The sequence below is a fragment of the Streptomyces sp. Sge12 genome, assembly GCF_002080455.1.
GTDB lineage: Bacteria > Actinomycetota > Actinomycetes > Streptomycetales > Streptomycetaceae > Streptomyces.
The window spans coordinates 6,005,668-6,062,518 of record NZ_CP020555.1 but is presented as its reverse complement, the minus strand read 5'-3'; the positions used below and the strand labels follow the sequence as shown (position 1 = coordinate 6,062,518).

Below are 56,851 nucleotides of genomic sequence, written 5' to 3'. Positions count from 1 at the left end.
CGTCGTGGCCACCAGCGCGACCCCCGCCCGCAGCGCCTCCTGCGCCAGCAGCGCCCGCGCCTCCCACCGGCTCGGCAGCACCGCCAGGTCCGCCGCCGCCAGCAGCTGCGCCGCGTCCCGGCGGCGGCCCAGCAGCCGTACCGGGAGGGCCTCCGCCTTGATCCGCCGGGAGAGTTCGGCCCGTAGCGGCCCCTCCCCCGCGATCACCAGCAGCGGCGCCGGGTCCAGGCCGCGCCACTCCCGTGCCGCGTCGAGCAGTACGGAGTACCCGCGGTGCGGCACCAGGCTGCCGACCGCGATCAGCAACGGCCTTTCCACCGCTCCCAGTTCCGCCCGTACCTTGCCGGGGTCGGCCGCCGCTCCCGCATCCGCCGGGCCCGTGGGGACCGCCACGGGGGCCAGCCGCGCGTCCCTGGCGCCCCGCAGCCGTGCGAGGTCCACCTGGTCCGAGGAGGCTCCGAGGACCACCGCGGCGGCCCGCGCGACGTGCCGTTCCAGCATGCGGCTCAGCCGCCCGAGCGCACCGGCCGCCGTGGGGCCCTCGCCGTGCCAGCTCACCACCAGCGGTACCCGGCGCCCGCGCATGGCCAGTGCGGCGCGCATCCCGGCGCGCACGCCGTGCGCGTGCACGAGGTCCGCCCCGGCGCACGCGGCCCGCAGCACGCTGACCGCGTCGGGCGCGAACTGCGCCCCGGCGCCGGTGAAGTCGTACTCCCCCTCCGCCTGGACGGGTGCGCACACCGTGACCCGTACCCCGCGCGCGGCGAGTCCGGTCGCGAGCGACCGTACGTGCGCGCTGTTGCCCGCGCCCGCACCGCCGCCGAGTACTTGCACGGTGCGCAGCGGCGGCCGGCCGTAGGGCTGGGCCGGAAGGGAGGTGGAGACCGGGGAGCTGCTCACGGGCCGAAGCTCCAGGGTGAGGGAGTCAGAGACGTCGCCAAGGATGCCAGTCCGCACGCGCGTTCCGGGACCATACGGGTGCGTATCCCGGACGAGATACCGCAGGACGCCCTTCAGCCTCACCCACACGGGCTATCTCCGGGCCGTCCCGGCCGTTCGGCCCGGGCATGCCGGAGGGCCCGGTACGCCGCGCGTGCCGGGCCCTCGGCGGGGTGCTTCACGCGTCCGCGCGCGCCGCCGCGAGCAGTTCCTCGGCGTGTGCCCGCGCCGAGACCGAGTCCTCGTGTCCGGCCAGCATGCGCGACAACTCGCGGATCCGGTCCTCGCCCTCCAGGACGGTGACCCCGCTGCGGGTGACCGATCCGTCGTTGGTCTTCTCGACGAGCAGTTGGCGGTCCGCGAAGGCCGCCACCTGCGGCAGGTGCGTGACGACCACGACCTGCGCCGACTTGGCCAGCTTGGCGAGCCGTCGGCCGACCTCGACCGCCGCCTTGCCGCCGACTCCCGCGTCGACCTCGTCGAAGAGGTAGGTGGGCACCGGGTCGGAGCCCGCGAAGACGACCTCCACGGCGAGCATCACCCGGGACAGCTCACCGCCGGAGGCGCCCTTGGCGATCGGCCGCGGCTGGGCGCCCGGGTGCGGGGCGAGCAGCAGCTCGACCTCGTCCGCGCCCGAGGGGCCGTAGGCGACCGGGCGGCCGTCCACGTCCACTCCGTCGGGGTCGTCGGCCTGCCGGACGTCGATGGTCACGCGGGCGTGCGGCATGGCCAGCGAGGCCAGCTCCTCGGTCACCGCGGAGGCGAAGCGCGTGGCCGCCTCCACCCGGGCGTCCGTCAACGCCTGGGCCAGCAGCGAGAGTTCGCCGCGCAGTCCGTCGCGTTCGGCGGTCAGCTCGGTGATCCGCTCGTCGTCGCCGTCCAGTTCGAGCAGTCGCGCCGCGCCCTGTTCGGCCCACTCCAGTACGGCGTCCACGGTGCCCTCGGCGCCGTACTTGCGGGTCAGCTGGGTCAGTGCGGCCCGTCGTTCCTCCACCGCGGCCAGCCGCAGCGGATCGGCGTCCAGGTCGTCGGCGTAGCCCGCCAGCTCCCCGGCCACGTCGGACAGCAGGATGCCCAGCTCCCCGATCCGCTCGGCGAGCGCGCCGAGCGCCGGGTCGTGCGACCGTACGGATTCCAGCGCCCGGTGGGCGCCCGCGACGAGCATGTTCGCGTCGATGGCCTCCGGGTCCTCGGGGTTGCCCGCGAGCGCGGCGTGCGCCAGCTGCGCGGCGCTCGCCAGCGATTCGGCGTGCCCGAGCCGCTCGGCCTCCGCGGCGAGTTCGGTGTCCTCGCCGGCCACCGGTTCCACGGCCGCGATCTCGTCCAGCCCGAAGCGCAGCAGGTCCGCCTCCTGGGCCCGCTCACGGGCCCGGGTGGTGATCTCCTCCAGCTCCACGGCGACCGCGCGGAGCCTGCGGTAGGCCGATCCGTACTTCTCCAGCGGCACGGCGACGGCGTCCCCGGCGTACCGGTCCAGCGCCTGCCGCTGCCGGGCCGGGCGCAGCAGTCCTTGCTGGTCGGTCTGTCCGTGTACGGCGACCAGGTCGTCGGCGAGCTCGCCGAGCAGGCCGACGGGCACGGAGCGGCCTCCGACGTGGGCGCGCGAACGGCCCTCGGCGGACACGGTCCGGCTGATCAGCAGCGCGCCGTCGTCGAGCTCGGCGCCGGCCTCCTCGGCGCGTACGGCGGCGGGGGCGTCCGGGCGCATGACGATGCGGCCCTCGACCACCGCCGCCTTGGCCCCGATCCGCACCAGGGCCGGGTCGGCGCGACCGCCGAGCAGCAGCCCGAGGCTGGTGACGACCATCGTCTTGCCCGCGCCGGTCTCGCCGGTCACCGCGGTGAAACCGGGCGACAGCTCGACCACCGCGTCGTCGATGACCCCGAGCGACCGTATCCGCATCTCCTCAAGCACGGGACGACGATACCGAGGTTTCATGGGTGCCATGTGACGTCACCCGTTCCGAGTTGTTCGAACGGATGTGCTATTGGAGGCGTGTGAACTGCGCCTCAGTGCGGCGCCCCACGCCAACCCGACACGGGCAGCGCGAACTTGGCGACGAGCCGGTCCGTGAAGGACGCGTGGTGCAGCCGGGCGAGCCGCACCGGTACCGCGCCCCTGCGCACCTCGACCCGGGCCCCGGCGGGCAGCTCCAGCATCCGCCGGCCGTCGCACCACAGCACGCCGTGCGGAGTCCCGCTCTGCACCTCGACCGCCAGCACCGAGGTCGGCGAGGTCACCAGCGGCTTCGCGAACAGCGCGTGCGCGCTGATCGGCACCATCAGCAGCGCCTCCACCTCCGGCCAGACCACCGGCCCGCCCGCGGAGAAGGCGTAGGCCGTGGAACCCGTCGGGGTGGCGCAGACGATCCCGTCACAGCCGAAGCCGGTCACCGGGCGGCCGTCGATCTCCAGGACCACCTCCAGCATCCGCTCCGGGGACACCTTCTGGACCGCGGCCTCGTTCAGCGCCCAGTCCCGGTGGACCACATCGCCGTTCGTCCGCACCACCACGTCGAGGGTCATCCGCTCCTCGACCTCGTACGAGCGCGTGACCACCCGGTCCACGACCTTGTCCAGGTCGTCGCGCTCGGCCTCGGCGAGGAACCCCACCCGGCCCAGGTTGACGCCCAGCATCGGCACCCCCGAGGCACGCGCGAACTCCGCGCCGCGCAGCAGGGTCCCGTCGCCGCCGAGGACGATCAGCAGCTCACACCCGTCGAGCGCCCCCGGGGTGAACTCGGTGACCAGCTCCACCTCGGGCGGCAGCGGCAGGTCCACCGCCTCGTACTCCATGACGCGGACGCCGAGCCCGCACCGCAGCAGACCCTGCACCACCAGCTCGGCACTGCGGATGGCCGCCGGCCGCCCGGTGTGCGCGAGCAGGAAGACCGTCCGCCCCGTCCCCGCAACCCCTGAAACCCCTGCACCCGCTGAATCCGATGAATCTGTCACTGCGGCCCCTCCGCCACTGCACGGTCAACATCCGTCGGGTCGAGTGCCGGTGCCCCCGCCCGCAGCCACAGAAAGTACTCGACGTTCCCCGACGGCCCCGGCAGCGGACTCGCCGTCACCCCGAGAACACCCAGCCCCAGCTTCGCCGCCTGCGCCGCGACCTCGCGCACGGCCTCCGCCCGCAGCTCCGGGCTGCGCACCACGCCGCCGCTCCCCAGCCGGTCCTTGCCGACCTCGAACTGCGGCTTGACCATCAGCACCAGGTCGGCGTCCGGCGCGCAGCAGCGCACCAGCGCCGGCAGCACCAGGCCGATGGAGATGAAGGACAGGTCACCGACGACCAGGTCGACCGGGACCCCGTCGAGCTGCTCCACCGTCAGCTCGCGCACGTTCGTGCGGTCCTTGACCGTGACCCGGTCGTCGCTCTGCAGCGACCAGGCCAGCTGTCCGTAGCCGACGTCCACGGCCATCACGTGGGCCACGCCCGAGCGCAGCAGCACGTCGGTGAACCCGCCGGTGGAGGCACCCGCGTCGAGCGCGCGTCGGCCCTCGACGGCCAGCCCCTGCGGCTGGAAGGCCGCCAGGGCGCCGGCCAGCTTGTGGCCGCCCCGGGAGACGTAGTCGGGGTCGCTGTCGTCCTTGAGGACCACCAGGGCCGCGCTGGTCTCGACCTGGGTGGCGGCCTTGGTCGCGGTGGTGCCGCCCACGGTCACCCGGCCCGCGGCGATCAGCTGCGCGGCGTGCTCGCGCGAGCGGGCCATGCTGCGGCGTACCAGTTCGGCGTCCAGGCGGCGGCGTGCCACTCCTGCCACGTTCGATTCAGCTCCTGTTTTCGTACGGACCAGGGACGGGCGGTGCGTCCAGCGCGGTCAGCGCCTCGCGCAGTCCCCTGTGGACATCCTCGTACACCTCGACGTGTCCGTCCGCCGCGAGGTGGTCCGCGTCCGCCAGCCGCGCCAGGTGCGCATCGACACCGGCGTGGCCGGTGGGCGTGCGTACGACGCCCAGCGCCACGGGCCCGGCGGGCTCTGCAGGCGCTGCGGGCTCTGCGGGCTCTGCGGGCTCTGCGGGCTCTGCGGGCTCTTCGGCCCGGGTCTCGCCGGCTTCGTCGGTCATGCCCCGACGCTACCTCGAAGCGCCCGGCGACCACGCACGGCTCTGCGGTACGGTCGTGATCACGATGGCTACGATCCAGGAGTGCCGCGAAGCACTCGACAGACTCTCCGACAACCTCGCCCGGGCCGACGAGGGCGTGCGCGGCGCGGCCGCGCTCGACCGCTCCCTGAGCTGCCACATCACGGACCTGGACCAGACGTTCACGGGCCGGCTGCAAGCGGGCCGGATCCGGGTGGACGCCCTCACCCCGGGCCCGCCCGCCGACAAGGCGGAGATCCGGCTCGCGATGACCGGCGACGACCTCGTGGCGCTGGTCGCGGGCGAGCTGAAGTTCGCCAAGGCCTGGGCCTCCGGCCGAGTCCGCCTGGAAGCCGGCTTCCGCGACCTCCTCCGCCTCAAAACCATGCTCTAGCCGCCGCACCATTTCAGCCGCGCCGGCGCTCTTTCAGCCCTGCCGGCGTTTGAGGCGCTCTTTCAGCCCCGCCGGCGTTTGAGGCGCTCTTTCAGCCCCGCCGGCGTTTGAGGCGCGGGGGTCCGGGGGCAGCGCCCCCGGCAACGGCGCCGCACCCGGCATCCGGCACGGCCCGCCCACCAGCCCGGAGGGCTACTCGGCGACCCGGGCCACCACACGGGCCTTGCGCGCCGCCGGCACCACCAGCGGCGTCCCCGTCTCCGGGTCGTCGATCACCTGGCAGCGCAGCCCGAACACCTTCTCCACCAGCTCCGCCGTGACCACCTCCTGCGGCGGCCCCTCCGCGACGACCTCCCCGCCCCGCATCGCGATCAGGTGCGTCGCGTAACGGGCCGCGTGGTTGAGGTCGTGCAGCACCGCGACGAGAGTGCGCCCCTGGTTCTCGTGCAGCTCCGCACACAGGTCCAGCACGTCGATCTGGTGCTGGATGTCCAGGTACGTCGTCGGCTCGTCGAGCAGCAGCAGCGGGGTCTGCTGCGCCAGCGCCATGGCGATCCACACCCGCTGCCGCTGACCGCCCGACAGCTCGTCGACGGCCCGGTCGGCGAGTTCGGCAACGCCCGTCGAGGCCATCGACTCGTTCACGACCCGCTCGTCCTCGGCCGACCACTGCCGCAGCAGCCCCTGGTGCGGGTACCGGCCGCGGGAGACCAGGTCGGCCACCGTGATGCCGTCCGGCGCGATCGAGGACTGCGGGAGCAGGCCCAGCGTCTTGGCGACCTTCTTCGCCGGCATCGACCCGATGGCCTGCCCGTCCAGCAGCACCCGCCCGGCGGCCGGCTTCAGCATCCGCGACAGGGCCCGCAGCAGGGTGGACTTGCCGCAGGCGTTGGGGCCGACGATCACCGTGAAGGAGTTGTCGGGGATCTCCACCGACAGGTTCTCGGCGATGACCCGCTGGTCGTAGCCGAGGGTCACGTTCTCCGCGGTCAGCCGCTGCACTTGCCTACTCCTCATGTCGCCGTACTTCGCAGTCATATACGTCCCGCCTTGCGCTCGGTGGCGAGCAGCCAGAGGAGGTAGACACCGCCGACGAGGCCGGTCACCACGCCCACCGGCAGCTGGTCGGAGCCGAAGGCCCGCTGCGAGGCCAGGTCGGACGCCATCAGCAGGACCGACCCCATCAGCGCGCCGGTCAGCAGGTTCCCGCCGGGCGAGCGGGTCAGCCGCCGGGCCAGCTGCGGCGCGGCCAGCGCGACGAAGCTGATGGGCCCGGCCGCGGCGCTCGCCGCGGTGGTGAGCACGATCGCCGCGAGCATCAGCAGCATCCGCGTCCGCTCCACCCGCACGCCGACGGCGTACGCGGCGTCGTCGCCCATCTCCATCATCCGCAGGGCCCTGCCCTGGCCCAGGACCAGCGGGAAGAGCACCGCGCACACCGCGAGCAGCGGCCACACCTGCGCCCAGTCCCGGCCGGCCAGCGAGCCGGTCAGCCAGACCATGGCGCGGGTCGCCTCGATCATCTGGGCCTTCGTGATCAGGTACTGGATCACGGCGATGAGGATGGCGGAGGCGCCGATACCGACGAGCACCAGCCGGTAGCCCTGGATGCCCTGCTTGTACGCCAGCAGGTAGACGACGACCCCGGCCAGCAGGCCGCCGGCCAGCGCGCCCACCGCCACCTCGGTGGCGCCGCCCTTGAACAGGACGATGACGACGAGCGCGCCGACCGCCGAGCCGTAGCCGAAGCCGAGCATGTCCGGCGAGCCCAGCGGGTTGCGGGAGACGGACTGGAAGACGCCGCCGGACATCCCGAGCGCCGCGCCGACGAGCAGCGCCACCAGGACCCGCGGCAGCCGCAGGTCGTTGACGATGAAGTCGTTGGCGGGGGTGCCGTTGCCCAGCAGGGTCTGTACGACGTCCCACGGCGCGATCCGGAAGTCGCCCGTGCCGATGAGTACGACGGCGAGGGCGAGCGCCACGACGGTCAGCAGGACGCCGACGGCCAGGGCGCGCCGCTCGACGCGCAGCGAGATCCCGCCGGGCAGGTGCAGCGGACGGGCTCCGGACCGGCCCTTGCGGGGGCGCTCGGTCGCGGTCACGGTGGTGGTCGCGGTCGCGGTCACAGCTGGGCCATCCTCTTGCGCCGAACCAGGTAGATGAAGACCGGGCCGCCGATGAGCGCGGTCACGACGCCGACCTGGAGTTCGGCGGGCCGGGTGACGACACGGCCGACGATGTCGGCGCCGAGCAGCAGTACCGGCGACAGGACGGCCGAGTACGCGAGCACCCAGCGCATGTCCGGACCGGTGAACGCCCGGACCAGGTGCGGGACCATCAGCCCGATGAACACGATCGGCCCGCACGCGGCGGTCGCCGCACCGCACAGCAGGGTGATGGCGATCATGGCGCCGACGCGGGTGCGCGTCAGGTGCGCGCCGAGCGCCCGTGCCGTGTCGTCGCCCATGGCCATCGCGTTGAGCGGCCGGCCCAGCGCGAGCGCCAGCACCGCGCCGACGAGCAGGAAGGGGGCCACCTGCCGGACGGTGTCCATGTTGGCCGAGGCCAGCGAACCCACCGTCCAGAAGCGCAGCTTGTCCAGGGCCTTGGTGTCCATCAGCTGCACGGCGTTGATGTAGCCGACGAGGGCGGCGCTGGCCGCCGTACCGGCGAGCGCGAGGCGCCCCGGCGTCGCGCTGCGGCTGCCGCCGAGCACGTACACGATCACCGAGACCAGGGCGGCGCCGAGGAAGGCCCACCACACGAACTCGCTCAGCGAACTCGCGCCGAAGAAGCTGATCGCGGAGACCACGGCGGCCGCGGCGCCCGCGTTGACGCCGAGGATGCCGGGCTCGGCGAGCGGGTTGCGGGTCAGCGCCTGCATCACCGCACCGGACAGGCCGAGTCCGAGCCCGACCATCAGCCCGAGGAGGGTGCGCGGGATCCGCAGGTCCCGCACCACCACGTCGGCGGGTGTCCCCGCGTAGGCGAACAGGCCGTGCCAGACCTCGTCCAGGGACATCTGCTTCGCGCCCACGGCGATGCTCACGACGGCGATCAGCGCCAACACCGCGAGGGAGACGAGCAGACCGGCGGCGCGCACGGCATGACGCGGGCGGGCTACGGCGGCGACGGCGCCCGCTTCGGGCGCCGCGCTCCGTTCGGGTTCAGGGGGACTCTCGACCAACACGCAGGTTAGGCTAGCCTATCCTGCACATCGAACGGGTCCCCCGTACGGCCTAAAGACCCAGCCTGGCCAGCGCCTTCGCCGCGTCCAGGGTGCAGACCCCGTCCCCGGCCGCCGTCCAGGCCGCCGCGCACAGCGCCCGCAGACCGTCGAGCGGGTCCGCGCCGTCCGCCGCGTCCGCGCCGTCCGTCCCCTCCGCCGCGCGCAGTTCCAGCACGCCCCCGTTCGTCGCGACCGCCGTCCAGCCGCCGCAGCGGAAACCCTCCGGCCCCGGCTCCACCTCCGGCTGCCCCGTCAGCAGCCCCCGCAGATCCCGGTCCACGTAGGTCGGCCGGTGCCTGGGCTCGGCCCGCAGCAGCTGTTCGGCGTCCGTCACCCCGGTCAGTACCAGCAGCGAGTCCACCTCCCCGTTGAAGGCGCCCTCGATGTCGGTGTCCAGCCGGTCCCCGACCACCAGCGGCCGCTCCGCCCCGGTCCGCAGCACCGTCTCCCGGTGCATCGGGGGCAGCGGCTTGCCCGCCACCTGCGGCTCCGCGCCCGTGGCGATCCGTACGACCTCCACCGCGGCCCCATTGCCCGGCGCGATCCCCCGCGCCCCCGGAATCGTCAGGTCGGTGTTCGACGCGAACCACGGCACCCCGCGGTTGATCGCGTACGAGGCCTCCGCGAACCGCCCCCACGGCAGGTCGGGACCCCCGTACCCCTGGACGACGGCAGCCAGACCCTCCTCCTCGGCCGAGTCCACCGGCACCAGACCCCGCTCGCGCAGCGCGACCCGCAGCCCTTCCCCGCCGATCACCAGCACCTTCGACCCCGGCTCCACCTGCTCCGCGATCAGCCGGGCCACCGCCTGCGCCGAGGTGATCACCTCGGCCGCCTCGGTCGGGATGCCCAGTTCGCCCAGGTGCTCCGCGACCGCGTCCGGTGTCCGCAGTGCGTTGTTCGTGACGTACGCGAGGTGCATCCCGTCGGCCCTCGCCGCGGCGAGGGACTCCACTGCGAACGCGATGGCCTCGCCGCCGGCGTACACCACCCCGTCCAGGTCCAGCAGGGCGGTGTCGTAGGCCTGGTGCAGACTCTGCTCACTCGCCGCGGGACTGGTCCTGCTCTGCCGGGTCATCCTGTCCGCTCCTCATGAGATCGATCTTGTCCGATTCCGTACTGCCCCGATCATCCCGCATGGCGAGACGCGTCTTACGATGCACCAATGACCACATCTGGTACCGCGGAGCATGGGCTGCGCCTGATCCCGTTCCATGGCCTGCGCTACGTCCCCGAGCGTGTCGGCAGCCTGGCCGCCGTCACCTCGCCGCCGTACGACGTGGTCGTGCGCCCCGACGGAGTCGACCACCTCGAATCCGCCGACCCGCACAACATCGTCCGCCTGATCCTCCCGCAGGCCGGTACCCCCGCGGCGCGCAACGAGCAGGCCGCCCGGACCCTGCACGACTGGCTCGCCGAGGGCATCCTGAGCGCCGACCCGGAGCCCGCGCTCTACGTGTACGAGCAGCGCAGGGCGGGCCTGTTGCAGCGCGGCGTCATCGGCGCCCTCGCCCTGTCCACCGCCGACGCCGGCATCGTCCTGCCGCACGAGGACGTCATGCCGGACGTGGTCACCGACCGGGCCGGCCTGATGCGGGCCACCTCGGCCAACCTCGAACCCCTCCTGCTGACCTACCGGGGCGACGACCCGGCCGTGGGAGCGGCCGCGGTCGTCGAGCGGACCGCCCGGCGCGCCCCCCTGCTGTCGACCACCACCGAGGACGGCTTCCAGCACCGCCTCTGGGCCATCACGGACCCGGCCGAACTTGCCACCGTCACGGCGGATCTCAGTCACCGCCAGGCCCTCATCGCCGACGGCCACCACCGCTGGGCCACGTACCTGCGCCTCCAGGAGGAGCACGGCTCCCCCACCGCCTGGGACTTCGGCCTGGTCCTCCTCGTGGACACCGCCCGCTACCCGCTCCAGGTCCGCGCCATCCACCGGATGCTGCGCCGCCTCCCGGTCGCGGACGCCCTCGCCGCCCTCGACGGCCACTTCCGGGTGCGCCCGGTCGACGGGCCGCTCCCGCTGGCCCTGGACGCCCTCACGGACGCCGCGGAACGCGGCAACGCCTTCATCCTCGCCGGCGACGGTGCCTTCCACCTGGTCACCGACCCGGACCTGGCCCTCCTCGACCGCACGGTCCGCCACGACCGCCCCGAGGCATGGCGCCGGCTGGACGCCACCGTCCTGCACGCGACCCTGCTGGACTCCCTCTGGAACGTCCCGGACGCCCCGGACCAGATCACGTACATCCACGACGCCGCGTCCACCGTCGCGATGGCGGAGCGGCACGGCGGGACCGCGGTCCTGCTGCATCCGGTACGCGAGGAGGTCGTACGGGACCTGGCCCGCCAGGGCGTCACGATGCCCCGCAAGTCCACGTCCTTCGGGCCGAAGCCGGCCACCGGCCTGGTGCTGCGCGGCCTGGGCTGACCCCGTCGGGCCTCCGGCGCGCGGTGTCCGGCGCCCGGTCGCGAACCGGACATGAAGAAGGGCGGTACCCCGGTCGGGGTACCGCCCTTCTTCATGTCACCTCACGGTGCCGTGCCTCAGGCCTTGTCGTCCTCGGCATCGGCGTCGGAGTCGGCCTCGGACTGCTCCAGCGGCTCGTACTCCTCGTCGTCCTCGTCGTAGTACTCGGCCACGTCGGAGGCGCGCTCGGCCGCGGCGATCTCCGCCGGGTCGTCACCCTCGTCGTCGTCCTCGTCGTCGTCGAGGTCGACGTCCACGTCCGCGTCCACGTCGGCCAGGTCGACCGCGGCGTCGACGAACTCGACACCGTCGAGCTCGGCGAGGCGGTCGGAGGCGTCGGTGGCGCCGTCCTTGTCCGCTTCGAGGGTCTTGCCGAACCACTCGCGCGCCTCGTCCTCACGACCGGCCGCCAGCAGGGCGTCGGCGTAGGCGTAGCGCAGGCGCGCCGTCCACGGCTGGACGGAGCTGGAGGCGAGCTCCGGGCTCTGCAGGGTCACGATGGCGGCTTCGAGCTGCCCCTGGTCCCGGCGGGCACCGGCCGCGACCAGACGCATCTCGACCTGGCCGGCCTTGTCCAGCTTCTGCACTTCGGGCTCACCGGCCATGGCCAGCGCCCGCTCCGGACGGCCGAGGCCGCGCTCGCAGTCGGCCATGACGGGCCACAGCTCGACGGAGCCGGTCATGCGCTTGGCGGCGCGGAACTCGGCGAGGGCCTCGCTGTACTTCTGCGTGGCGTACGCGGCGAAGCCGGCGGCCTCACGGACGGCGGCGACGCGTGAGGCCAGCCGCAGGGCGATGCGCGAGTACGCGTACGCCTGCTCGGGCTCCTCGTCGATCAGCCGGGCGACCATGACGAGGTTCTTGGAGACCTCTTCGGCCAGGCCCTTGGGCAGGCTCAGCAGCTCCTGACGCACATCGGCGTCGATCTCGAGGCCGGTGACGTCCTCGTCGATCGGAAGCCGCTTGACCGGGTCGCGGTCACGGTCGGCGCGGAAGTCGCGGTCGCCACCACGGTCGTCGCGGCCACGGTAGCCGCCGCCGCGGTCGTCCCGACGGGGGTACGACGGGCGGTCGCCGCCACGGTCATCGCGACCGCGGTAGCCACCACGGTCACCACCGCGATCGTCACGGCCACCACGGAACCCACCACGGTCGCCGCCACGGTCGCCACCACGGTCATCGCGACGGGGGTAGGACGGGCGGTCGCCGCCACGGTCGTCGCGACCGCCGCGGAACCCACCGCGGTCGTCATCACGACGCGGGTACGAGGGTCGGTCCCCACCACGGTCGTCACGGCGCGGGTAGGACGGGCGGTCGCCACCGGAGGGGCGGCCACCGCGGTCGTCGTCGCGACGGGGGTAGGACGGGCGGTCGCCGCCACGGTCGTCACGACCGCCACGGAACCCACCACGGTCGTCATCACGACGCGGGTACGAGGGACGGTCCCCACCACGGTCATCGCGACGCGGGTAGGACGGACGGTCCCCACCGCGGTCGTCACGGCGCGGGTAGGACGGGCGGTCGCCACCGGAGGGGCGGCCACCGCGGTCGTCGTCACGGCGCGGGTACGAGGGACGGTCGCCACCGCGGTCGTCACGACGCGGGTAGGACGGGCGGTCCCCACCGCGGTCGTCGCGACCGCCGCGGAACCCACCGCGGTCGTCATCACGACGCGGGTACGAAGGACGGTCGCCACCACGGTCGTCACGACGCGGGTAGGACGGACGGTCGCCACCACGGTCGTCACGACGGAAGCCGCCGCCACCGCCACCGGAGGGACGACCACCACGGTCATCGTCACGACGCGGGTACGAAGGACGCTCGCCACCACGGTCATCACGACGCGGGTAGGACGGACGGTCGCCACCGCGGTCGTCACGACGGAAGCCGCCGCCACCGCCACCGGAGGGACGACCACCACGGTCGTCATCACGACGCGGGTACGAAGGACGGTCCCCACCACGGTCATCACGACGCGGGTAGGACGGACGGTCGCCGCCACGGTCGTCACGACCGCCACGGAACCCACCACGGTCGTCATCACGACGCGGGTACGAAGGACGCTCGCCACCACGGTCATCACGACGCGGGAAGCTCGGGCGGTCGCCACCGCGGTCGTCACGACGGAAGCCGCCGCCGCCACTGCCGCCGGAGGGACGACCACCACGGTCGTCGTCACGGCGCGGGTAGGACGGGCGGTCCCCACCACGGTCGTCACGGCGGAAACCGCCGCCACCGCCACCGCCGGCGGGACGACCGCCACGGTCGTCGCGACGGAAGCCGCCACCGCCACTGCCGCCGCCGGCCGGGCGACCGCCACGGTCGTCACGGCGGAAGGGCGGACGGTCGCCGCCACGGTCGTCACGGCCCCCGCGGTAGCCGCCCCTGTCACCGCCGTCGTTGCGCCGAGGCTCGCGCTCCGGACGATCGTCGGGAGAGTTGGACATGGGTGTGACTCCTGTCTTCGGGGTACCGCTAGTCATTCTCGCGCAACCAACCCATGGCCGCGCTTCGGCGTAAAGAGGTGAAAATAAAAAAGGACCCTTGGTCCAGCGTTGAACGCTGGACCAAGGGTCCTTTGAAAGATTGTTCGGCGGCGTCCTACTCTCCCACAGGGTCCCCCCTGCAGTACCATCGGCGCTGAAAGGCTTAGCTTCCGGGTTCGGAATGTAACCGGGCGTTTCCCTAACGCTATGACCACCGAAACCCTATCGGTTTCGAGCGAACAAGCACACTTTGTAGTTATGTTCTAGCTCTAGAAACCAGCAACTGTTCGTTGCTTCAGAACTAACACAGTGGACGCGAGCAACTGAGGACAAGCCCTCGGCCTATTAGTACCAGTCAGCTTCACCCGTTACCGGGCTTCCACATCTGGCCTATCAACCCAGTCGTCTACTGGGAGCCTTACCCTCTCAAGGAGGTGGGAATACTCATCTTGAAGCAGGCTTCCCGCTTAGATGCTTTCAGCGGTTATCCCTCCCGAACGTAGCCAACCAGCCGTGCCCTTGGCAGGACAACTGGCACACCAGAGGTTCGTCCGTCCCGGTCCTCTCGTACTAGGGACAGCCCTTCTCAATATTCCTACGCGCACAGCGGATAGGGACCGAACTGTCTCACGACGTTCTAAACCCAGCTCGCGTACCGCTTTAATGGGCGAACAGCCCAACCCTTGGGACCGACTCCAGCCCCAGGATGCGACGAGCCGACATCGAGGTGCCAAACCATCCCGTCGATATGGACTCTTGGGGAAGATCAGCCTGTTATCCCCGGGGTACCTTTTATCCGTTGAGCGACGGCGCTTCCACAAGCCACCGCCGGATCACTAGTCCCGACTTTCGTCCCTGCTCGACCCGTCGGTCTCACAGTCAAGCTCCCTTGTGCACTTACACTCAACACCTGATTGCCAACCAGGCTGAGGGAACCTTTGGGCGCCTCCGTTACCCTTTGGGAGGCAACCGCCCCAGTTAAACTACCCATCAGACACTGTCCCTGATCCGGATCACGGACCGAGGTTAGACATCCAGCACGACCAGAGTGGTATTTCAACGGCGACTCCACAACCACTGGCGTGGCTGCTTCAAAGTCTCCCACCTATCCTACACAAGCCGAACCGAACACCAATATCAAACTGTAGTAAAGGTCCCGGGGTCTTTCCGTCCTGCTGCGCGAAACGAGCATCTTTACTCGTAGTGCAATTTCACCGGGCCTATGGTTGAGACAGTCGAGAAGTCGTTACGCCATTCGTGCAGGTCGGAACTTACCCGACAAGGAATTTCGCTACCTTAGGATGGTTATAGTTACCACCGCCGTTTACTGGCGCTTAAGTTCTCAGCTTCGCAACCCCGAAAGGTCACTAACCGGTCCCCTTAACGTTCCAGCACCGGGCAGGCGTCAGTCCGTATACATCGCCTTACGGCTTCGCACGGACCTGTGTTTTTAGTAAACAGTCGCTTCTCGCTGGTCTCTGCGGCCACCCCCAGCTCACGGAGTAAATCCGATCACCAGTGATGGCCCCCCTTCTCCCGAAGTTACGGGGGCATTTTGCCGAGTTCCTTAACCATAGTTCACCCGAACGCCTCGGTATTCTCTACCTGACCACCTGAGTCGGTTTAGGGTACGGGCCGCCATGAAACTCGCTAGAGGCTTTTCTCGACAGCATAGGATCATCCACTTCACCACAATCGGCTCGGCATCAGGTCTCAGCCTTAATGAGGGACGGATTTGCCTACCCCTCGGCCTACACCCTTACCCCGGGACTACCACCGCCCGGGCTGGACTACCTTCCTGCGTCACCCCATCGCTTACCTACTACAAGTCTGGTTCGTCGGCTCCACCACTTTCCTTTCCCCGAAGGGTCCGGAACGGCTTCACGGACTTAGCATCGCCTGATTCGATATTGGGCGTTTCAAAGCGGGTACCGGAATATCAACCGGTTGTCCATCGACTACGCCTGTCGGCCTCGCCTTAGGTCCCGACTTACCCTGGGCAGATCAGCTTGACCCAGGAACCCTTAGTCAATCGGCGCACACGTTTCTCACGTGTGTATCGCTACTCATGCCTGCATTCTCACTCGTGAACCGTCCACAACTAGCTTCCGCTGCTGCTTCACCCGGCACACGACGCTCCCCTACCCATCACAGCGGGCGTTGGCCCTATTGCTGCAATGACACGACTTCGGCGGTACGCTTGAGCCCCGCTACATTGTCGGCGCGGAATCACTTGACCAGTGAGCTATTACGCACTCTTTCAAGGGTGGCTGCTTCTAAGCCAACCTCCTGGTTGTCTCTGCGACTCCACATCCTTTCCCACTTAGCGTACGCTTAGGGGCCTTAGTCGATGCTCTGGGCTGTTTCCCTCTCGACCATGGAGCTTATCCCCCACAGTCTCACTGCCGTGCTCTCACTTACCGGCATTCGGAGTTTGGCTAAGGTCAGTAACCCGGTAGGGCCCATCGCCTATCCAGTGCTCTACCTCCGGCAAGAAACACACGACGCTGCACCTAAATGCATTTCGGGGAGAACCAGCTATCACGGAGTTTGATTGGCCTTTCACCCCTAACCACAGGTCATCCCCCAGGTTTTCAACCCTGGTGGGTTCGGTCCTCCACGAAGTCTTACCTCCGCTTCAACCTGCCCATGGCTAGATCACTCCGCTTCGGGTCTAGAGCGTGCAACTCAATCGCCCTATTCGGACTCGCTTTCGCTACGGCTTCCCCACACGGGTTAACCTCGCTACACACCGCTAACTCGCAGGCTCATTCTTCAAAAGGCACGCAGTCACGACCCATTGGGTAAACCCAATGAGCGACGCTCCCACGGCTTGTAGGCACACGGTTTCAGGTACTATTTCACTCCGCTCCCGCGGTACTTTTCACCATTCCCTCACGGTACTATCCGCTATCGGTCACCAGGGAATATTTAGGCTTAGCGGGTGGTCCCGCCAGATTCACACGGGATTTCTCGGGCCCCGTGCTACTTGGGAGATGAGCAAGCAAGCCGCTGATGTTTCGTCTACGGGGGTCTTACCCTCTACGCCGGACCTTTCGCATGTCCTTCGACTACATCAACGGTTTCTGACTCGCCGACCGGCCGGCAGACCGATCAAGCTCATTCCCACAACCCCGCATGCGCAACCCCTGCCGGGTATCACACGCATACGGTTTGGCCTCATCCGGTTTCGCTCGCCACTACTCCCGGAATCACGGTTGTTTTCTCTTCCTGAGGGTACTGAGATGTTTCACTTCCCCTCGTTCCCTCCACACTGCCTATGTGTTCAGCAGTGGGTGACAGCCCATGACGACTGCCGGGTTTCCCCATTCGGACACCCCCGGATCAAAGCTCAGTTGGCAGCTCCCCGGGGCCTATCGCGGCCTCTCACGTCCTTCATCGGTTCCTGGTGCCAAGGCATCCACCGTGCGCCCTTAAAAACTTGGCCACAGATGCTCGCGTCCACTGTGTAGTTCTCAAACAACGACCAGCCACCCATCACCCCACCAGACAAGCTGGCGAGTTCACTGGGGCCGGCACTGAAGACATGACCTTACGGCCGTACCTTCAGGACCCAACAACGTGCCAAGCATCTTCGTTCGTCCGTCTTCTCTTTCCACGCCGAAGCAGTACTCGAGAACCATCAGACCGAAGATGCCAACTAATCAACGTTCCACCCATGAGCTGACCGTGCAGAACATTTGTCTGCAATCGGTACTGTGCTCCTTAGAAAGGAGGTGATCCAGCCGCACCTTCCGGTACGGCTACCTTGTTACGACTTCGTCCCAATCGCCAGTCCCACCTTCGACAGCTCCCTCCCTTACGGGTTGGGCCACCGGCTTCGGGTGTTACCGACTTTCGTGACGTGACGGGCGGTGTGTACAAGGCCCGGGAACGTATTCACCGCAGCAATGCTGATCTGCGATTACTAGCGACTCCGACTTCATGGGGTCGAGTTGCAGACCCCAATCCGAACTGAGACCGGCTTTTTGAGATTCGCTCCACCTCACGGTATCGCAGCTCATTGTACCGGCCATTGTAGCACGTGTGCAGCCCAAGACATAAGGGGCATGATGACTTGACGTCGTCCCCACCTTCCTCCGAGTTGACCCCGGCGGTCTCCTGTGAGTCCCCATCACCCCGAAGGGCATGCTGGCAACACAGGACAAGGGTTGCGCTCGTTGCGGGACTTAACCCAACATCTCACGACACGAGCTGACGACAGCCATGCACCACCTGTATACCGACCACAAGGGGGGCACTATCTCTAATGCTTTCCGGTATATGTCAAGCCTTGGTAAGGTTCTTCGCGTTGCGTCGAATTAAGCCACATGCTCCGCCGCTTGTGCGGGCCCCCGTCAATTCCTTTGAGTTTTAGCCTTGCGGCCGTACTCCCCAGGCGGGGAACTTAATGCGTTAGCTGCGGCACCGACGACGTGGAATGTCGCCAACACCTAGTTCCCAACGTTTACGGCGTGGACTACCAGGGTATCTAATCCTGTTCGCTCCCCACGCTTTCGCTCCTCAGCGTCAGTAATGGCCCAGAGATCCGCCTTCGCCACCGGTGTTCCTCCTGATATCTGCGCATTTCACCGCTACACCAGGAATTCCGATCTCCCCTACCACACTCTAGCTAGCCCGTATCGAATGCAGACCCGAGGTTAAGCCTCGGGCTTTCACATCCGACGTGACAAGCCGCCTACGAGCTCTTTACGCCCAATAATTCCGGACAACGCTTGCGCCCTACGTATTACCGCGGCTGCTGGCACGTAGTTAGCCGGCGCTTCTTCTGCAGGTACCGTCACTTTCGCTTCTTCCCTGCTGAAAGAGGTTTACAACCCGAAGGCCGTCATCCCTCACGCGGCGTCGCTGCATCAGGCTTTCGCCCATTGTGCAATATTCCCCACTGCTGCCTCCCGTAGGAGTCTGGGCCGTGTCTCAGTCCCAGTGTGGCCGGTCGCCCTCTCAGGCCGGCTACCCGTCGTCGCCTTGGTGGGCCATTACCCCACCAACAAGCTGATAGGCCGCGGGCTCATCCTTCACCGCCGGAGCTTTCAACCCCCGCCCATGCAGGCAGGAGTGGTATCCGGTATTAGACCCCGTTTCCAGGGCTTGTCCCAGAGTGAAGGGCAGATTGCCCACGTGTTACTCACCCGTTCGCCACTAATCCACCCCGAAGGGCTTCATCGTTCGACTTGCATGTGTTAAGCACGCCGCCAGCGTTCGTCCTGAGCCAGGATCAAACTCTCCATGAATGTTTACCCGTAATCGGGTGCACACATCACTTAGAGCGGGCACGTCATGTCGGAATAAGACCGACGCGCCACAACGTCCTCGCTGTGTTTGTCGCCTGCCAGTGCCCGAAGGCCCGACAGGTCTTTTTCAAAGGAACCTCATCCACCGAAGTGGACGGGGTATCAACTTCTGGCGTTGATTTTTGGCACGCTGTTGAGTTCTCAAGGAACGGACGCTTCCTTTGTACTCACCCCCCCCCGCGACATCCGCTGGGGCTTTCCTCCGGGCTTTCGTTCTGTTCTTGCGTTTCCAACTCTACCAGATCATTTCCGCGCCGTTTCCGGCGGTGGATTTGAATTCGGTGACCGTTGGGGGTCTTTGCCTTTCGGCGTTCCACCACTTTAGCGCTTATCCCTTGCGGCTCATAATCGAGCCACTGGCCAGGAATTCGGGCATGCCGAATGGGACCCCGCCAGGGGTTAAGTCGTAGGTGTTGGGTTGGCCGCTCTGGGTGTCTGCCGATAGCAGTGCCCCGTTCAAGCGGCTCGGGCTACGTTAGGCGTCCCGCAAGGGCGAGTCAAGTTGAGCGGCGGCGTGGGGCGTGGGCGCGGTACGGGCTCACCGTCGGGTCGTGCGCGATCCAGAAGCGGTACGGGTGGGCCGCGCCGGCTCCGCCCACTCCCGTGCGCGGGCCGCTGCTGACCAGGTCCGCCGAGGTCGGAGTGCCGGTGAGGACGGACAAGGGGGAATCGGGCCCCGCGCAGAGGTCGGTGCCGTCGAGGGAGCGGTCCACGTCCAGGGCCGTGGCCAGCCGGGCCGGCCCCTTGGCCAGTTCTCTGGGGTTTCTGGCTGAAACCCGACGTTTGGCGGCCAGCTCGGCGCCCACCGTGATCTCGCCCGCGCGCACCAGCACCCCGCTCGCACGGCCCGGCGGACCGCACACCAGGTTGAGGCTGAACCACATGCCGTAGATGAAGTAGACGTACGCGTGTCCGGGCGGACCGAACATCGATGCGTTGCGGGCGGTGCGGCCGCGGTAGGCGTGCGAGCCGGGGTCGGACTCGCCCTCGTAGGCCTCGACCTCCGTGATGCGCAGTTCGAGGGGGCCGTCCGCGGTGCGGCGGACGAGGGTGCGGCCGAGGAGGTCCGGGGCCACGGTGAGGACCGGGCGGTCGAAGAAAGACCTGGGCAGGGGCGTACGGTCAGGTCGCGCGCTCATCCGGTCGAGCGTAGTGGAACGCGTCCACCTGCAACCGGGACCTCATGTTCCGCGTTGATACGGGGTAGTCGCGGCGTAGTCGCCAGATCCTTCAAGGGGAGTTAGAGCATGGGCTTCAAGAAGCTGTTCGCGAGCCTGGGTGCCGGTGGTGCTTCGGTCGACACCATCATCACCGAGCCGAACGTCGTGCCGGGCGGGATCGTCCAGGGCGAGGTACGGATCCAGGGCGGATCCGTGGAGCAGCAGATCGAGGGGCTGTCCGTCGGGCTGCAGGCACGGGTCGAGGTCGAGGGCGGAGACCAGGAGTACAAGCAGGACATCGTCTTCACCAAGCAGCGTCTGGGCGGTGCCTTCCAGGTGCAGGCCGGCGCGCTGCACGTGGTGCCCTTCGGGCTGGAGATCCCGTGGGAGACGCCGATCACCCACTTCGGGGGTCAGCACCTGCACGGGATGAACATCGGGGTCAGCACCGAGCTGGAGATCGCGCGTGCGGTGGACGCGGGCGACCTCGACGCGATCAACGTGCACCCGGTGCCGGCGCAGCAGGCGATCCTCGATGCCTTCCGGCAGCTCGGCTTCACCTTCCGCAGTGCTGACATGGAGCGCGGGCACATCCGTGGCACGCGGCAGTCGCTGCCCTTCTACCAGGAGATCGAGTTCCTGCCGCCGTCCCAGTACCGCGGGCTGCACCAGGTCGAGCTCACCTTCATCTCCGACGGCCGGGAGATGGACGTCGTTCTGGAGATGGACAAGAAGCCCGGTCTGTTCACCGAGGGCAGTGACACCTACCGCTGCTTCCAGGTGGGTCTGCAGTCGTACCAGGACACGGACTGGGCGGCGTACCTGAACCAGTGGATCGCGTCGGTGGGTTCGCAGCGCAACTGGTTCTAGCCGCATCTAGGCTCGGACCCGTATTCGCGAGCGATCAGGAGGGTCAGCAGTGACCGATGTGACCGAGCAGGGCAGGGCTCCTCTCCCGCACGACTTCCACCCCCAGGTGCACGCCTTCACCGTGACGAGCGAGGACCTCGAGCCCGGTGCCGATCTGGGTGAGGCGCAGGTGTACTCGGGTGGGAACGTCTCGCCGCAGTTGCGGTGGGAGGGGTTCCCGGAGGGGACCGAGAGCTTCGCCGTGACGTGCTTCGACCCGGACGCGCCCACGGGCAGCGGGTTCTGGCACTGGGTCCTCTTCGATCTGCCGGTCTCGGTCACCGAGCTGCCGGCGGGTGCGGGCAGCGGGAAGTTCGAGGGGCTGCCGGCCGGGGCCGTGCACGTGCGCAACGACTACGGGTCCAGGGATTTCGGCGGGGCGGCTCCGCCGGCCGGGGAGCGGCACCGCTATGTGTTCACCGTGTACGCGGTGGACCGGGCCGAGCTCGGCGTCGGGGCGGATGCCTCGCCCGCCGTGGTCGGCTTCAATCTGCGTTTCCACACGTTGGGGCGGGCCCAGCTGATCGGTGAGTACGAGGCGCCCGTCGGCTGATCGTTCTCCGAGCGTTTGCCCGGTCCTGGTCTAAAGAAGGCCAGGACCGGGCATTTTTATTGCGTTGTCCCGCGTGGCGCGCGCGGCCAGAGTGGTTGCGGGCCCTGCCGCCGGTGTGGTCGCGGGCCTGCACACGGGAGGTGGGCGAGATGCGGGACACGCTGGTGCTGAATGCGAGCTTCGAGCCGCTGTCGACGGTGACCCTGAACCGGGCTGTGGTCCTGGTGCTCCAGGACAAGGCCGTCGTCGAACAGTCGCACCCCGAGCTGCGTGTGCGCGCGGCCACCATGGAGCTTCCGATGCCCCGGGTGATCAGGCTCTGCCGGTACGTCCGGGTGCCGTTCCGAAGACATGCTCCCTGGTCGCGGAGGGGGGTGCTGGTCCGGGACCAGCACCGTTGCGCGTACTGCGGGAAGCGCGCGACGACCGTGGACCACGTACTGCCGCGGGCCCAGGGGGGTGGGGACACCTGGCTGAACACCGTGGCCTCCTGCGCCGAGGACAACCACCGCAAGGCGGCGCGGACTCCGGAGGAGGCGGGGATGCCGCTCCTGCGCAGGCCGTTCGTACCGTCGCCCGCGGAGGCGATGCTGCTGGCCCTGGGGGTGGCCGGGCGGGAGGCGCTTCCCGAGTGGCTGGAGCGTTCCGCCTAGGCGGATCCCCTCCGTTCGGTCCGTTCGGTGGACGCTGATGCGGTGAGCGGCGTAGCTGGTCTACGTCGCTCAGCCGACGAGCAGCTGGACGATGGCGAGGATCCCGACCGTCACGATGATCGCGCGCAGGACGGTCGGTGAGAGGCGTCGGCCGACCTTGGCGCCGATCTGGCCGCCGATGGTGGAGCCGACGGCGATGAGGACCACGGCCGTCCAGTCGAACTCGGCGACGAACAGGAAGACGACGGCCGCGACCCCGTTCACCAGGGCGGCCAGAACGTTCTTGACGGCGTTGATGCGTTGCAGGTCCTCGCGGAGCAGCAGACCCATCAGGCCGAGGTAGAGCACGCCCTGGGCGGCGCCGAAGTAGCCTCCGTACGCGCTGGCGAGCAGCATGCCGCCGAGTAGCGCCGGTCCGCCGTCGGGGTGGCCGGTGTCGCCCCCGGCGGCTTCCTGGCGTCGGCGCAGTGCGGCAGCGAGCCGGGGCTGGAGGACGACGAGGACGAGGGCCAGTCCGATCAGGACGGGCACGATCGTGTCGAAGGAGTCGGACGGCAGGGTGAGGAGCAGGATCGCTCCCGCGAGTCCGCCGACGAGGGACACGGAGCCGAGGCGCAGGATGCGGGCGCGCTGGCCCTGGAGTTCCTTGCGGTAGCCGATGGCTCCGCTGATCGAACCGGGCACCAGGCCGAGCGTGTTGGAGACGTTGGCGGTGACCGGGGGCAGGCCGGTGGCGAGCAGCACCGGGAAGGTGATCAGGGTGCCGGAGCCGACGATGGTGTTGATCGTGCCCGCGCCGATGCCGGCGGCGAAGACCGCGAGTGATTCCCAGATGGACATGGACTGTGCCATCCCCTTTGCATGAGAGAGTCGCCTCCCCGCCATGAAGGTCGAGGGGCCTCACTGATCATGCAGGAAGGGGTGGCGGGTCAGTCGATGGGGGGCTGCTCGCGGCGGTCCGCGCCGTCCTTGTCGCGCGCGGCCGGGATGCCGCCGCCGTCCTTGCCGGTGTTCCCCGGGTTGAAGCCCGAGCCGCCGCCGCCCATGGGGCCGAAGTTGCCCATGGCGCCGGAGAGGCCCTTGAGGGCGTCACCGATTTCGCTCGGCACGATCCAGAGCTTGTTGGCGTCGCCCTCGGCGATCTTCGGGAGCATCTGGAGGTACTGGTAGGCGAGGAGCTTCTGGTCGGCGTCACCGGCGTGGATGGACTCGAAGACCGTGCGGATGGCCTGTGCCTCACCCTCGGCGCGCAGTGCGGCGGCCTTGGCGTCACCCTCGGCCCGGAGGATGGAGGACTGCTTCTCACCCTCGGCGCGCAGGATCTCGGACTGCCGGACACCTTCGGCCTGGAGGATCGCGGCGCGCTTGTCGCGGTCGGCGCGCATCTGCTTCTCCATCGAGTCCTGGATGGAGGTCGGCGGCTCGATGGCCTTGAGCTCGACGCGGTTGACGCGGATGCCCCACTTGCCGGTGGCCTCGTCGAGGACGCCGCGCAGGGCCGCGTTGATCTCCTCGCGGGAGGTGAGGGTCCGCTCCAGGTCCATGCCGCCGATGATGTTGCGGAGCGTGGTGACGGTGAGCTGCTCGATGGCCTGGATGTAGCTGGCCACTTCGTAGGTAGCGGCCCGCGCGTCGGTCACCTGGTAGTAGATGACGGTGTCGATGTTGACGACCAGGTTGTCCTGGGTGATGACGGGCTGCGGCGGGAACGGGACGACCTGTTCGCGGAGGTCGATCCGGTTGCGGATGGAGTCGATGAACGGGACGACGATGTTGAGGCCCGCGTTGAGGGTGCGGGTGTAGCGGCCGAACCGCTCGACGATGGCGGCGCTGGCCTGCGGGATCACCTGGATCGTCTTGACCAGTGCGATGAAGACCAGAACCACCAGAATGATCAGGACGATGATGATCGGTTGCATGCGGTTCCCCGTGCCCTTCCGGCTGTCTGTGCTGCCCCGTTGATCGGAGTCTCGCAGACCTGGGGGCCGCGAGCAGGCTGCTTGTCACATCACGACGGCGGTCGCTCCGTCGATCTCCACGACGTCGACGGACTGGCCGGGCTCGAAGCTGGTGTCCGTGTCGAGGGTGCGCGCGGACCAGACCTCGCCGGCGAGCTTGATGCGGCCGCCGCTGCCGTCGACCCGTTCCAGGACGACTGCGGTTCTGCCCCTCAACGCGTCGATGCCGCTGCGGTGTTGGGGGCGCTGGTCGCGGTGGCGGTTGGCGATGGGCCGTACGACGGCGATGAGCGCGACCGACACGATGACGAAGACCAGGACCTGGGCCACCACTTCCCCGCCGAGGGCAGCCGTGACGGCGGCCGCGACCGCGCCGACTGCGAACATGCCGAACTCCGGCATGGCGGTCAGGACCAGGGGGATGCCCAGTCCGACCGCGCCGATGAGCCACCACACCCACGCGTCGATGTCCACATGGTCATGGTAGGTCCGGTGGGCGCGGTCGGGACAGGGTGCGGGACCCGTAAGCGACCGGTCCGGCCGAGGAGTTACCCGAGGGGCAGGCCCTGGGCCGTCCAGCGGTCGGCCCCGTTGCGCTCGACGACCAGCGGGAGGCCGAAGCAGAGGGAGAGGTTGCGGGACGTCAGTTCGAGGTCGATCGGGCCCGCGGTGACGACCTTGCCCTGACGGATCATCAGGACGTGGGTGAAGCCCGGGGCGATCTCCTCGACGTGGTGGGTGACCATGACCATCGAGGGGGCGAGCGGGTCGCGGGCCAGGCGGCCGAGGCGGCGTACGAGGTCCTCGCGGCCGCCGAGGTCCAGACCGGCGGCGGGCTCGTCGAGGAGCAGCAGCTCGGGGTCGGTCATCAGCGCGCGGGCGATCAGCGTGCGCTTGCGCTCACCCTCGGAGAGGGTGCCGAACTTGCGGTCGAGGTACTCGGTCATGCCGAGGCGGTCGAGGAAGGCGCGGGCGCGCTGCTCGTCGACGTCCTCGTACTCTTCCTGCCAGGTCGCCGTCATGCCGTAGGCGGCGGTGAGGACGGTCTGCAGGACGGTCTGCCGCTTGGGCAGCTTGTCGGCCATCGCAATGCCCGCGACACCGATGCGGGGGCGCAGCTCGAACACGTCCACCTTGCCGAGGGTGCTGCCGAGGATGGTGGCGCTGCCCTTGGTGGGGAAGAGGTAGCTGGAGGCGAGGTTCAGCAGTGTGGTCTTGCCGGCGCCGTTGGGGCCGAGGATCACCCAGCGCTCCCCCTCCTTCACCGACCAGGAGACCTGGTCCACCAGAGCCCGGCCCTCGCGGACCACGGATACGTCCACCAGCTCCAGAACATCGCTCATGAGCGTGTTGTCACCCCTTGCAGTCACGGTTCTCTGTGCGCCGGTAGACGCAGCCCCAGGGGACGCAGCCCCAGGGGAAAACCTACGCCACTCGGAGAGGGCTCCGGGGCCGGGGCCCGGTGCCGGGGCCGATCCGTAAAGTAGGGGGATGCTTTTCGAACCACGTTCAGGGCGGTTGGCCGCCTGGGGGAACGCACTGCTGGCCGGTCTGGCCTCGCCCGACGAGGCCGTGTTGTCGATCGTGGGCGAGGACGCCGTGCACCGGGTGGAGGGGCTGCCGGGTGAGACGGGCCCCGTCGGGCTCACCCTGGCGCTCGGCAGGCTGCGGGCGCTGGGGGTGACGGGACTGCGGGTGGCGCTGCCGGCGCCGGGGCATCCGCTGGGGCTGAGCGGGCCCCCTGAGTTCAATGCGCGGGCGCTGGAGGCGGAGGAGGCGGTCGTCTCGGTGGGCGCGGCGCTGGGTCTGGTGCCGGAGGTGTCCGAGGCCGGCCCGGCCGGGGACGTCCATGTGTCGGTGACCTGGCACGTGCTGCCGGTACGGGAGGCCCCGCCGGCGGACGTGCCCTCGCTGGGCGAGGCGGAGCGGGAGCTCGCGGAGGCGCTGCGCGAGGCGACCGAGGTGCTGACCCGGCTGGACGTGGCGGGGTCGGGGCCGGTCGCGGAGGCCGCGCTGTCGGCGTACCGGGCGCGGGCGGAGGCCGGGCGGGAGGCGCTGGCGCCGGGGTATCCGGCGCGGGCGGTGCGGGTGCTCGCGCTGGCGCAGCGGGTGGACCTGATGGTGTCGCTGGCGTACGAGAACGGGCACGGGGGTGCGGTGGCCGCCTCGGAGATGGCGGCGCGGGCGGAGGCGCTGCGGCCGGTCGAGCGGGTGGCTCGGCGGGCGCTGGTGGCGGCGTACAACTCGGCCGTTGAGGCGCGCGAGCGGGGCTGAGCCGGGTCGCTGCGCGGCGGGGGCGGGCGGGGGCGGGCGGGGGCGGTTGCCCCGGTTGCCCCGGCTGCGCCGGGCTTTGTGGGGCTCCGCCCCACACCCCGCGCCTCAAACGCCGGCGGGGCTGGATTGGCCGCGCCTCGGACTTCGGCGGGGCTGGATTGGCCGCGCCTCGGACTTCGGCGGGGCTGGGTGGGCCGCGCTTCGGGTTCCGGCGGGGCTGGATCGGGACGCGCCTTGGCCCCGCTTCCCGGGGAGAGGGGGGAAGCGGGGCCTGCGGGGTTCGGCGAGGGTCAGGCGTTCACGCCGGTGTTGCCGAAGGCGCCGTTGAGCAGGCCGATCACGTTGACCGTGTTGCCGACCACGTTGACGGGGATGTGCACGGGGACCTGGACCTGGTTCCCGGAGGCCACGCCCGGCGAGTTCAGGGCCTCGCCCTCCGCCGACGCACCGCCGTGCGCCGAGGAGACACCGGCGCCGGCGGCGAGGAGGCCACCCGCGATCATGGTGACGGCTGCGGCCTTCTTGAAGTTCTTCACGTTCTCGTCCTCCAGTACGTCTGCCGCGACCAGCCGCCGCGGCACGTATGGAAGAACGGCCGGCCCCGCGATCCGGATACGCCATGTGGGCTACATACACCCGACCGTATGAATCTCAGTCCGGAACGACACGATCCGATCTGGCTCCGATTACTCGGTGATTCCGTGCCTGACCGCCCACAATGCGGCCTGCGTCCGGTCGGAAAGGTCCAACTTCATCAGGATGTTCGACACGTGGGTCTTGACGGTCTTCTCGGACAGGACCAGGGCCCGGGCGATCTCCCGGTTGGAGCGGCCGTCGGCGATCAGGCCCAGGACCTCGCGTTCGCGGTCGGTCAGCGAGCCCGGCCGGCCCGCCGGGGAGCCCTGGTCGTCCTGGGAGAGCAGGGCCACCGCCACCTCCGGCTGGAGCAGCACGTGGCCCGCGTGCACGGAGCGGATGGCCCCGGCCAGTGCCTCGGGGTCGATGTCCTTGTAGACGTATCCCGCCGCGCCGGCCCGCAGGGCCGGGACCACGGTCCGCTGCTCCGTGAAGCTGGTGACGATCAGCACCCGCGCCGGGTTCGTCAGCTCGCGCAGCCTGCGCAGCGCTTCGATGCCGTCCGTGCCCGGCATCTTGATGTCCATCAGGATCACGTCGGGCCGCAGCTCCTCGGCACGGGCGACGCCCTCCTCGCCGTCGGAGGCCTCCCCCACCACCTCGATGTCCTCCTGGACCTCCAGGAAGGTGCGCAGGCCCCGCCGGACCACCTGGTGGTCGTCGACCAGCAGGACTCGAATGCCGCCGCTGCGGCCGGTGCTGTCAGCCACCGGGGACCTCCATCTCGATCACGGTGCCCCGACCGGGCTCCGAGTGCACGGTGAGCAGGCCGCCGACGCCGCTCGCACGGTCCCGCATGGAGACCAGGCCCAGGTGCCGGCCCGCGCGGCGGACGGTCAGGGGATCGAAGCCCTTGCCGGTGTCCAGGACCTTCAGGACCGCACCGCCGCCGGACGTACGGCTCAGGGTGACCTCGACGCGGTCGCCGCCCGAGTGGCGCAGGGCGTTGTGCAGTGCCTCCTGGGCGACGCGGAGCAGCGCTTCCTCCTGGGTCGCGGGCAGGGCCCGTACGCCGTCACAGGTGAAGGTGACGTGTGCGGTGTGGGCGCGGTCGAGTACGTGGACGTGCGTACGCAGCGTGGCGACGAGTCCGTCCTCGTCCAGGGCGGCCGGACGCAGCTCGGTCACGGCGGCCCGCAGTTCGTCGGCGGCCTCCGCCGCCAGGGCGGCCACCTGCTGGAGCTCGTCCTTGGCTCGGGCCGGGTCACGGTCGACGAGGGCCGCGGCGGCCTGGGCGGTGAGGCGCAGCGAGAAGAGCTTCTGGCTGACGGCGTCGTGCAGCTCGTGGGCGAGCCGGGAGCGCTCCTCGGCGATGGTCAGCTCGCGGCTGCGCTCGTAGAGGCGGGCGTTGGTGAGGGCGATCGCCGCGTGCTGGGCGAGGAGGGAGAGGAGTTCCTGGTCCTCGTCGGTGAAGCCCTGCCCGCCGCCGGGGGCGCCGGGCCGCTTGTTCGCCAGGAAGAGCGCGGCGAGGGTCTCCTCGCCGTCGCGCACGGGCATGCCGAGGAAGTGGGACATGTCCGGGTGGGCGGACGGCCAGCCCTCGAAGCGCGGGTCCTCGCGTACGTCGGCCAGTCGCTCGGTGCCTCCCTCGTGGAGCATCGCGGCGAGGATGCCGTGCTGGCGGGGCAGCGGGCCGATGCTGCGCCACTGCTCGGGGCTGACGCCGTCCACGACGAACTGGGCGAAGCCGCCGTGGTCGTCCGGGACGCCCAGGGCCGCGTACTCGGCGTCCAGGAGTTCGCGGGCGGACACGACGATCGTGCGCAGGACGTCGCGGACCTCCAGGCGCCGGCTCATGGCGAGCAGCGCGGTGCTCACGGCGGCGAGGCCGCTGGGGGGCCCGCCGTGCGGGGGGCTTCCGGTCATGGCCTCACCGTACCCGGGGCCGTGACCTGCGGGATCGGGCCGTGGACGTAGGTCCAAGGGACGTGTGGGGGTGGGGCCGGCGGCCGACGCGGTGGGGGTGGGCCGTTCCTAGGTTGGGGGCATCTGGTGATCGGTACGGAAGGTGAGGGTGCTGTCATGTCGGTGGCGATCGTGACGGGGGCGTCCAGGGGGCTCGGCCGGGCGCTGGCCGGGGAACTGGCGGCGCGCGGCTGGGACCTGGTGCTCGGTGCGCGGGGTGCGGCGGCGCTGGAGGAGGCCGCGGCCGGGCTGGAGCGGGCGGCCGGGGTGAGGGTGGTGGCGGTGGCCGGGGACGTGTCCTCGGCGGGGCACCGGGCGGCGCTGGTGGCGGCCGCGCGGGAGCTGGGCGGGCTGGACCTGCTGGTGAACAACGCGGGGGCGCTCGGGGCCGAGCCGTTGGTGGCGCTGGCGGACCATGGGCTGGACGGGCTGCGCGAGGCCTTCGAGGTCAATGTGGTGGGGCCGCTGGGGCTGGTCCAGGAGGGGCTGCCGTTGTTGCGGGCGGCGGAGGCCGGGGCGGTGCTGAACATCAGCTCGGACGCGGCGGTGGTGGCGTACGCGACGTGGGGGGCGTACGGGGCGACCAAGGCGGCGGGGGACCTGGTGTCGGCCGTGCTGGCGGTGGAGGAGCCGGGGTTGCGGGTGTGGTGGGCGGATCCGGGTTCGATGCGGACGCGGATGATGGCGGCGGCCGAGCCCGGCGAGGACCTGACGGGTCTGCCGGCGCCGGAGGAGGTGGCGCCGGTGCTGCTGCGGCTGGTGGAGCGGGGGCTGCCGAGCGGGCGGTACACGGCGCTGGAGCTGGCGGCGGGCGCGGGGGACGGCACTGGGGCGGGCGCGGGGGCGGCTTCGGGAGCCGCCTCGGGAGCGGGCGCGGGGGCGGCTTCGGGGGCCGCCTCGGGAGCGGGTGCGGGGGCTGCGGGGGCCGGGCGGTGAGCGGGCACCGGCCCCTCCAGAAAACGGGACTGTATATAACGGACATTCCCGAGCATTTGGTGGCCCGGATTCCGGCCGAGCAGCGCGGGCCGGGACGGGGGCGGGACGACGTACGGCTCCTGGTGTCCCGGGGCACCCGGCAGGTGTCCCTGCACGCCTTCCGGGAGCTGCCGGGGCTGCTGCGGGCCGGGGACGTCCTGGTGGTGAACACCTCGACCACGCTGGCGGCCGCCGTGGACGCCCGGCTGGGCCGCGAGGACCTGGTGGTGCACTTCTCGACCCGGGGTGACGACGGCCGCTGGGCGGTGGAGCTGCGCGCCCCGGCCGGCGGGGGAACGACCCGGCCGCACGCCGGGGGGCCGGCCGGGGCGGTGGTGGAGCTGCCGGACGGGGGCCGGCTGGTCCTGGAGGAGCCGCTGGCCGCGGGCGCGGACCGGCTGTGGTGGGCGCGGCCCCACCCGGCGCCGTACGGGGTGCCGGGGCTGCTGCGGGCGTACGGGCGGCCGATCCGGTACGCCTACACGGAGCGGGACCAGCCGCTCTCCGCCCATCAGACGGTGTTCGCGGTGCCGGCCGCCGACGGATCGGGCTCGGCGGAGATGCCGAGTGCGGGCCGGCCCTTCACGGCGGAGCTGGTGGCGCGGCTGGTGAGCCGGGGGGTGCAGTTCGCCCCGCTGGTGCTGCACACCGGGGTGGCCTCGCAGGAGGCGCACGAGCCGCCGTACCCGGAACGGTACGAGGTGTCCCCCACGACGGCGGGGCTGGTGAACGCCGCTCGGGCCGGCGGTGGGAGGGTGATCGCAGTGGGCACCACGGCGGTACGGGCCCTGGAGTCGGCCGTGGACGAAGCGGGGCGGGTGCGCCCGGCCGCCGGGTGGACCGATCTGGTGGTGACCCCGGAGCGCGGGGTGCGGGTGGTGGACGGACTGCTGACCGGGCTGCACGAGCCCGGGGCGTCCCATCTGCTGATGCTGGAGGCGGTCGCGGGACGCGCCGCCGTACGGCTCGGGTATGCCGAGGCAATGGCCCGTCTCTGCCTCTGGCACGAGTTCGGGGACATTCACCTGCTACTCAAGGATGAGAACCGTAACCATTCGCATTGCTGAAGCAACGCACGGTGAAACCGTTACGTGCCCGATGTGACCCCGCACATAGGACCTGCATCACTTACGAAGCTCCCTAGTGGACACATAAAGACCTCGTCAGCACTGTCCCACCTAGCGCCGGGGCCCGAAATCGGGCCTCGGCACCCGTGCGTGATCCACTAAGCGGGATCGTACGTCACACCTTTGCCACAAGTTTTTGCCGCCGCTAAGAATTGCTCCCGTCGCACAGCACCGCGGATCCCCGGATCCACAAAGCGCCTTCCTGCGACTCCCGCTATTCGAAGAGGTTGCCCGCCATGTCTGCTTCCCGCACCCCTGGTCACAGTCGTCTGACGAAGGCACACAAGCTGTCCATCGCCGGTGTCGCCACCCTGAGCGCCGCCGCCGTCGCCTTCTCCCTGGTTCCGGCCGACGCCGGTGCCGAGACGACCGTCACCGCCGCCCCCGTCGCCTGGACCCAGGCCGTCAACGGCGCGCAGACGAAGGCCCTGCACGGGCACCTCTCCGCACAGCAGGTCATCGCCTCCGCCAACGCGAAGGCCGCCGCCGCCCAGGCGAAGGTCGCCGCCAAGGCCAAGGCCGACGCGGACGCCAAGGCCAAGGCCGAGGCCGCCGCGAAGAAGGCCCGCGAGGACAAGGCGGCCGCCAGCCGGTCCGCCGCCCGCACCCCGGTCTTCGCGAACAACCTCGACGGCTGGATCAAGGAAGCCCTCTTCATCATGAAGAAGGAGGGCATTCCGGGCACCTACGCCGGAATCCACAAGAACATCATGCGCGAGTCCAGCGGTAACCCGATGGCGATCAACAACTGGGACATCAACGCCCAGAACGGTATCCCCAGCAAGGGTCTGCTCCAGGTCATCTACCCGACCTTCAAGGCGTACCACGTCAAGGGCACCAAGTTCGACCAGTACGACCCGGTCGCCAACATCGTCGCCGCCTGCAACTACGCGGCCGACCGCTACGGCTCCATGGACAACGTCAACAGCGCCTACTAGGCCCTGGACGTAGCCAGACCCCCCCCATGCGCCTCAGGGCGGCACCCGGACTTCCGGATGCCGCCCTGAGGCGTTGTGCGTGTGCGCCGTGCGCGTCCTACTTGCCCGCGCGCATGACCTCGGGCTCGTGGCGGCGCAGCAGGCGCTGGACCGCGAAGCCGCAGGCGATGCCGAGGAGCAGCAGGACGATGATGTCCAGGCTCCACTGGCCGACCGTGGCGTCCCAGAGCGGGTCGGTGTTGGTCGGGTTGTCGCGGTCCCACGGCGGCATGAGCTTGCCGAGGTTCAGCGTGGTGCCGGCGGCGGCGACGGCCCAGCGGGACGGCATCAGCCAGGCGAACTGCTCCAGGCCCGGAGAGTCGTAGACCTGGAAGAGGATGCCGGTGAAGACGACCTGGACGATCGCGAACATGACCAGCAGCGGCATGGTCTTCTCGGCGGTCTTCACCAGCGAGGAGATCACCAGGCCGAACATCATCGAGGTGAAGCCGAGCGCGATGACCGACACGCAGAGCTCGACGGCCGGCGGCATCAGCAGGCCCTCGGCGGGCAGGTCGCGCGGGAAGAAGCCGATCCCGCAGATGATCACGCCCTGGATGGCCGTGATGACACCGAGGACGATCACCTTCGACATGAGGTACGCCGACCGGGACAGGCCGGTCGCGCGCTCACGTTCGTAGATGACGCGTTCCTTGATCAGCTCACGGACCGAGTTCGCGGCGCCCGAGAAGCACATGCCGACCGCGAGGATCAGCATGATCGTGCCGGCGTCGCCGTTGAACTGGGACGGCGGCGTCGGCGGCGCGAGGCCGAAGGTCGCGGGGATGACCGTCGAGACCACGCCGAGGACCGCGGGCAGGATCAGCATCAGACCGAGGAAGCCCCGGTCGGAGGCGATCACCGACACGTAGCGGCGGATCAGCGTGAAGAGCTGGGAGCCCCAGCCCTGCGGCTTCGGCGGGCGCATCTGCTGGACCGGCGGCATCGCGACGGACTGCGGGGCGACCGCGTCGATGTCGGCGGCGTACAGCTGGTAGTGCTGCGAGCCCTTCCAGCGGCCGGCCCAGTCGTAGTCGCGGTAGTTCTCGAAGGACGAGAACACGTCCGCCCACGTGGTGTAGCCGAAGAAGTTCAGCGCCTCGTCCGGCGGGCCGAAGTAGGCGACCGAACCGCCGGGGGCCATGACCAGCAGCTTGTCGCAGATGGCCAGCTCGGCGACCGAGTGGGTGACGACGAGGACCGTGCGGCCGTCGTCGGCGAGGCCGCGCAGCAGCTGCATGACGTCGCGGTCCATGCCCGGGTCGAGGCCGGAGGTCGGCTCGTCCAGGAAGATCAGCGAGGGCTTGGTGAGCAGCTCCAGGGCCACGGACACGCGCTTGCGCTGACCGCCCGAGAGCGCGGTGATCTTCTTGTCCTTGTGGATGTCGAGCTTGAGCTCGCGCAGCACCTCGTCGATACGGGCGGCGCGCTCGGACTCGGCGGTGTCGCCGGGGAAGCGGAGCTTGGCCGCGTACTTGAGGGCCGTGCTGACCTTCAGCTCCTTGTGCAGGATGTCGTCCTGCGGGACCAGGCCGATGCGCTGGCGGAGCTCCGCGAACTGCTTGTACAGGTTGCGGTTGTCGTACAGCACGTCGCCCTGGTCGGCGGGCCGGTAGCCGGTCAGCGCCTTGAGCAGGGTGGACTTGCCGGAGCCCGAGGGTCCGATGACGCCGATCAGCGACTTCTCCGGGACGCCGAAGGTGACGTCCTTGAGGATCTGCTTGCCGCCGTCGACCGTGACCGTGAGGTGGCGGGCCGAGAAGGAGACCTCGCCGGTGTCGACGAACTCCTCGAGGCGGTCGCCGACGATCCGGAACGTCGAGTGGCCGACGCCGACGATGTCGTTCGGGCCGAGCAGCACGGTGCCGGACTTCGGCAGCGGCTGGCCGTTGACGTACGTGCCGTTGTGGCTGCCGAGGTCGTGGATCTCGAAGCGGCCGCCGGGCATGGAGCGGAACTCGGCGTGGTGGCGGGAGACCTGGAGGTCGGAGACCACCAGCTCGTTCTCCAGCGCACGGCCGATCCGCATGACGTGGCCCAGCGAGAGCTGGTGGAACGTCGTCGGGCTGCGGTCGCCGTAGGCCGGGGCGCCGCCCTGCGCCGGGTGGGCCGCGGCGGCGCCGCCACCCTGCTGGTGCGGGAGGTGGACCTGCGGCTGCTGCGGCTGGTGCTGCGCGTGCTGCTGCTGTTCCCAGGCCTGGTGCTGGGGCTGCTGCTGCTGCGGGGCCTGGTAGGCCGGGGCCTGCGGCTGGGCGTACGCCTGGGCCGGGTTCTGCTGTGCCTGCTGCGCCACGGCGGGCTGCGGCGCGGCAGCGGTGGCGCTCAGGTTCAGCCGTGGGCCGTCCGTCGCGTTGCCCAGGTGGACCGGCGTGCCGGGCACGAGCTCGGTCTGCTGGACCCTTGCCCCGTGCACGTAGGTGCCGTTGGTGCTGCCGTGGTCCTCGATGCCCCAACCCCGGCCGTTCCAGGTGATGGTGGCATGCCGCCACGACACCCGGGCATCGTCGATCACCACGTCTCCCTGGGGGTCGCGCCCCAGCGAGTACGACCTGGACGGATCGAGCGTCCAGGTCCTTCCGTTCAATTCCAGTACGAGTTCCGGCACTCCAGCCCCACTTAAGTCCCCCGAGAATCCCCCATGACGTCAGGGAGTCTAGGGATGGCGAACATCCGGGGGAACTATTTCAGGCCCACAGCCGTATGTGGAATCCGGGCCTTGCCGGGGCGTCTACGACAGCCCGTTGACGGGGTCGAAAGTCACCCGGAGAGTGAGATACGGGACTTCTCGCCCGGGGGTCCCGTCGCGTACCGCTCGGTAGGCATCGGGGGTTCACCGCATGCGCCGCATTCGCTGGGGAGACGTGCTGCTGTCCGCCGTCGCCGCCGTGGGCTGGTCCCTGATCGTGATGGCGGGGGCGGCCGGGCTCGGGCTGCACCTGCTGGGCGCCGACGCCGCGGGAGGTTCGCTCGGGGCGATGACCGCCGCCGCGGTGGTCCTCGCGGTCGGTGGAACCGTGACCCCCTCCGGTGACGTCTCGGCCTTCGGAGCGGTCGGGGCGGGCGCCGAAACCTCCCTGGACGTCATGCCCTTGGGGGTGTCACTGGCCGGGGCGCTGGTTCTGGCGCTGCTGTTCCTGCGTTCGCTGCGGGCCGGGGCGGGGCACGGGGAGACGGCGGCCCGGGTGGCGGCCCTCGCGGTGCTGTTCGTCGCGATGGCGGGCGGTCTGGCGTGGGCCGGGCACGACGTGGTCACCCTGGACGGGACGGCGGCGCTGCCGAGGACCCCGGCGAAGGTGGAGATCCCGGGCATCGGGGACATCGGCGGGCTGCTCCCGGACCGCATCGGGGATCTGATCGAGACCCGGACCCAAGTGGGGTTCTCGGTGGAGCTCGGGCCGACCCTGCTGGGCTCGGGGGTGTGGGTGCTCGCCGTACTGGCGGTCGCGCTGCTGGTCTCGCGGCGCGGGCCGGCGGCGCTGGCCCGGCTGCGCCCGGCCGCCTCGGCGGTGGTGGCGATGCTGCTGGTGGCGGTGGCGGCCGGGTGGGCCGCGGCGGTGTGGGCGGCGCTGGGCGACGACCGTCCCCGGCAGGTGCTGGGCGGTGCGCTGCTGGGGGCGCCGAACGGGAGCGCGCTGGGGGTGCTGCTGGGACTGTTCGTGCCGCTGCACGCCGCGGTCACGGGGGCGCCGGCCCGGCTGCTGCCCGATCCGCTGGACGAGCTGCTGGCGGACTCCGCGCGGGAGCCGGTGACGGTGGCCCGGCTCGCGGAGTACGACGAGCGGGTCTGGCTGCTGGTCGCGGGGGTGGCCCTGTTGCTGCTGTACGCGGGCGTGCTGGCGGCCGTACGGACGCCCGGGCGCGGGATCGCGGGGTGCGCGGTCCGGCTGTCGGCCGTGACCTCTGTGGCCCTGGCGGTGCTGGTGGGGCTGACGGGGTTCTCGGCGGACGCCTCGCTCGCGGTGCTGGGCGTGGACGCGGTGGACGCGGGCGTGGAGCTGCGGGGGGACGTGCTGTACGCGCTGGTGCTGGGCGCGCTCTGGGGTGCGGCGGCCGGAGCGGCGGGCGCGGCCCTGGTTCCCCGGCGGCGGGTGGCCCTCCCGGGCCGGGCCGGCGGGCCGGGACCGGCCCGGGGGTGGCCCGACCCCGAGGCGCCGACGGCCGCGTACCCGGGGGCCCCGCCGTACGGCGGGCCCGTGCGCGGCCCGCGGCCCGGAGCGGGCGGGGAGGCGGACGGCTCATGGGACGTGACGGTGACCGGGGTCCCGCCGTGGTCCCGCAGGCCGCCCGGGTCTCCGGGGCTGCCGAAACCGCCTCGCCGGGAGCCCTTCACCCCGCCTCCCCCGCCGGGGGCGCCGCCCCCGCCGAAGCCCCCGCCCAGGCCTCCGGCGCCGCCGCGGTGAGCCGAGCCCGTCCGCTGCGCGGAGCCGTCCACCACCCGCCCTTGCACCGTTCCCGGGTCCTGAGGCCACGCCGGGGTTCAAGACGTGGGACGGGGGTCCTGGGGCACGGGTCCAGAAGATACGGTGAGGGCACCATGAGCGCATCGCAGACCTACGACGTCCCCACCCTCCTCGTCAAGATCTTCGGCAAGGACCGTCCCGGGATCACCGCCGGGCTGTTCGACACCCTCGCCGCCTACTCCGTCGATGTCGTCGACATCGAGCAGGTCGTCACCCGTGGCCGCATCGTCCTGTGCGCCCTCGTCACCAAGCCCGCCGGAGGCGCCGAGGGCGACCTGCGGGCCACCGTCCACAGCTGGGCCGAGTCCCTCAAGATGCAGGCCGAGATCCTCTCGGGTACCGGTGACAACCGGCCGCGCGGCAGCGGCCGCTCGCATGTCACCGTGCTCGGGCACCCGCTCACCGCCGAGTCGACGGCCGCCATCGCCTCCCGTATCACCGAGAGCGGCGGCAACATCGACCGTATCTTCCGCCTCGCCAAGTACCCGGTGACGGCGGTGGAGTTCGCCGTGTCCGGCGTCGAGACCGAGCCGCTGCGCACCGCGCTGGCCACCGCTTCCGCGCACATCGGCGTGGATGTGGCCGTGGTCTCGGCCGGGTTGCACCGCCGGGCCCAGCGTCTGGTCGTCATGGACGTGGACTCGACCCTCATCCAGGACGAGGTCATCGAGCTGTTCGCCGCGCACGCCGGGTGCGAGGCCGAGGTCGCCGCGGTCACCGAGCGGGCCATGCGCGGTGAGCTGGACTTCGAGCAGTCGCTGCACGCCCGGGTGGCGCTGCTGGCGGGCCTGGACGCGTCCGTCGTGGACAAGGTGCGCGCCGAGGTGCAGCTGACGCCGGGCGCCCGGACCCTGATCCGCACGCTCAAGCGGCTCGGCTACCAGGTGGGTGTGGTCTCCGGCGGCTTCACCCAGGTGACGGACGATCTGCGGGAGCGGTTGGGGCTGGACTTCGCCTCGGCCAACACCCTGGAGATCGTCGACGGGAAGCTGACGGGCAAGGTCACCGGGGAGATCGTGGACCGGGCGGGGAAGGCGCGGCTGCTGCGGCGCTTCGCCGCGGAGGCCGACGTACCGCTGTCGCAGACGGTGGCCATCGGTGACGGTGCCAACGACCTGGACATGCTGAACGCGGCCGGGCTGGGTGTGGCGTTCAATGCCAAGCCGGTGGTCCGCGAGGCCGCGCACACCGCGGTGAACGTGCCCTTCCTCGACGCGGTGCTGTACCTGCTCGGGATCACACGCGAGGAGATCGAGGCCGCCGACCTGGCCTGATCCCCCTGAGCACCGTCGGGCCCCGGCAGCCGCATCGGCTGCCGGGGCCCGTTCGCCGGTGGGGTCCTGGCAGGTGGCGGGGACCCGGTCAGAGGCCCTTGGGGGTCCAGTAGTCGAGGAGTGTGCCCACTCCGTGCTCGACGGACTTCCACGATCCGGTGAAGGAGACCACGGCGAGGGCCGCGGTCGGGAAACCCGTACGGGTCATCCGTGCCAGGGTCTCGCCCTCCGCGCGCCCCGAGAGGGCGTCGGCGAGGGCGTGCATGCCGGGGTTGTGTCCGATGACGAGGAGGTCGGAGACCTCGTCGGAGGTCTCGTTGAGCAGGGCGATGAGCTCGCCCAGCGAGGCGTCGTAGAGCCTCTCCTCGTAGTGGGTCTTCGGACGGTGCGGCATCTCCTGGACGGCGAGCTTCCAGGTCTCGCGGGTGCGGGCGGCGGTGGAGCACAGGGCCAGGTCGAAGACGATGCCGGTTTCGGCGAGCTTCAGACCGACGGCCGGCGCGTCCTTGCGGCCTCGTTCCGCGAGCGGGCGATCGTGGTCGGACACCTCGGGCCAGTCGGCCTTGGCGTGCCGGAGGAGGGCGATCCTGCGGGGTGTGTCGGCGCTCATGGCTCCCAGCTTCGCACGAAACGGGCCATGGAGCGCAGGGTGTTGGGGGGCTCGCCCCCGGCGGGGTGAGCGCGGGGTCAGCCGACGGCGCGCAGGACCTGTTCGGCGACTTGGACGAGGCCGGAGACCTCGCCGGTGGCGGCGTGGGCCTCGCCGGATCCGGCGAGGAGCAGCAGCAGGAGCCCGAAGGCGAGGGCGGGCAGGGCCAGCGCCCACCAGTGCAGCCGGGTGCCGGCGCCTGTGGTGGCGCGGGTGGTGGCGCGGGCCCGGGCCCGGGGGGCGGACGGGCCCGGGGGGAGGGGCCTGAGGTGCGTGGGGGCCGACATGGCCGCCTCCGAGGGTGTGGATCGGACGGACTCGCTGCCTACGAATCTATGGATCCGGGGCGGCGCTTCCCATCCGGGGCACACCCCACTTCACCCTGAGCCTGACCCCCTAGGGGTGGTGGGGTTAGCCCCACCCTCCCCCCGCAGGGCACGGGGTCACGGGGAGGCGATCGTGGCGATCACGGAGATGATCACGGTGACGGCGAGGAACGCGCCGAGCACGAGGCCGAGCTTCTTGCGGCCGTTCTGCGGGTTCGGTTCAAGTACGGGCGACATGCCGGTCAGTCTCGCATGCCGCATTCGTCCTCGATCGTGCGGTCCCGTCCGGCGAGGACGCCCAGGACGATCTGCGGTACGAGCAGTGCGGCCATCAGGGCGAGCGGCAGGTCCCAGCCGCCGCTGTGCTGGTAGAGGGCGCCGATGACGAGGGGGCCGGGGATGGAGATGAGGTAGCCGGTGCTCTGGGCGAAGGCGGAGAGCTTGACCACGCCGGCCGGGGACTTGGCGCGCAGTCCGATGAGGGTGATGACCAGGGGGAAGGCGCAGTTGGAGATGCCGAGCAGGAGCGCCCAGGCCCAGGCGCCGGCGGCGGGGGCGAAGTAGAGCCCGAGGTAGCCGATCAGGCCGAAGAGGCCGAGGGTGACGGCGATGGCGCCCTGGTTCTTCATCCGGGCGGCCAGGCCCGGGATGACGAAGGCGAGCGGGACGCCCATGACCATGGTGACGGCGAGGAGCACGCCGGCGGTGGAGGCCGAGACCCCGGCGTCGCGGAAGATCTGCGGGAGCCAGCCCATGGTGATGTACGCGCCGGTGGCCTGGAGGCCGAAGTAGCAGGCCAGGGCCCAGGCGGTACGGCTGCGGACGACGCGCGGGCCGGTGTCGGCGCCCGCGCCGGCCCGTGCGCCGGGCCCGGCAGCGGCGGCGGCCGCGGCGGTCGCGGCCCGGTCGGCGCGCCGGGAGGCGCGGGCGACGGGCAGCCAGGGCAGTACGGCGACCAGGGCGAGTACGGCCCAGACCAGCAGGCCGGTGCGCCAGCTGCCGCCGAGGGCGGCGGTCAGCGGGACGGTCGCGGCGGCGGCGAGGGAGGTGCCGGCGGCCAGGGACATGGAGTACAGGCCGGTCATGGTGCCGACCCGGTCCGGGAAGTAGCGCTTGACGATCACCGGGAGCAGCACGTTGGTGAGGGCTATGCCGGCCAGCGACAGGGCGCTGGCGGCCAGGAACCCGGCGGCGCCGGTGGCGAAGGGGCGGATCAGCAGGCCGGTGGCGACGGCGGCCATGCCGGCGCAGACGACGGCGGCCGGGCCGAAGCGGCGGGAGAGCCGGGGCGCGGTGACGCCGAAGACGGCGAAGCAGAGGGTGGGGACGGAGGTGATCAGTCCGGCGACGGTGCCGCTCATACCGAGGCCCGTGCGGGTCTCCTCGAAGAGGGCGCCGAGGCTGGTGATGGCGGGCCGCAGGTTGAGGGCGGCCAGCACGATTCCGACGATGAGCACCGGGCCGAGCCAGGTCGGGGCGACGTGGGCGGGGGCGGGAGGCTGCCGGTCAGGGGTGGTGCGCACGACCGCCGCGCGGTTCATGGTCTGGATTTCTTCGTCGGACATTGAACCATCATAGAATCATGGGATGATTGGTTGTCCAGTCGCTCTCGAGAGGAACCCATGCCGCTGACCTCGCCCCGGCGCTCCGCACTCGTCGATCAGGTGATCGCCCAGCTGCGGAACCAGATCACGTCCGGCGAGTGGCCGGTCGGCGCCCGCATCCCGACCGAGCCGGAGCTCGTCGAGCTGCTGGGCGTCGCCCGCAACACGGTGCGCGAGGCCGTCAGGGCGCTGGCGCACAACGGCCTCCTCGACATCCGGCAGGGCTCGGGCACGTACGTCCTCGCCACCAGCGAGCTGGCCGGCGTCATGCACCGCCGCTTCGCCGGGGCCGAGCCGCGGCACATCGCGGAGCTGCGGTCGACGCTGGAGTCCTCGGCGGCCCGGCTGGCGGCGGAGCGGCGCACCGAGCGGGACCTCGTACAACTGGACGCCCTGCTGGCGCGCCGCGAGGAGGCCTGGGCCGGTGGGGACGCGGAGGTCTTCGTGGCGGCGGACGTCAGTCTGCACATGGCGGTGGTGACGGCCTCGCACAACGACGTACTGATCGAGCTGTATGCGGACCTCGGTGATCTGGTGGCCGACTGGCTGCGGACCGATGTCGGTACCGAGCTGCACCCGTCCGCCCATCTGGACCACGCCCGGCTGATCGAGGCGATCCGGCGGGGCGACGGGGACGCGGCGGCCTCGGAGGCGGCGGGCTACCCCTTCGCCTGCCTCGGCAAGGAGGCGACGGAAGCAGGGGAAGCAGAAGAAGCGGGGGAAGGGCGGGAGGAGCCGCTCACGGGCGGCGGTGGCTGACCCAGGCCGAGCGGACCTCTTTCCAGCAGCGGCCGACGAGTTCGGCCCGGCCGGCCGGGCCGACGGCCACGGCGACTCCGTCGCCGTCCACGTCCCACCAGCGGTCGCACTCGACGTGCAGCCGTACGAGGTCGGTCGCCGGGTAGGCGTTGTGGCAGTTCGCCGTCACCTGCGAGCCCTCGATCACGGTGTCGCAGTCGGCTCCGAAGAGTTCACCCCCGGCGGGCCGGGTGGGCTGCGCGGGCGGTTCGGCGGGGATCTCGGCGAGCTCCACGACGGCCGGGGCCGCCGACTCGGGGCCGGGTGCGGGCTCGCCCTCCGGGGGCTGCGCGGCCGCTCCGGGGACCAGGAGTCCGGTCAGGATCACGGACGTGACCAGGACGGATACCACTCGGCTCGGTCTCGCGCGCACTCCTACCTCCTCCCCGCAGGAGCCGAGAAGATCCCGGCCAGGTCAGTTTGCAGGCATCTGTCCCGGTTTTCGACTCGGGAAGATCCGGTCGGCCGGTGAACATGCGATCGAGCGCACCCCCGCGGAACGCGAAACGGCGGCGGCCGCGCCCCCGGAAGGGGAGCGCGGCCGCCGCCGTACGGATGCGGGAGGAGCCGATCGGGGATCAGGCACCCATCGCGTGCAGGCCGCCGTCCACGTGGACGATCTCGCCGGTGGTCTTCGGGAACCAGTCCGACAGCAGCGCCACGACGCCCTTGCCCGTCGGCTCCGGGTCGCTCATGTCCCACTCCAGCATCGAGCGGGAGTTCCAGACGTCCGCCAGCTCCGAGAAGCCCGGGATGGACTTCGCGGCCATCGAGCCGATCGGACCGGCCGAGACCAGGTTGCAGCGGATGTTCTCCTTGCCCAGGTCGCGGGCGAGGTAGCGGCTGGTGGCCTCCAGGGCGGCCTTGGCCGGGCCCATCCAGTCGTACTGCGGCCACGCGAACTGCGCGTCGAAGGTGAGGCCGACGACGGCCGCGCCCTCCGCCGGGAACAGCGGCTTGCAGGCCATGGTCAGCGACTTCAGCGAGAACGCCGAGACGTGCATGGCGGTGGCCACGGACTCGAACGGCGTGTTCAGGAAGTTGCCGCCGAGGGCGTCCTGCGGCGCGAAGCCGATCGAGTGGACGACGCCGTCGAGGCCGCCGAGCTCGTCGCGGACGAGGCCCTCCAGGCGGGCGAGGTGCTCGTCGTTGGTGACGTCGAGCTCGATCACCTTGACCGGCTTGGGCAGCTTCTTGGCGATGCGCTCGGTCAGGCTCGGGCGCGGCCAGGCGGTGAGGATGACCTCGGCGCCCTGCTCCTGGGCCAGCCGGGCGGTGTGGAAGGCGATGGACGACTCCATCAGCACACCCGTGATGAGGATGCGCTTGCCGTCGAGAATTCCGCTCATGGTGATCAGTGACCCATGCCCAATCCGCCGTCAACGGGAATGACGGCTCCTGTGATGTACGCGGCGTCGTCGGACGCCAGGAAGCTCACGGCTGCCGCGATCTCCTCGGGCTGCGCGTAACGGCCGAGCGGCACCTGGCCCACGATGCCCGCACGCTGCTCGTCGGTGAGCACCTTCGTCATGTCGGTGTCCACGAAGCCGGGGGCGACCACGTTGAAGGTGATGTTGCGCGAACCCAGCTCGCGGGCGAGGGAGCGGGCGAAACCGACCAGCGCGGCCTTGGAGGCGGCGTAGTTGGCCTGGCCCGCGGAGCCCATGAGCCCGACGACCGAGGAGATCAGGACGACGCGGCCCTTCTTGGCACGGAGCATGCCACGGTTCGCGCGCTTGACCACCCGGAACGTGCCGGTGAGGTTGGTGTCGAGGACCGACGTGAAGTCCTCCTCGGACATGCGCATCAGCAGCGTGTCCTTGGTGATGCCGGCGTTGGCCACCAGCACCTCGACCGCACCGTGCTTGTCCTCGATCTCCTTGTAGGCCTGCTCCACCTGCTCGGAGTCGGTGATGTCGCACCGCACCGCCAGAACACCGAGCGAGGTGAGCGCCTCCGGCGGCTCACCCGACCGGTACGTGATCGCGACCTTGTCGCCGGCCTCCGCGAAGGCTCGGGCGATGGCGAGGCCGATGCCCCGGTTTCCTCCGGTGACGAGAACCGAGCGGCTCAACGGATCACCCTTTCGCTAGCGGTCTTGAATACCAAAAACCTATAGGTCGCATCGCTCGTACGGAGAATCGACCCCCCACAGGGCCTTGCGACGGGCTCTGTCGAATCCCTACAGAAAGATGTAGGCACAAGGGCCCCGGTCGCGACATGATCGGGGCGACCGGCTCCGACCACGGGAGGACTTCCGTGCCCCATTCCATCGACGCGGCCTTCACCGCGCTGCCCCTGCGGGCGCTCGCCGACGCGGCGCTCGCCCGGGCCCGCGCGCTGGGCGCCGAGCATGCCGACTTCCGGCTGGAGCGGATCCGCAGCGCCTCCTGGCGCCTGCGGGACGCCAAGCCGTCCGGCGGGTCCGACACCACCGACCTCGGATACGCGGTCCGGGTGGTGCACGGGGGCAGCTGGGGATTCGCCTCCGGTGTGGACCTGACCATGGACGCCGCCGCCAAGGTGGCCTCGCAGGCCGTGGCCATGGCGAAGCTGTCCGCCCAGGTGATCAAGGCCGCCGGTTCGGACGAGCGGGTCGAGCTCGCCGACGAGCCGGTGCACGCGGACCGGACGTGGATCTCCGCGTACGACGTGAACCCCTTCGAGGTGCCGGACGCGGAGAAGGCGGCGCTGCTCGCCGACTGGAGCGCGCGCCTGCTGGCGGCCGACGGGGTGGCCCACGTGGACGCCTCGCTGCTCGCCGTGCACGAGAACAAGTTCTACGCCGACACCGCGGGCACCTCGACCACGCAGCAGCGGGTCCGGATCCACCCGCAGCTCACCGCGGTCGCCGTGAACGGCACGACCGGCGAGTTCGACTCGATGCGCACCATCGCCCCGCCGGCGGGCCGCGGCTGGGAGTACCTGACCGGCACCGGCTGGGACTGGAACTCCGAGCTGGAGCAGATCCCCGGGCTGCTCGCCGAGAAGATGCGGGCCCCGAGCGTCGAGGCCGGGCGCTACGACCTGGTGGTGGACCCGTCCAACCTGTGGCTCACCATCCACGAGTCCATCGGCCACGCCACCGAGCTGGACCGGGCGCTGGGCTACGAGGCGGCGTACGCGGGGACCTCCTTCGCCACCTTCGACCAGCTGGGCAAGCTCAAGTACGGCTCCCCGATCATGAACGTGACGGGTGACCGCACCGCCGAGCACGGGCTGGCCACCGTCGGCTTCGACGACGAGGGCGTCCAGGCGCAGAGCTGGGACCTGGTCAAGGACGGCACCCTCGTCGGCTACCAGCTGGACCGGCGGATCGCGAAGCTGACCGGCCTCGGGCGCTCCAACGGCTGCGCCTTCGCCGACTCCCCCGGCCACGTGCCCGTGCAGCGGATGGCGAACGTGTCCCTCCAGCCGGATCCGGGCGGGCTGTCGACCGAGGACCTGATCGGCGGGGTCGAGCGCGGGATCTACGTGGTCGGCGACCGCTCCTGGTCGATCGACATGCAGCGCTACAACTTCCAGTTCACCGGGCAGCGCTTCTTCCGGATCGAGAACGGCAGGCTGGCCGGGCAGCTGCGCGATGTCGCGTACCAGGCCACCACCACCGATTTCTGGGGCTCGATGGAGAAGGTCGGCGGTCCGCAGACCTACGTCCTGGGCGGCGCCTTCAACTGCGGCAAGGCCCAGCCGGGCCAGGTGGCGGCGGTCTCGCACGGCTGCCCGTCCGCGCTGTTCCGCGACGTGAACATCCTGAACACCACGCAGGAGGCCGGGCGATGAGCTCGTCGATTCGCATCACCAAGCCCCACGAGATCGTCGAGCGGGCCCTGGAGCTGTCCACCACCGACGGGTGCGTGGTCATCGCCGACGAGGGGTCGACCGCCAATCTGCGCTGGGCGGGCAACGCCCTGACCACGAACGGCGTGACCCGCGGCCGCACCCTCACGGTCATCGCCACGGTCGACGGCAAGGAGGGCACGGCCTCGGGGGTCGTCTCGCGCTCCGCCGTGACCGCGGACGACCTGGAGCCGCTGGTCCGGGCCGCCGAGGCGGCCGCCCGCGGAGCCGGCCCGGCCGAGGACGCCCAGCCGCTGGTCACCGGGACGCCGGCCTCGCCGGACTTCACCGACGCCCCGGCCGAGACGAGCTCGGCGGTCTTCTCCGACTTCGCCCCGGCCCTCGGCGAGGCCTTCGCCCGGGCCCGCGAGGGCGGCCGGGAGCTGTACGGCTTCGCCAACCACGAGCTGGTCTCCACCTACGTGGGCACCTCCACGGGCCTGCGGCTGCGGCACGACCAGCCGAACGGCACCCTGGAGCTCAACGCGAAGTCCCCGGACCGGCAGCGCTCCGCCTGGGCGGGCCGCTCGACCCGGGACTTCAAGGACGTCGACCCGACCGCGCTGGACGCGGAACTCGCCGTGCGGCTCGGCTGGGCGGAGCGGAAGATCGACCTGCCCGCGGGCCGGTACGAGACCCTGCTGCCCCCGACCGCCGTGGCGGACCTGCTGATCTACCAGATGTGGTCGGCCGCGGCCCGGGACGCGGTGGAGGGGCGTACGGTCTTCTCCAAGCCCGGCGGGGGCACCCGGCTCGGGGAGAAGCTGTCCGGGCTGCCGCTCTCCCTGCGCAGCGACCCGAACGCGCCGGGCCTGGAGTCCGCGCCGTTCGTGATCGCGCACAGCTCCGGCGACGACGCCTCGGTGTTCGACAACGGCCTGCCGGTGCCGGCGACCGAGTGGATCGCGGACGGCCACCTGAACCGGCTGACCACGACCCGGCACTCCGCGGGCCTGACCGGCATGCAGCTCTCCCCCGGCTTCGGGAACCTGGTCCTGGACGCGGGCGGCGAGAAGTCCCTCGACGAGATGGTCGCGGGCACCGAGCGCGGCCTGCTGCTGACCTGCCTCTGGTACATCCGCGAGGTGGACCCGGCGACGCTGCTGCTCACCGGCCTGACCCGGGACGGGGTCTACCTGGTGGAGAACGGGCAGGTGGTCGGCGAGGTCAACAACTTCCGGTTCAACGAGTCGCCGGTGGACCTGCTGTCGCGGGCCTCGGAGGCCGGCCGGACCGAGAAGACCCTGCCGCGCGAGTGGAGCGACTGGTTCACGCGGGCGGCGATGCCGGCTCTGCGCATTCCCGATTTCAACATGAGTTCGGTCAGCAAGGGCGTCTGACCACCTAGAATGTGCGGGTAGACCCCTCATCCGCACCCCTACTCACTCCATCTCTCAAGGAGAGTCACGACCGTGACTGACATCGTCGACGAACTGAAGTGGCGCGGGCTCTTCGCCCAGTCCACCGACGAAGAAGCCCTGCGCAAGGCCTTCGCGGACGGTCCGGTCACCTTCTATTGCGGCTTCGACCCGACCGCGGCCTCGCTGCACGTGGGGCACCTGGTCCAGGTGCTCACCGTGCGCCGGCTCCAGCAGGCCGGCAACCGGCCGCTGGCGCTGGTCGGTGGGGCCACCGGGCAGATCGGCGACCCGCGACCGACGGCCGAGCGGACCCTGAACGACCCGGAGACCGTCGCGAACTGGGTGACGCGCCTGCGCACCCAGATCGAACCGTTCCTGTCCTTCGAGGGCGAGAACGCGGCCCTCATGGTGAACAACCTGGACTGGACGGCGGGCATGTCCGCCATCGAGTTCCTGCGGGACATCGGCAAGCACTTCCGGGTGAACAAGATGCTGACGAAGGACTCGGTCGCCAAGCGGCTCGATTCCGACCAGGGCATCAGCTACACCGAGTTCAGCTACCAGCTGCTCCAGGGCATGGACTTCCTGGAGTTGTACCGGCGCTACGGCTGCGTGCTCCAGCAGGGCGGCTCGGACCAGTGGGGCAACCTGACGGCCGGGCTCGACCTGATCCACCGGGTCGAGCCGGGCGCGGTCGTGCACGCGCTGGCGACCCCGCTGATGGTCAAGGCGGACGGCACCAAGTTCGGCAAGTCCGAGAGCGGGGCCGTGTGGCTCGACCCGGAGATGACCACGCCGTATGCGTTCTACCAGTTCTGGCTGAACGTGGACGACCGGGACATCTCCACCTACATGCGGATCCTGTCCTTCAAGTCCCGCGAGGAGCTTGAGGAGCTGGAGGCGCAGACCGCCGAGCGGCCGCAGGCGCGCGCCGCCCAGCGGGCGCTGGCGGAGGAGCTGACCGCGCTCGTGCACGGCGCCGGCCAGTGCGCCGCCGTGATCGCCGCGTCGAAGGCACTGTTCGGTCAGGGCGACCTGGCGGAGCTGGACGAGGCCACGCTCGCCGCGGCCCTGTCCGAGCTGCCGCACGCCCGGGTCGCGGAGCTGGGCACGGTGGTGGACCTGCTCGCGGAGACCGGCCTGGTCGCGAGCAAGTCGGCCGGCCGCCGGACCGTGAAGGAGGGCGGCGCCTACGTGAACAACGCGAAGGTCATCGCCGAGGACGCGGTCCCCGCCAAGGAGGAGCTGCTGCACGGGCGCTGGCTGGTGCTGCGCCGGGGCAAGAAGAACCTGGCCGCGGTGGAGGTCACCGGCGCCTGACGCGTCGCCACTGCGCCGTGCCACTGTGCCGCGTCCTGCCGCGCAGCACGGCGGAGGGGCCGGTTCGGACTTCGTCCGGCCGGCCCCTTCGTCATGGCCCGCGGTGGGTCACGCCGTCCGCCGCTTGCCCTTGATCGCTCCGTACATCATCTCGCCGAGTCCGACGATGACGACCGCCCCGATCAGCTGCAGGAGGTGCCGGGTCCAGTCGATGCCCTTGGTCTCGCCCACGCCGATCCAGGTGGCGACGGCATTGCCGAGGACGGCGCCGGCGATACCGAAGAGGGTGGTCAGCCACAGTGGCTGGTGCTGCTTGCCCGGCAGGATGGCCTTGGCTATCAGCCCCAGCACGAAACCGACGATGATCGCCCACAACCAACTCATGACGAGCCTCCTCCTGGCGCGTTGTGCGCACGTGGGCCCAGTTTCGACCCGCCCGGCGTACCGCGCATTTCGGGCGGCGCCGTCAGGGGGTCCCCCCTCTCCTCGTGGCGCGGGGGCGGGCGTACCGTGGAAGGGTCCGGGCCGGGAGTGCCCGGTGGGCGATCGGGTGGTGGAGCGTGGAGCGGACGAAGCGGCAGAAGCGGAACGGGGCCGAGGTCTTCCGGATCACCGGTGCGCGGATGGGGCTCGCCGAGGACGTGCGGGGCCGTCAGCGCCGGTACGTGATCTCGATGGCGATCAGGACCCTTTCGGTCATCGCGACCGTGCTGTTGTGGAACGTGCAGCGGCCGGTGGCCATCGTGACGCTCGTCGCGGGCGCCCTGCTCCCCTACGTCGCCGTGGTCATCGCGAACGCCGGGCGCGAGTCGACTCCCTCGCTGCCCTCGCACTTCGTACCGGCCCCCGTGCGGCCGGCGCTGGACGCGGGAAACCTCAAGAAAAGCTCAGATCAATCATGAAGTTCCGGTGCACTGCACCGGGTCCTGCGTGACATACTGCTCACGCGCTCCGCATCCCCCGTCGGAGCGACGGACCGACGCCGGGCAGCTCCCCCCGTGGCTGCTCGGCGTCGCCATTCCGTTCTAATGTGGGGCTGTGACTTCCTCCAGCGCCTCCGGCTCCGACGAGACCCCCACCTGCTCCGCCAAGGGCTGCCGCGACGCGGCCGTGTGGGTCCTGGCGTGGAACAACCCGACGCTGCACACGCCGGAGCGGCGCAAGACCTGGCTGGCGTGCGAGGAACACCGCGAACACCTCTCCCAGTTCCTGGGGGTCCGCGGTTTCCTCAAGGACGTCGTGAAGCTCGACGAGTGGGTGCAGCCGGAGGGCTCGGAACGCCTGCGCTGACCGCGGCCGTTCGCCGACCGCGGCCGCGACCCCGGTCAGCCGCCGATCGCGGACATGGGCCGGTCGGGCTGCAGGAACGACGGGTCGTCGAGGCCGGAGCCGGCCTTCTTGCCCCACATCGCGACCTTCCAGAGCCGGGCGATCTCCTCGTCCGGGGCGCCCGAGCGCAGGGCGGCGCGCAGGTCCGACTCCTCGGTGGCGAACAGGCACGTACGCACCTGGCCGTCGGCCGTGAGCCTCGTACGGTCGCAGGCTCCGCAGAACGGGCGGGTGACCGAGGCGATGACGCCGACGGTGGCGGGGCCGCCGTCGACCACCCAGCGCTCGGCCGGGGCGGAGCCGCGCTCGGCGGCGCCCTCCTCGGTGAGGGTGAAGCGGGTGCGCAGGGACTCCAGGATGTCCCCGGCGGTGATCATGCCGTCGCGCTTCCAGCCGTGCTGGGCGTCGAGGGGCATCTGCTCGATGAAGCGCAGCTCGTACTCGTTCGCCACGGCCCAGGCGAGCAGGTCGGGGGCCTCGTCGTCATTGAGGCCGGGCATGAGCACGGCATTGACCTTGACGGGGGTGAGGCCGGCCTCGCGGGCGGCGGCCATGCCCTCGATGACGTCCTTGTGCCGGTCGCGGCGGGTGAGGGTCTTGAAGACCTCGGGCCGCAGGGTGTCCAGCGATACGTTGACCCGGTCCAGGCCGGCCGCCTTCAGGGCCTGCGCGGTGCGCTTCAGACCGATGCCGTTGGTGGTCAGCGACATCTTGGGGCGGGGCTGGAGGGCCGCGCACTGTTCGACGATCCCGACCAGGCCGGGCCGCAGCAGCGGCTCGCCGCCGGTGAAGCGGACCTCGGTGATGCCCAGCTGCGTGACCGCGATGCGGATCAGCCGGACGATCTCGTCGTCGCTCAGCAGGTCCGACTTGCCGAGCCACTGCAGCCCTTCCTCGGGCATGCAGTAGGTGCACCGCAGGTTGCACCGGTCGGTCAATGAGACGCGCAGGTCAGTGGCCACGCGGCCGTAGGTGTCGAGAAGCACAGTGGGCCCCCTCCCCTGTCCGGAAGTAGAGGTACGCGCGGGCATTGCATCTACTTCACGCGTTCTATTTCGAGACTACGTGACGGGTGTGTCATCCAGAGGTCCCCGAATGAACGAGACGTGACGTGGCCGCGTCGTAGAGATCTACGACGCGGCCACGCTGGGTGTTCGGACGATGTCAGTGCGCCCCTGTTCCGGTGAGGGAGCGGACCTCCAGCTCGGCGAACTTCTGGGGGTCGGCCTCCTCCTTGGACAGGACGGTTCCCAGCCAGCCCAGCAGGAAGCCCAGGGGGATGGAGATGATGCCCGGGTTCTCCAGCGGGAACCAGAAGAAGTCCGCGTCCTTGAACATCGAGGTGGGCTTGCCGGACACGACCGGGGAGAACAGCACGAGGCCGACCGCCGAGATCAGTCCGCCGTAGATCGACCAGAGCGCGCCCCGGGTGGTGAAGCGCTTCCAGAAGAGGCTGTAGAGGATGGTCGGCAGGTTGGCGGAGGCGGCGACCGCGAAGGCGAGCGCGACGAGGCCGGCCACGTTCAGGTCGCGGGCGAGCGCGCCCAGGCCGATGGCGACGGCGCCGATGACGACGGTGGACCAGCGGGCCGCGCGCATCTCCTCCTTCTCGGTGGCCTTGCCCTTGCGGATCACGTTCACGTACAGGTCGTGCGCGAAGGACGAGGAGGAGGCGAGGGTGAGGCCCGCGACGACGGCCAGGATCGTGGCGAAGGCGACCGCGGAGATCACGGCCAGCAGGATGGCGCCGCCGGTGGAGTCGGGGCCGCCGCCGACGGCCTGGGCGAGCAGCGGTGCGGCGGTGTTGCCCGCCTTGTTGGACTTGATGATCTCGTCGCGGTCGAGCAGCGCCGCGGCGCCGAAGCCGAGGGCGATCGTCATCAGGTAGAAGCCACCGATGATGCCGATGGCCCAGAGGACGGACTTACGGGCGGCCTGCGCGGTGGGCACGGTGTAGAAGCGGATCAGGATGTGCGGAAGCCCCGCGGTGCCGAGGACGAGGGCGAGGCCGAGCGAGATGAAGTCCAGCTTCGAGGTCGAGTCCTTGCCGTACTTGAGCCCGGGTTCGAGGAACTTCACCCCCTGTCCGCTGTTGTCGGCGGCCGTGCCGAGCAGGTCGGAGACGTTGAAGTTGAACTTCAGCAGCACCAGGAAGGTGATCAGCAGGGCGCCCGCGATCAGCAGCACCGCCTTGATCATCTGCACCCAGGTGGTGCCCTTCATCCCGCCGATGGTCACGTAGAGGATCATCAGGACGCCGACCAGGGCGACGACGGCCACCTTGCCGGTGTCACTGGTGATGCCCAGGAGCAGCGAGACGAGCACGCCGGCGCCGGCCATCTGGGCGAGCAGGTAGAAGATCGAGACCACGATGGTGGAGGTGCCGGCGGCGGTGCGGACGGGCCGCTGGCGCATCCGGTACGCGAGGACGTCGCCCATCGTGTAGCGGCCGGAGTTGCGCAGCGGCTCGGCGACGAGCAGCAGGGCGACCAGCCAGGCCACGAGGAAGCCGATGGAGTAGAGGAAGCCGTCGTAGCCGAAGAGGGCGATGGCTCCGGCGATGCCGAGGAAGGACGCGGCGGACATGTAGTCGCCGGAGATGGCCAGGCCGTTCTGGAAGCCGGTGAACTGGCGCCCGCCCGCATAGAAGTCGGCGGCGCCCCGGGTCTGGCGGCCGGCCCAGACCGTGATGATCAGGGTGGCGACGACGAACAGCCCGAACAGGGTGATGATCAGCGGCCGGTGCTCGGAGGCTCCCGCGGCCACCGTCGTCAGGTGGTACGTACCGCTCATTCGGCGGCCTCCATCCGCGCCTTGATGGCCTCGGCCTTGGGGTCGAGCTTCGCGGCGGCGTGCCGTGCGTAGAGCCAGGCGATCAGGAAGGTCGTCGCGAACTGGGCGAGGCCGAGCACGAGGGCGACGTTGATGTTGCCGAAGAGCTTGGTCCCCATGAAGCCGCCCGCGTAGTTGGACAGCAGGACGTAGAGCAGGTACCAGGCGATGAAGGCCACGGTGAGCGGGAAGGCGAAGGAGCGGTAGGAGCTGCGCAGTTCGCCGAATTCGGCGCTCTGCTGGACGCTCGTGTAGTCATCTGCCGTGGGGCCCGCCAGAGGCGTTCCCGCGCTGCCCGGTGGCGGCGCTGCTTCGGTGGTCACGGGGGGATCTCCTTGTGACGCGGGTGCGGTGGGGACGACGGACAAAACAGCCTCCGTGTGGGGGGGACGGTGGTGCTGAGCCCCCCTGTCAACGGCACGTACGGCGTGTCGGGACGGTTCAACACCCTCTGGATCCGGTGGAACTGATTTCTCGAACTGATGGCGCAGAGGCGAACAGCGACGCTAGGTTCCCTTGTCATGCACCCGCCCGACGCGACCGCGTGCGGGCGGCTTCTCGAAGATGATCTGGAGAACCCATGGATCAGCTGGGGTCACGTGCGCCCAAGAAGCGCCATCGTGCTCTCGCCGTACCGGTCGGCCTGGCGCTCACCGCTTCGCTCGCCTTCCTGCCCGCGGTCTCGGCCTCCGCCGCCCCGCTGGGCAACACGGCCGACGCGGCGGCGGCCTCGAAGGCCGACACCTCCGGCCCCAAGCTGTCGTACGTGGCCAACTTGAACGCGTACGCCTCCGTGAAGGCGGCGAAGAAGGCGATCGAGCGGGCCGGTGGAACGGTGGTGACGGCCTATGAGCAGATCGGGGTCGTCGTCGCACACTCGCAGAACCCGGACTTCGCCAAGCAGCTGCGGGCCCAGCGCGGCCTCTTCGTGTCGGTCGGCGCCACCCGGACGGCCCCGATGTCGGCGGTGCAGACCACCGAGGAGGGCACGACGCAGCAGCTGAGCCCGGCGGACGCCGCGAAGGCGGCGGCAAGCGCCCAGGAGGGTCAGGAGCCGCTGGAGCCCAACCAGTGGGACCTGCGGACGATCAAGGCCGACAAGGCTCACAAGATCAACGATGGCAGCCGGAACGTCACGGTGGGCATCATCGACACGGGTGTCGACGACACCCACCCCGATCTCGCCCCGAACTTCTCCAGGAGCCAGTCGGCCAACTGCGTGGGCGGCGTCGCCGACACCACCGAGGGCGCCTGGCGCCCGTACGCCGACGGCAGCGACCACGGCACGCACGTCGCCGGCACCATCGGGGCCGCGCGCAACGGCATCGGCGTCAGCGGCGTCGCGCCGGGCGTGAAGATCGCCGCGATCAAGGTGAGCGAGCCCGGGACCAGCCTCTTCTACACCGAGGCGGTCGTCTGCGGCTTCATGTTCGCCGCCGAGAAGGGGATCGAGGTGACCAACAACAGCTACTACGTCGACCCCTGGCTCTTCAACTGCAAGTCCGACGACGACCAGAAGGCCCTGGTGGAGGCCATCGGGCGGGCCACCAAGTACGCCGAGCGCAAGGGCACGCTCCACGTGGCCTCGGCCGGCAACTCCAACCAGGACCTGGCGGCCGACTCCCTCGTCGACGAGACCAGCCCGAACGACACCACCCCGGTGCCGCGCACCATCGACCCGAAGGTCTGCCTCGACCTGCCGACGCAGCTGCCGGGCGTGGTCACCGTCTCGGCGACCGGCGACAAGGGACTGCGCTCGTACTACTCCAGCTACGGCCTCGGGGTCGTGGACGTCGCCGCCCCCGGCGGCGACAAGTGGCAGGTCCCGAACACCCCGGACGCCAACGGCCGCGTGCTGTCCACCGTCCCGGGCGGGGCCTACGGCTACAAGCAGGGCACCTCGATGGCCGCCCCGCACGTCGCGGGCGTCGCCGCGCTCCTCAAGAGCGCCCACCCGTCGGCCACGCCCTCGCAGCTCCAGGCGATGCTGAAGGCCCAGTCCACGAAGGCGTCCTGCCCGACCCAGATCTACGACGCCGCGGGCACCCTGATCGACGCCACCACCTGCGCGAGCAAGTGGGGCCAGACGGGCTACTACGGCTACGGCGTGATCGATGCCTTGAAGGCCGTGAAGTAGCACCGTTCGCACGGCGCTGACGCGGAACGCGGCGGACGGGCCGGGCGGGGGGGGTCACCCCGCCCGGCCCGTCCGTTTCAGCCGTTCCGCTTCAGCCGTTCGGCCCGCTACGGCTTGATCATGACCTTGAGCGCGCTGCGGTCGTCCATCGCCCGGTAGCCGTCCGGGACCTCGTCCAGGGACACGGCCCGGTCGAAGACGGGCGCCGGGTCGATCGCGCCGCTCAGCACGTCCTCCAGCAGCTCCGGAATGTAGGCGCGGACCGGGGCGACACCACCGCGCAGGGTGATGTTGCGGTCGAACATGAGGCCCAGGTCGAGGCCGGTGCCGCTGCCGTGCGGGACGCCGACGTAGCCGATGGCCCCGCCGTCGCGGGTGATGTTCACGGCGGTGCGCATGGACTGCTCCGTGCCGACCGCCTCGATGACCGCGTGAGCGCCCCGGCCGCCGAGGAGCTCGCGCACGGCCGCCTCGGCCGCCTCGCCGCGCTCGGCGACGACGTCGGTGGCGCCGAAGAGCTTGGCGATGTCGGTACGTACGGCGTGCCGGCCCAGTGCGATGATCCGCTCGGCGCCCAGCCGCTTGGCGGCGAGGACGCCGCACAGGCCGACCGCGCCGTCACCGACGACGGCGACCGTGGAGCCCTCGCGCACGCCCGCGCCGAGCGCCGCGTGGTGACCGGTGCCCATGACGTCGGACAGCGCGAGCAGCCCGGTCAGCAGGTGGTCGTCCGAGACGGCGTCGGCGGGCAGCTTCACCAGGGTGCCGTCGGCGTGCGGGACGCGGACGGCCTCGCCCTGGCCCCCGTCGTGGCCGACCGAGCCCCAGAAGCCGCCGTGCTCGCAGGAGGTGAACAGGCCCTCGGTGCAGTACTCGCAGGTGCCGTCCGACCACATGAAGGGCGCGACGACGAGGTCTCCGGCGCGCAGGCCGGACACGGCGGAGCCGGTCTCCTCGACGACGCCCAGGAACTCGTGGCCGATGCGCTGGCCGGGCTGGCGCGCGGCCTCGCCGCGGTAGGCCCACAGGTCGCTGCCGCAGATACAGGCACGCAGGACGCGGACGACGGCGTCCTCGGGGCGCTGGATCGCAGCGTCGGGCACCTCCTCCACGCGTATGTCGTGCGGGGCGTGGATGACGGTGGCGCGCATGGTGGTGCAGTCCTCCGGATCGGGATTGTTCAGTCCTGTACGACTGACGTCCTCCCTACCGTACGCCTGCTGCTCGCGGGGTCGTGCCGGTGGCCAGCAGGTACTGGGCGGCCAGGTAGGTGGCCATGATCCAGAAGTCCGGGCGGGGCAGCTGGGGCCAGTCCGCGACCCCGGTGGCGATCAGGGTGTCGGAGAGCAGGAACAGCGCACCGCCGATCCCGGCGCGCAGGCCGAGGGCGCTGGAGCGGAACGCCATGGCGGTGAGCAGCAGGCTGTAGCCGGCCACCGGGATCCGCAGGCCGGCCGGGAGATCGGACCAGAGCAGGGCGACGGTGCCGAGGAGCGCGAGCAGGTACGCGCCACCGAGCAGCGGGTTCGCGGGCCGCTTGCCGAACAGGACGAGATAGCAGACGTGCCCGACGGCGAAGGAGCCCATGCCGATGAGGAAGGCGGGCTCGGCGTCGAAGAGCAGGGCCAGGTCCCCGCCCCAGCCGAAGAGCAGGGCGGCGAGCAGCAGGCGGGGCGCGCCGCGGGTGGCCATGTGGGCGACCAGCAGGGGCATCAGCAGCGGCTTGGCGATGACGTGGCCGAGGTGCCAGCCGGCCAGCAGCGACACGAGGTCGACGGCGGCTGCCACGGCGAAGGCGGCGAGGGCGAGGCGGCCGAGGCGCTGCCGGCCGGCGGGCGCGCGGTCGCCGGCCCAGGAGGGGGCGGGGCGGCCCGCGGACTCGGCGGCGCGGTCCGCGGTGCTGTCGGCGGTGCTGTCGGCGGTGCTCACGCGCTGGTCTCCTGCACGGACGGCCGGGTCTCCGCGGCGGCTTCCTGACCGGGGACGGGGGCGGGAGTGGAGGCCGGAGCCGGGGCGGAGGCCGGGGCCGGGGCGGAGGCCGGGGCCGGGGCGGTGGGGTTTCCGGCCGGGGCCGGCTGCCAGCCCGGGCCGCGGAAGACGCGGCCGGCGCGCTCGCTCCAGCTGCCGGCGGCGCGTACGTCGCGGGCGATGGCGGCGTACTCGTGGGTGGCCACGCGCAGCGGGTTGTGGGTGTCGATGTTCTTGGTGAGCCCGTAGACGGGCCGGTCGGTCTCCCCCACCCAGGACCCGAACATCCGGTCCCAGATGATCAGGATGCCGCCGTAGTTGCGGTCCAGGTAGCCGCCCTGCGAGGCGTGGTGGACCCGGTGGTGGGAGGGGGTGTTGAAGACGTACTCGTAGGGCCGCGGCAGCTTGCCGATGCGCTCGGTGTGGACCCAGAACTGGTAGAGCAGGTTGAGTCCGTAGCAGAACGGGATCGCCGCCGGGTGCACGCCGAGGGCCACCATGGGCAGGTAGAACCACCAGGTGGTGGCGCTGGTCCAGGGCTGGCGCAGGGCGGTGGTGAGGTTGAACCGCTTGCTGCTGTGGTGCACCACGTGGCAGGCCCACAGGATGCGGATGACGTGGTGGAGGCGGTGCTGCCAGTAGTACAGGAAGTCCTGGACGAGCAGCATCAGCAGGGCGGTCCACCACAGGAACGGCACGCGCAGCGGGGTCAGTTCGTAGACCGCGGTGAAGACCGCGACGACCGGGATCTTCCAGAGCAGGTCGAAACCGATGCTGCCGAGCCCCATGGTGATGCTCGTGGCGGCGTCCTTGGTGTCGTAGCCGGCGGCATCGTCGTCGGGATGGAGCCGGTAGCTCACCACCTCGATGACGGTGAGCAGCACAAAGGCAGGTATGG

Annotated in this window: 50 protein-coding genes, 3 rRNA genes and 2 pseudogenes (2 of these 55 running past the window's edge); 18 read left to right on the top strand and 37 right to left on the bottom strand. The window is 70.6% G+C overall.

Annotation, left to right across the window (positions count from 1 at the left end; translation table 11 throughout):
- From B6R96_RS27210 to B6R96_RS27190, 5 genes are all read right to left on the bottom strand, one after another.
- On the bottom strand, positions 1 to 900 hold the 5' portion of the coding sequence (locus B6R96_RS27210; protein ID WP_081523897.1) for a glycosyltransferase family 4 protein. It extends 225 nt beyond the left edge of the window; only the first 900 of its 1,125 coding nucleotides appear in the window; the start codon lies at positions 898 to 900; its stop codon lies off the left edge, out of view.
- A 217-nt stretch (positions 901 to 1,117) separates the two neighbouring features.
- A complete protein-coding gene (recN, locus tag B6R96_RS27205) occupies positions 1,118 to 2,842 on the bottom strand; it encodes a DNA repair protein RecN (protein WP_030389226.1) in 1,725 nt (574 codons plus the stop codon).
- A 107-nt stretch (positions 2,843 to 2,949) separates the two neighbouring features.
- Complete coding sequence (locus B6R96_RS27200; RefSeq protein WP_037861291.1) at positions 2,950 to 3,894, bottom strand: NAD kinase; 945 nt, start codon at positions 3,892 to 3,894, stop codon at positions 2,950 to 2,952.
- Positions 3,891 to 4,706, bottom strand: a complete 816-nt coding sequence (locus B6R96_RS27195; RefSeq protein WP_053172695.1) for a TlyA family RNA methyltransferase — start codon at positions 4,704 to 4,706, stop codon at positions 3,891 to 3,893. The genes B6R96_RS27200 and B6R96_RS27195 overlap by 4 nt, the downstream gene beginning before the upstream one ends.
- Positions 4,707 to 4,713: 7 nt before the next feature.
- Entirely contained in the window at positions 4,714 to 5,010 is a 297-nt protein-coding gene (locus tag B6R96_RS27190; protein ID WP_081523896.1) for a hypothetical protein, read from the bottom strand.
- 64 nt (positions 5,011 to 5,074) lie between these two features.
- Here B6R96_RS27190 and B6R96_RS27185 point away from each other — a divergent pair, with 64 nt between their 5' ends.
- Positions 5,075 to 5,422, top strand: a complete 348-nt coding sequence (locus tag B6R96_RS27185; RefSeq protein WP_081525280.1) for an SCP2 sterol-binding domain-containing protein — start codon at positions 5,075 to 5,077, stop codon at positions 5,420 to 5,422.
- Between the two features lie 192 nt (positions 5,423 to 5,614).
- Here B6R96_RS27185 and B6R96_RS27180 read toward each other — a convergent pair whose 3' ends face one another.
- Genes B6R96_RS27180 through B6R96_RS27165 form a run of 4 tightly spaced genes read right to left on the bottom strand, consistent with a single transcriptional unit; the run spans position 5,615 to position 9,729 of the window.
- Complete coding sequence (locus B6R96_RS27180; RefSeq protein ID WP_107475750.1) at positions 5,615 to 6,439, bottom strand: ABC transporter ATP-binding protein; 825 nt, start codon at positions 6,437 to 6,439, stop codon at positions 5,615 to 5,617.
- A 17-nt stretch (positions 6,440 to 6,456) separates the two neighbouring features.
- The gene (locus tag B6R96_RS27175) at positions 6,457 to 7,524 is read right to left on the bottom strand and encodes a FecCD family ABC transporter permease (protein ID WP_030389232.1); all 1,068 of its coding nucleotides are present in this window, start codon (positions 7,522 to 7,524) and stop codon (positions 6,457 to 6,459) included.
- A 20-nt stretch (positions 7,525 to 7,544) separates the two neighbouring features.
- The gene (locus B6R96_RS27170) at positions 7,545 to 8,612 is read right to left on the bottom strand and encodes a FecCD family ABC transporter permease (protein ID WP_081523894.1); all 1,068 of its coding nucleotides are present in this window, start codon (positions 8,610 to 8,612) and stop codon (positions 7,545 to 7,547) included.
- Between the two features lie 49 nt (positions 8,613 to 8,661).
- Positions 8,662 to 9,729 carry an HAD hydrolase-like protein gene (locus B6R96_RS27165; RefSeq protein WP_081523893.1) on the bottom strand — a complete coding sequence of 356 codons (1,068 nt, stop codon included), beginning with the start codon at positions 9,727 to 9,729 and terminating at the stop codon, positions 8,662 to 8,664.
- Between the two features lie 87 nt (positions 9,730 to 9,816).
- Here B6R96_RS27165 and B6R96_RS27160 point away from each other — a divergent pair, with 87 nt between their 5' ends.
- Complete coding sequence (locus B6R96_RS27160) at positions 9,817 to 11,088, top strand: DUF1015 family protein (protein WP_053702677.1); 1,272 nt, start codon at positions 9,817 to 9,819, stop codon at positions 11,086 to 11,088.
- 116 nt (positions 11,089 to 11,204) lie between these two features.
- On the opposite strand, the gene B6R96_RS27155 is transcribed toward B6R96_RS27160, so the two are convergent.
- The 6 genes and pseudogenes from B6R96_RS27155 to B6R96_RS27125 form a co-directional block, all read right to left on the bottom strand.
- Positions 11,205 to 12,041, bottom strand: coding sequence for a tetratricopeptide repeat protein (locus B6R96_RS27155; RefSeq protein WP_203351663.1), 837 nt, complete (start codon positions 12,039 to 12,041; stop codon positions 11,205 to 11,207).
- Positions 12,042 to 12,578: 537 nt separating this feature from the next.
- A pseudogene (locus tag B6R96_RS38825) lies at positions 12,579 to 13,559 on the bottom strand (hypothetical protein); the annotation flags it as partial.
- 156 nt (positions 13,560 to 13,715) lie between these two features.
- Positions 13,716 to 13,832 (bottom strand): 5S ribosomal RNA (gene rrf / locus B6R96_RS27145).
- Positions 13,833 to 13,938: 106 nt separating this feature from the next.
- Positions 13,939 to 17,061, bottom strand: a 23S ribosomal RNA gene (locus B6R96_RS27140).
- Positions 17,062 to 17,343: 282 nt separating this feature from the next.
- Positions 17,344 to 18,868: ribosomal RNA gene (locus tag B6R96_RS27135) — 16S ribosomal RNA — on the bottom strand.
- The 16S, 23S and 5S rRNA genes sit together here, the layout of an rRNA operon.
- Before the next feature lie 557 nt (positions 18,869 to 19,425).
- Positions 19,426 to 20,067: a DNA-3-methyladenine glycosylase gene (locus B6R96_RS27125; protein WP_081523891.1), complete on the bottom strand. Its 642-nt coding sequence runs from the start codon at positions 20,065 to 20,067 to the stop codon at positions 19,426 to 19,428.
- A gap of 108 nt (positions 20,068 to 20,175) precedes the next feature.
- Between B6R96_RS27125 and B6R96_RS27120 the strand changes: the two genes are divergently transcribed.
- The 3 genes from B6R96_RS27120 to B6R96_RS27110 all read left to right on the top strand — a co-directional run bounded on the left by B6R96_RS27120 (position 20,176) and on the right by B6R96_RS27110 (position 22,203).
- Positions 20,176 to 20,958, top strand: a complete 783-nt coding sequence (locus B6R96_RS27120) for a sporulation protein (protein WP_030386454.1) — start codon at positions 20,176 to 20,178, stop codon at positions 20,956 to 20,958.
- A gap of 58 nt (positions 20,959 to 21,016) precedes the next feature.
- On the top strand, positions 21,017 to 21,550 hold the full coding sequence (locus B6R96_RS27115) for a YbhB/YbcL family Raf kinase inhibitor-like protein (RefSeq protein WP_030386455.1): 534 nt from the start codon (positions 21,017 to 21,019) through the stop codon (positions 21,548 to 21,550).
- Between the two features lie 149 nt (positions 21,551 to 21,699).
- The gene (locus B6R96_RS27110; RefSeq protein WP_030386456.1) at positions 21,700 to 22,203 is read left to right on the top strand and encodes an HNH endonuclease; all 504 of its coding nucleotides are present in this window, start codon (positions 21,700 to 21,702) and stop codon (positions 22,201 to 22,203) included.
- A 69-nt stretch (positions 22,204 to 22,272) separates the two neighbouring features.
- Here the strand turns inward: B6R96_RS27110 and B6R96_RS27105 are convergent, their stop codons facing one another.
- From B6R96_RS27105 to B6R96_RS27090, 4 genes are all read right to left on the bottom strand, one after another.
- Positions 22,273 to 23,043 carry a sulfite exporter TauE/SafE family protein gene (locus B6R96_RS27105; RefSeq protein ID WP_081525278.1) on the bottom strand — a complete coding sequence of 257 codons (771 nt, stop codon included), beginning with the start codon at positions 23,041 to 23,043 and terminating at the stop codon, positions 22,273 to 22,275.
- An 89-nt stretch (positions 23,044 to 23,132) separates the two neighbouring features.
- The gene (locus B6R96_RS27100; protein WP_052877039.1) at positions 23,133 to 24,122 is read right to left on the bottom strand and encodes an SPFH domain-containing protein; all 990 of its coding nucleotides are present in this window, start codon (positions 24,120 to 24,122) and stop codon (positions 23,133 to 23,135) included.
- Positions 24,123 to 24,206: 84 nt separating this feature from the next.
- Complete coding sequence (locus tag B6R96_RS27095) at positions 24,207 to 24,635, bottom strand: NfeD family protein (protein WP_030386459.1); 429 nt, start codon at positions 24,633 to 24,635, stop codon at positions 24,207 to 24,209.
- A gap of 74 nt (positions 24,636 to 24,709) precedes the next feature.
- On the bottom strand, positions 24,710 to 25,504 hold the full coding sequence (locus B6R96_RS27090) for an ABC transporter ATP-binding protein (protein WP_030386460.1): 795 nt from the start codon (positions 25,502 to 25,504) through the stop codon (positions 24,710 to 24,712).
- Between the two features lie 148 nt (positions 25,505 to 25,652).
- Here B6R96_RS27090 and B6R96_RS27085 point away from each other — a divergent pair, with 148 nt between their 5' ends.
- Positions 25,653 to 26,435, top strand: coding sequence for a hypothetical protein (locus B6R96_RS27085; RefSeq protein ID WP_030386461.1), 783 nt, complete (start codon positions 25,653 to 25,655; stop codon positions 26,433 to 26,435).
- A gap of 290 nt (positions 26,436 to 26,725) precedes the next feature.
- Here the strand turns inward: B6R96_RS27085 and B6R96_RS27080 are convergent, their stop codons facing one another.
- The 3 genes from B6R96_RS27080 to B6R96_RS27070 form a co-directional block, all read right to left on the bottom strand.
- Positions 26,726 to 26,971 (bottom strand): chaplin, encoded by a 246-nt coding sequence (locus tag B6R96_RS27080; protein WP_030386462.1) that lies wholly within the window; start codon positions 26,969 to 26,971, stop codon positions 26,726 to 26,728.
- A 150-nt stretch (positions 26,972 to 27,121) separates the two neighbouring features.
- A complete protein-coding gene (locus B6R96_RS27075; protein WP_203351662.1) occupies positions 27,122 to 27,781 on the bottom strand; it encodes a response regulator in 660 nt (219 codons plus the stop codon).
- On the bottom strand, positions 27,774 to 28,937 hold the full coding sequence (locus tag B6R96_RS27070; protein ID WP_030386464.1) for a GAF domain-containing sensor histidine kinase: 1,164 nt from the start codon (positions 28,935 to 28,937) through the stop codon (positions 27,774 to 27,776). Before B6R96_RS27070 ends, B6R96_RS27075 begins: the two co-directional genes overlap by 8 nt.
- A 156-nt stretch (positions 28,938 to 29,093) precedes the next feature.
- Between B6R96_RS27070 and B6R96_RS27065 the strand changes: the two are divergent.
- From B6R96_RS27065 to B6R96_RS27055, 3 genes and pseudogenes are all read left to right on the top strand, one after another.
- Positions 29,094 to 29,792, top strand: a pseudogene (locus B6R96_RS27065) (SDR family NAD(P)-dependent oxidoreductase); the annotation flags it as partial.
- Positions 29,793 to 29,908: 116 nt separating this feature from the next.
- On the top strand, positions 29,909 to 31,018 hold the full coding sequence (locus B6R96_RS27060; protein ID WP_081523889.1) for an S-adenosylmethionine:tRNA ribosyltransferase-isomerase: 1,110 nt from the start codon (positions 29,909 to 29,911) through the stop codon (positions 31,016 to 31,018).
- A 296-nt stretch (positions 31,019 to 31,314) separates the two neighbouring features.
- Entirely contained in the window at positions 31,315 to 32,016 is a 702-nt protein-coding gene (locus tag B6R96_RS27055; RefSeq protein WP_030386467.1) for a transglycosylase SLT domain-containing protein, read from the top strand.
- A 97-nt stretch (positions 32,017 to 32,113) separates the two neighbouring features.
- On the opposite strand, the gene B6R96_RS27050 is transcribed toward B6R96_RS27055, so the two are convergent.
- Complete coding sequence (locus tag B6R96_RS27050) at positions 32,114 to 34,660, bottom strand: ABC transporter ATP-binding protein/permease (RefSeq protein WP_081523888.1); 2,547 nt, start codon at positions 34,658 to 34,660, stop codon at positions 32,114 to 32,116.
- A gap of 232 nt (positions 34,661 to 34,892) precedes the next feature.
- Here B6R96_RS27050 and B6R96_RS27045 point away from each other — a divergent pair, with 232 nt between their 5' ends.
- A complete protein-coding gene (locus B6R96_RS27045; RefSeq protein WP_081523887.1) occupies positions 34,893 to 36,455 on the top strand; it encodes a streptophobe family protein in 1,563 nt (520 codons plus the stop codon).
- Between the two features lie 134 nt (positions 36,456 to 36,589).
- Positions 36,590 to 37,789: a phosphoserine phosphatase SerB gene (gene serB / locus B6R96_RS27040; protein ID WP_081523886.1), complete on the top strand. Its 1,200-nt coding sequence runs from the start codon at positions 36,590 to 36,592 to the stop codon at positions 37,787 to 37,789.
- A gap of 88 nt (positions 37,790 to 37,877) precedes the next feature.
- On the opposite strand, the gene B6R96_RS27035 is transcribed toward serB, so the two are convergent.
- The 4 genes from B6R96_RS27035 to B6R96_RS27025 form a co-directional block, all read right to left on the bottom strand.
- Positions 37,878 to 38,399, bottom strand: a complete 522-nt coding sequence (locus B6R96_RS27035) for a SixA phosphatase family protein (RefSeq protein ID WP_030386470.1) — start codon at positions 38,397 to 38,399, stop codon at positions 37,878 to 37,880.
- A 77-nt stretch (positions 38,400 to 38,476) separates the two neighbouring features.
- Entirely contained in the window at positions 38,477 to 38,725 is a 249-nt protein-coding gene (locus tag B6R96_RS27030; RefSeq protein WP_081523885.1) for a hypothetical protein, read from the bottom strand.
- A gap of 156 nt (positions 38,726 to 38,881) precedes the next feature.
- Positions 38,882 to 39,001, bottom strand: coding sequence for an SGM_5486 family transporter-associated protein (locus B6R96_RS38490; protein ID WP_252120216.1), 120 nt, complete (start codon positions 38,999 to 39,001; stop codon positions 38,882 to 38,884).
- Positions 39,002 to 39,006: 5 nt separating this feature from the next.
- Positions 39,007 to 40,329 (bottom strand): CynX/NimT family MFS transporter, encoded by a 1,323-nt coding sequence (locus B6R96_RS27025; RefSeq protein WP_081523884.1) that lies wholly within the window; start codon positions 40,327 to 40,329, stop codon positions 39,007 to 39,009.
- Positions 40,330 to 40,386: 57 nt separating this feature from the next.
- On the opposite strand from B6R96_RS27025, the gene B6R96_RS27020 reads away from it, so the two are divergent.
- A complete protein-coding gene (locus B6R96_RS27020) occupies positions 40,387 to 41,127 on the top strand; it encodes a FadR/GntR family transcriptional regulator (RefSeq protein ID WP_081523883.1) in 741 nt (246 codons plus the stop codon).
- On the opposite strand, the gene B6R96_RS27015 is transcribed toward B6R96_RS27020, so the two are convergent.
- The 3 genes from B6R96_RS27015 to fabG form a co-directional block, all read right to left on the bottom strand.
- The gene (locus B6R96_RS27015; protein ID WP_030386474.1) at positions 41,108 to 41,539 is read right to left on the bottom strand and encodes a hypothetical protein; all 432 of its coding nucleotides are present in this window, start codon (positions 41,537 to 41,539) and stop codon (positions 41,108 to 41,110) included. The two genes, B6R96_RS27020 and B6R96_RS27015, sit on opposite strands and share 20 nt — an antisense overlap.
- A gap of 205 nt (positions 41,540 to 41,744) precedes the next feature.
- Positions 41,745 to 42,515 carry an enoyl-ACP reductase FabI gene (fabI, locus tag B6R96_RS27010; protein WP_030386475.1) on the bottom strand — a complete coding sequence of 257 codons (771 nt, stop codon included), beginning with the start codon at positions 42,513 to 42,515 and terminating at the stop codon, positions 41,745 to 41,747.
- A gap of 5 nt (positions 42,516 to 42,520) precedes the next feature.
- On the bottom strand, positions 42,521 to 43,240 hold the full coding sequence (fabG, locus tag B6R96_RS27005) for a 3-oxoacyl-[acyl-carrier-protein] reductase (RefSeq protein ID WP_030386476.1): 720 nt from the start codon (positions 43,238 to 43,240) through the stop codon (positions 42,521 to 42,523).
- Positions 43,241 to 43,425: 185 nt separating this feature from the next.
- Between fabG and B6R96_RS27000 the strand changes: the two genes are divergently transcribed.
- The 3 genes from B6R96_RS27000 to tyrS all read left to right on the top strand — a co-directional run bounded on the left by B6R96_RS27000 (position 43,426) and on the right by tyrS (position 47,687).
- Positions 43,426 to 44,949: a TldD/PmbA family protein gene (locus B6R96_RS27000; protein ID WP_053173045.1), complete on the top strand. Its 1,524-nt coding sequence runs from the start codon at positions 43,426 to 43,428 to the stop codon at positions 44,947 to 44,949.
- Positions 44,946 to 46,346: a metallopeptidase TldD-related protein gene (locus B6R96_RS26995; protein WP_081523882.1), complete on the top strand. Its 1,401-nt coding sequence runs from the start codon at positions 44,946 to 44,948 to the stop codon at positions 46,344 to 46,346. The genes B6R96_RS27000 and B6R96_RS26995 overlap by 4 nt, the downstream gene beginning before the upstream one ends.
- A gap of 72 nt (positions 46,347 to 46,418) precedes the next feature.
- Positions 46,419 to 47,687: a tyrosine--tRNA ligase gene (tyrS, locus tag B6R96_RS26990; protein ID WP_081523881.1), complete on the top strand. Its 1,269-nt coding sequence runs from the start codon at positions 46,419 to 46,421 to the stop codon at positions 47,685 to 47,687.
- A gap of 108 nt (positions 47,688 to 47,795) precedes the next feature.
- Here the strand turns inward: tyrS and B6R96_RS26985 are convergent, their stop codons facing one another.
- On the bottom strand, positions 47,796 to 48,071 hold the full coding sequence (locus B6R96_RS26985; protein ID WP_030386480.1) for a GlsB/YeaQ/YmgE family stress response membrane protein: 276 nt from the start codon (positions 48,069 to 48,071) through the stop codon (positions 47,796 to 47,798).
- A 239-nt stretch (positions 48,072 to 48,310) separates the two neighbouring features.
- Between B6R96_RS26985 and B6R96_RS26980 the strand changes: the two genes are divergently transcribed.
- Both B6R96_RS26980 and B6R96_RS26975 read left to right on the top strand, forming a co-directional pair.
- Entirely contained in the window at positions 48,311 to 48,589 is a 279-nt protein-coding gene (locus B6R96_RS26980; RefSeq protein WP_051779274.1) for a DUF3099 domain-containing protein, read from the top strand.
- A 136-nt stretch (positions 48,590 to 48,725) separates the two neighbouring features.
- Positions 48,726 to 48,977 carry a hypothetical protein gene (locus B6R96_RS26975; RefSeq protein ID WP_030386481.1) on the top strand — a complete coding sequence of 84 codons (252 nt, stop codon included), beginning with the start codon at positions 48,726 to 48,728 and terminating at the stop codon, positions 48,975 to 48,977.
- Positions 48,978 to 49,012: 35 nt separating this feature from the next.
- Here the strand turns inward: B6R96_RS26975 and moaA are convergent, their stop codons facing one another.
- The 3 genes from moaA to B6R96_RS26960 form a co-directional block, all read right to left on the bottom strand.
- Positions 49,013 to 50,002 (bottom strand): GTP 3',8-cyclase MoaA, encoded by a 990-nt coding sequence (gene moaA / locus B6R96_RS26970; RefSeq protein WP_237291530.1) that lies wholly within the window; start codon positions 50,000 to 50,002, stop codon positions 49,013 to 49,015.
- A gap of 178 nt (positions 50,003 to 50,180) precedes the next feature.
- A complete protein-coding gene (locus tag B6R96_RS26965) occupies positions 50,181 to 51,809 on the bottom strand; it encodes a solute symporter family protein (RefSeq protein WP_081523880.1) in 1,629 nt (542 codons plus the stop codon).
- Entirely contained in the window at positions 51,806 to 52,171 is a 366-nt protein-coding gene (locus tag B6R96_RS26960) for a DUF485 domain-containing protein (RefSeq protein WP_030386484.1), read from the bottom strand. The genes B6R96_RS26965 and B6R96_RS26960 overlap by 4 nt, the downstream gene beginning before the upstream one ends.
- 257 nt (positions 52,172 to 52,428) lie before the next feature.
- On the opposite strand from B6R96_RS26960, the gene B6R96_RS26955 reads away from it, so the two are divergent.
- Complete coding sequence (locus tag B6R96_RS26955) at positions 52,429 to 53,985, top strand: S8 family serine peptidase (RefSeq protein ID WP_081523879.1); 1,557 nt, start codon at positions 52,429 to 52,431, stop codon at positions 53,983 to 53,985.
- 107 nt (positions 53,986 to 54,092) lie between these two features.
- On the opposite strand, the gene B6R96_RS26950 is transcribed toward B6R96_RS26955, so the two are convergent.
- The 3 genes from B6R96_RS26950 to B6R96_RS26940 all read right to left on the bottom strand — a co-directional run.
- Positions 54,093 to 55,136, bottom strand: coding sequence for a zinc-dependent alcohol dehydrogenase family protein (locus tag B6R96_RS26950; RefSeq protein WP_081523878.1), 1,044 nt, complete (start codon positions 55,134 to 55,136; stop codon positions 54,093 to 54,095).
- A gap of 55 nt (positions 55,137 to 55,191) precedes the next feature.
- A complete protein-coding gene (locus B6R96_RS26945) occupies positions 55,192 to 55,773 on the bottom strand; it encodes a lysoplasmalogenase (protein ID WP_237291704.1) in 582 nt (193 codons plus the stop codon).
- Positions 55,774 to 55,910: 137 nt separating this feature from the next.
- Positions 55,911 to 56,851, bottom strand: partial view of a sterol desaturase family protein gene (locus B6R96_RS26940; RefSeq protein ID WP_081525277.1) — the 3' portion only. It continues 31 nt past the right edge of the window; the window shows 941 of its 972 coding nt (coding positions 32-972); its start codon lies off the right edge, out of view; it ends in the stop codon at positions 55,911 to 55,913.

Coding starts and splice junctions, on each gene's coding strand:
- B6R96_RS26995 (WP_081523882.1), top strand. CDS start 44,946: ATGAGCTCGTCGATTCGCATCACCAAGCCCCACGAGATCGTCGAGCGG.
- B6R96_RS38490 (WP_252120216.1), bottom strand. CDS start 39,001: ATGTCGCCCGTACTTGAACCGAACCCGCAGAACGGCCGCAAGAAGCTC.
- B6R96_RS27110 (WP_030386456.1), top strand. CDS start 21,700: ATGCGGGACACGCTGGTGCTGAATGCGAGCTTCGAGCCGCTGTCGACG.
- B6R96_RS27030 (WP_081523885.1), bottom strand. CDS start 38,725: ATGTCGGCCCCCACGCACCTCAGGCCCCTCCCCCCGGGCCCGTCCGCC.
- B6R96_RS27070 (WP_030386464.1), bottom strand. CDS start 28,937: ATGACCGGAAGCCCCCCGCACGGCGGGCCCCCCAGCGGCCTCGCCGCC.
- B6R96_RS26965 (WP_081523880.1), bottom strand. CDS start 51,809: ATGAGCGGTACGTACCACCTGACGACGGTGGCCGCGGGAGCCTCCGAG.
- B6R96_RS27025 (WP_081523884.1), bottom strand. CDS start 40,329: ATGTCCGACGAAGAAATCCAGACCATGAACCGCGCGGCGGTCGTGCGC.
- B6R96_RS26955 (WP_081523879.1), top strand. CDS start 52,429: ATGGATCAGCTGGGGTCACGTGCGCCCAAGAAGCGCCATCGTGCTCTC.
- fabI (WP_030386475.1), bottom strand. CDS start 42,515: ATGAGCGGAATTCTCGACGGCAAGCGCATCCTCATCACGGGTGTGCTG.
- B6R96_RS26980 (WP_051779274.1), top strand. CDS start 48,311: ATGGGGCTCGCCGAGGACGTGCGGGGCCGTCAGCGCCGGTACGTGATC.
- B6R96_RS27055 (WP_030386467.1), top strand. CDS start 31,315: ATGTCTGCTTCCCGCACCCCTGGTCACAGTCGTCTGACGAAGGCACAC.
- B6R96_RS27035 (WP_030386470.1), bottom strand. CDS start 38,399: ATGAGCGCCGACACACCCCGCAGGATCGCCCTCCTCCGGCACGCCAAG.
- B6R96_RS27045 (WP_081523887.1), top strand. CDS start 34,893: ATGCGCCGCATTCGCTGGGGAGACGTGCTGCTGTCCGCCGTCGCCGCC.
- B6R96_RS27160 (WP_053702677.1), top strand. CDS start 9,817: ATGACCACATCTGGTACCGCGGAGCATGGGCTGCGCCTGATCCCGTTC.
- B6R96_RS27085 (WP_030386461.1), top strand. CDS start 25,653: ATGCTTTTCGAACCACGTTCAGGGCGGTTGGCCGCCTGGGGGAACGCA.
- B6R96_RS27165 (WP_081523893.1), bottom strand. CDS start 9,729: ATGACCCGGCAGAGCAGGACCAGTCCCGCGGCGAGTGAGCAGAGTCTG.
- B6R96_RS27125 (WP_081523891.1), bottom strand. CDS start 20,067: ATGAGCGCGCGACCTGACCGTACGCCCCTGCCCAGGTCTTTCTTCGAC.
- B6R96_RS27100 (WP_052877039.1), bottom strand. CDS start 24,122: ATGCAACCGATCATCATCGTCCTGATCATTCTGGTGGTTCTGGTCTTC.
- B6R96_RS27090 (WP_030386460.1), bottom strand. CDS start 25,504: ATGAGCGATGTTCTGGAGCTGGTGGACGTATCCGTGGTCCGCGAGGGC.
- B6R96_RS27185 (WP_081525280.1), top strand. CDS start 5,075: ATGGCTACGATCCAGGAGTGCCGCGAAGCACTCGACAGACTCTCCGAC.
- B6R96_RS27105 (WP_081525278.1), bottom strand. CDS start 23,043: ATGTCCATCTGGGAATCACTCGCGGTCTTCGCCGCCGGCATCGGCGCG.
- B6R96_RS26950 (WP_081523878.1), bottom strand. CDS start 55,136: ATGCGCGCCACCGTCATCCACGCCCCGCACGACATACGCGTGGAGGAG.
- B6R96_RS27180 (WP_107475750.1), bottom strand. CDS start 6,439: ATGAGGAGTAGGCAAGTGCAGCGGCTGACCGCGGAGAACGTGACCCTC.
- B6R96_RS27020 (WP_081523883.1), top strand. CDS start 40,387: ATGCCGCTGACCTCGCCCCGGCGCTCCGCACTCGTCGATCAGGTGATC.
- B6R96_RS27190 (WP_081523896.1), bottom strand. CDS start 5,010: ATGACCGACGAAGCCGGCGAGACCCGGGCCGAAGAGCCCGCAGAGCCC.
- B6R96_RS27120 (WP_030386454.1), top strand. CDS start 20,176: ATGGGCTTCAAGAAGCTGTTCGCGAGCCTGGGTGCCGGTGGTGCTTCG.
- serB (WP_081523886.1), top strand. CDS start 36,590: ATGAGCGCATCGCAGACCTACGACGTCCCCACCCTCCTCGTCAAGATC.
- B6R96_RS26985 (WP_030386480.1), bottom strand. CDS start 48,071: ATGAGTTGGTTGTGGGCGATCATCGTCGGTTTCGTGCTGGGGCTGATA.
- recN (WP_030389226.1), bottom strand. CDS start 2,842: ATGCGGATACGGTCGCTCGGGGTCATCGACGACGCGGTGGTCGAGCTG.